The organism is Rhodovibrio sodomensis (assembly GCF_016583645.1).
Classification (GTDB): Bacteria; Pseudomonadota; Alphaproteobacteria; order Kiloniellales; family Rhodovibrionaceae; genus Rhodovibrio; species Rhodovibrio sodomensis.
The window spans coordinates 217747-271203 of the sequence record NZ_NRRL01000001.1; the positions used below are offsets into that span (position 1 = coordinate 217747).

The window sequence follows — 53457 nt, forward strand, 5'->3', positions numbered from 1 at the left end:
GAAGCGGCCGACCCGACCCAGCTCGATGACGAGACGCTGATCGACATCTACTTCGCGGATAACTGCGAGAAGTCCTACTCGATCGAGGCGATGGAGATCTGCAGCAAGCAGGCCCACGGGCCCAAGCCGCCGCATCCCAGCAACGATCATCGCACGCAAATGGCCGGCTGGATCGTCGACCGCAAGACCGGGTGCATCCGGACCGCGGATACCGAGCGTTTCGCCACCGACGCCGAGGCCGATGCCTTCGTGCGCCGCATGGCCGCCCGGGGCGCCTTCTCCGCCCGCGGGGCGCTCGCGCTTCTCGACGAGATGGCCCACCAGACGACGTCCGGGTGATCGCCAAGCACACCCTCCCTGAAGTGCGCCGGCAAACCGGCTGACACCTCCTTCCACCTCAAGGATTATCCCTCGACAACGGCGGGCGCCCCACGGCGCCCGCCGTTCTCTCGTGGCTTCAGGCTTGCCCGCCAGGCGTTCGCGGACCCATCCTTTGTGAGAGTCCGCGAACGCTCTGCGGCCGCGCCGGGGCAACCCGGTACGCTAAAGAATTCGCATCCAAGGCAGCCGGCTCCGCGCCGACTGCTCGCACGACGTTCCCGACGCATCCCTCGTTCCCGTCCAGCGCGGCAACAGAGGCGTCGGGCCAGGCGGCCTGCTCGACCCGGGACCCGACTCCCGACCTGCCTCGATGATGTCCGCGCTCACGCACGAGGAGTGCCCAGATGACCGACTTCACCCCCGGCGTTCCCTCCAACGCCCTGACCTCCGTGCTCGCCAAGGGCGTCTGCGGCGACCTGCGCGCCAAGGGTCACGACGTCCCCCACACCGAAGTCCTGAACGCGATGGCGAAGGCGCTCGGCTTCCACAGCGCGAACGCCATGCGCGCCCTCGCCGAAACCGGCGAGGATCCGCGCGGGTCGCTGCCGCCGCGCCACGCCCACTACTTCCGCACCCGCTACGTGATCGACGTGCTGTCGACCGGCGAGGCCGAGGACGGCTACACGCTGGCCAGCCTCGGCGAGCTCGCCGAGCTGATCTCGGAAGAGGGCGAAGCGGTCGGCCACCTGCGCGCCGTGCACGTCACACCGCTCAACGAGCCGGAGATGGACCAGGCGCTGGCCGCCGCGGGCGCACCGCGGATGGCACCCCGCGACGCCGATCAATCAACCTGGTTCGTGCCGGGGTCGACGGCCCCGACGGCCTCGACGGCGCGCATCGAGAAGGAAGTGCACCTGTCCGCCCAGGACATCGCGCATCACACCCGGGTCCTGCTGGCGCTCGGGTGCAATTTCACGCCCAATCGCCTCCACGGCCGGCCTCATCCATCGCATGACCCGCGGCGGCCGATCATCGACGCCCGGTCCCTGTTCACCTGGTGTGGCCTATCCCACGTCAAGGCGAGCAGGCTGGACGACCGCCTGGACGACCGCCGGCACGCGCCCCTGCGCACCTTTTTGGAGTTCACTGATCCGGATAATCGTCTCGGCGAAACAAGCTACATCGGTGCACTCGAGGGCCTGCACGATCTGATGAAGCGCTTTCACGCCACGACGCCAATCCCCGAGGTGCTCGCCCGGACCCATGCCGGGATCGAAGGCGTCCTAGCAACTCAGAACGTGCCGGCGACCGACGCCCGGAGCCTGAGCCGCGCGCTGCTCCGCATGGGGACGCGCCTGCTCCAGGCGATGACGGCTAGCTCGTTACCCCCGCTGCTGCGCGATCTGCGCGATCGGTTCGCCGACAGTCCGGAAACCTTCCTGCAGGACGCCGGTGTGAGCGCGGACGCGAGCGTCACGGTTGAGAGCGTCAACGCCGCACTCGATCTGCTGTGCGTGCACATCGGCGCCGACGCCTCGCTCTATCACCTGCTCGCGCATGAGGGCGTCGACCTGGCCGCCCAAGGCATCAGCGAGCCGGACTTCGGCCGGCCGCCGCTTGAGACCGGCGCGTGAGCCCAGCGTCGCATCATGTAGGGCCGCGGCGGGTACGCCCGTCGCGGCCCGATCCGTGAACCCAATCCCATGTACCGGTTGGCACAGACCCGACCGGGAGGCCCTCACAGATGCTCACCTTCGAGGTTCAGCTCGACCCCGAGAAGCTGATCCGCACCTGCCACAACCTGCATCACCAGCACTACCTGCTGCTGAGAGGGTTGAATCACGCCTGGCATCTCAGCCACGCGCTCCGCGGCAGGCCGGATGACGCCCTCCGGGACCTGTTCATGAGCCTGCCAATCGAGCTGCTCCAGCCGATCGGTTACAGCCGCAACGAAGCCTCGGTGATGAACGCCCGCGACATGGCCCTGACGCTGCTTCACGGCGGGCCCCGCAACCCGCTGGCATCCGAGATGCGCGAGGCCCCGTTCGCCGACTTCCCAGACCGCTACCCGCTCCTTGCGCCCCACCCCGATCTCGGCAAGCCGGGCCTCTGCCGGCCTGTCGAGCAGCTCAAGGCCGCGGTCGAAGAAGCGCACGCGCGAGATCAGTCATGAGCGATCCGGAACTCGACATGGTCGAGTTCGTCGGGCCGTCCCGGGAGGACTTCAACATCTTCTGCGTGCCGGGCGAGATCCCCGGGCGCGACACCCACCTGATCGTCTACGTCCGCGCAACCAGCACGAAAGAGGCGGAGCACAAGGCGCGCGCGAGCCTGCTCGGCCTCGAAGTCTGTGCCTGCGAGTGCGTGGAATAGGGCGGCAAGCGCCCCGCTTGTCGTCCAGGAAACAGATGATCTAGCCTGCGGCGGCCTGGATCGACCCACCTGCGCGAGGTCGATCCAGGCCGCCCGCGCGGGCAGCGCGGAGAGACATCGCATCAGCCGGCCCCGGCTCTCAGCGGTCCACGGACCGCTGGGAGGCGTGGCTGACACGTCAACGCCGCGACGGGCGTATCGGGCGCGGCCCCATCCGGGGTCACGGTCAATCGTCGCATCTCCAGCTCCGACCCTCGTCTTCCGCAGTTCATCCGCGGACGGGACGGTCGGGACAAACGCGCCCCTCCCGATCCATCGCTCCCATTCGAGCGCCGTCCGCCTCGAACGCGAGGACGATTTCGCATGTCCGACATCGACTTTCTGCCCGGCCGTAAGGCGGCCAGAACCATGGCGCGCCGCCTCAGTGCCGCGCTTAACGAGCAGCACGGCCTGAAGCTGCGCCACACCCAGGCGATCGACCTGCTCGCCGCAAGCCTCGGCTACCGGAACCGGCACGAGCTCGCGAGCGCTCAGCGAAGCAGCGCGGTCTCGCCGTCCGCGCCCAGCGCGACACCGGGAGCCAACCACGCACCAAACGGCGACCAGGCCGGCCTCAACCCGCAGCAGCGGCTCGCAGTCGCGCAGTACGCCGGCGGCGAATTCGCCCACACGTCGAGCGTCGAGGAGGCCGAGCAGATCGGCGATCCGCTGTTCCATCATGTTCTGGTCGAACTCGCCGACGCCGGCACGGATCACGAAGCAGTCCGGATCCTTCAGGAAGATGTCGTCCGGATCGAGGAACTCCTCGAAGCGATGCACGCCCAGGGCCCGGTCGACCCCGCCGGCCCCTATCGCGGCGATCTCAGTTCCTTCCAGCAAGTCGTTGCCGATCAATGGCTCGACGGACGCTATCGCACCCTTCATAGCCTGGAGGGCGTCACTGCCACCGGCGACCGGCTGCTGCGTTTCCTGGTCGTCGAGGTCGCCGACCAAGAGGACTGCGAGACCTGGCAGGAGGCGATCAGCCGCGTCTCCCGAACCGACGAGGAGCTGAGCGACCTCGCCCGGGTGTTCCAGGACCGGGCGGACTCCGGCCGTGTGCCGCGTTCGGCTCGGTCGCCCGAGCCTGCGCCGCATTCGGAGCCGGCCAAGGGCTCGCCTGCGGCTCGGGCCGCCCGGCCAGCCGCCGTGGACGAGGCGGTCGCCAGCGACCTCCATGACGCACCCATGGCCGTCGCCCGCTACCTCTCCTCACCGCCCAGCTTCCACACCGGCGCGCTGCCGATGAAGGTGTTCGTGGCCGAGACGATCCGGACCTACGAGGCGCGCGGCTACGCCTTTGAGGGACCGGACGGAACGGCTTCCCAGATGGGCGGGGTCAAGCTGCCGGACGGCATCGCGTTCGATGGCGTCATCGAACTGCGCACCTCCCACGACGATTGGGGCATCGCGGAAGCCGAGATGGAGGCCGCGATGGAGGCCGAGGGCTACACGCCCTACAGCGACTGATCCCGACCAACCGACCACACCAGAAACCCGCCTGCCGACCTGGCAGGCGGGTCGCGGTCGTCTGCTCGTGCCCTTGGCGGCCAGCGCCATGCCAAGCGCCCCACCTTCACGAGACCGCTCATAAGGACGCGCCAATCCGCCATGCCGCTCGATCACGCCACTTCATCCACCCTGATCGCGTCGCCCGATCTGATCGCCTCTCTGGATCATGCACCGATCTTCCCGCTCGATCCGGAGGGCCTCGCCGCGGCCATCGACATCCCGGTCTCGGACTGGCCCCTGAACTGCCATGCGGTGGCCTGCACCGTCCGCGACCTGGTTCCGGTTCAGGGCATGCGGGTCATGCGCGGGCACTACGATGGTCCCGTGCACCCGCGATCGGTCTTCTCACGCGGCCTTCAGCAACACAGCTGGCTGGAGCTCGAGGACGGCCGGATCCTTGACCCGACCCGCTGGACGCTGGACCGCCCGGACGCCCCGTACATCTACCTCGGGGTCTGCGACCACTACGACGCCGGGGGACGGGCCCTCGCTGAGGCGGTGCCGCCACCGTTCCCGGGAACCGGCCCCGACTTCTCCGACCGGATCGCACGCCTTGCCGAGGCCGAGCGCGCCCGCCTCGCCGCCTCTCTCGAGACCAGCGCGGGCACGCCCGAGCAGCTCTGGGCGCGCCTACGGAAAGCGCTGCGCAGAGACCCGGCACAGCTGGCCGAACCCGCGGCGCTCTACGAGATGGCACGCGAGCTTGGCCTGAAGGCGCTGATCCCGATCGACAGCTGGCAGCGTGTCATGGAGCCGGAGGCCCTGGCCTGCAATCCGGGATCGAACCGCTTCTTCGCGCTGCCGCCGATCTCGGTTCCCAAGCCGCGTGAGTTGCTCGGCGAGCTGCTTGCACGCTTCGTCTCGATCGAGGAACGCGATCTCCGCCTCGAGGACGAGCTGGCGGAGCACGGCATCTCGCTCGATGCCTACCACGACGCCCTGAACCGGCTGATCGACGGACCCGAATGGCCGCTAAACCTCCTTCCGCTGGAGGACCAGTACATCCTGGGTATCGCCACGACCGACATCCTCGGACAGGGCTTCGGCACCACGCTCAGGGTCGAGCGCTACGCCCGCTCGCGCGGCTACAGCCGAGACGCACTCGATGCCGCGATGAAGGAGGTTGGCGCGGCTTTCGGGATCGACGCCGGCTGGACCTAGCCACACCCCGCTCATTCCGCTCGCCGGCCCAATCCGCCCGCCGGCCCAGTACAGGCATCGAGCGGCGGCAAGATCAGCCCGCTCCCACATCCTGTGACCCGAGACCCCCTTTCATCCGCGACCGCAAACACGGCCGCTCCCGTTTCGCGAGATTCCCATGACCGAGACCAAGACCACCCGCTGCCTGATCATCGGCGCCGGCCCCGCCGGCTACACCGCCGCCGTCTACGCCGCCCGCGCCAACCTCAAGCCGGTCGTGATCGAAGGCCTTCAGCCCGGCGGTCAGCTCACCATCACGACCGACGTCGAGAACTGGCCCGGCGACGTGAACGTGCTCGGACCCGACCTGATGGCTCGCATGCAGGCGCAGGTCGACCAGCTCGGCGTCGAGCGGATCGCCGACGTGATCACGCACGTGGACTTCACTCCCGCCGACGGAACGCGCCTGGCCTACGGCGACAGCGGCACGGTGTACCAGGCCGAGACGGTGGTGCTCGCGACCGGCGCCAAGGCGCGCTGGCTGGGCCTGGAAAGCGAGCGGGCGTTCATGGGCCGCGGCGTGTCCGCCTGCGCCACCTGCGATGGCTTCTTCTACCGCAACCGTGACGTCGCGGTCGTGGGCGGCGGCAACACCGCCGTCGAGGAGGCGCTCTACCTCGCCGGCATCGCCAACCACGTCTACCTGATCCACCGTCGCGACAGCCTGCGTGCGGAGAAGATCCTTCAGGACCGCATGTTCGCGACCCCGAACGTCACGGTGCTCTGGAACCGCGAGGTGAAGGAGATGGTCGGTGACGAGATGGGCGTCACCGGCGTCGAGCTCGCCGGCGGCCTTGCCGAGCCAGAGCGCGTCCACGTCCATGGCGTCTTCATCGCGATCGGCCACGCCCCGGCGACCGGCTTCCTGGAAGGCCAGGTCCCACTCTACCCGAGCGGCTACGTCCGGACCGAGGCGATCGGCAAGCGCGACGGTCAGGCTGTCGGCGTGATCACCCGCGTGCCCGGCGTGTTCGCCGCCGGCGACGTCGCCGACCGGACCTACCAGCAGGCCGTGACCGCGGCCGCGATGGGCTGCATGGCCGCTCTCGAGGCCGAGCGGTATCTGGCCGAGCTGGATGCGGCCGAGGTCGCCGCCCACGCGGACACCGCGGCCTGATCCGCGCCCAAATTTGCTGCCCGAGCCGATCCCTCAGGAGATCGCGGAGTTCTCGACCCGGCTTTCCTGCGCCATGGAGCTTATGAATATGGCAGCCGATCCGACGCGTGATTGGCTGATGGAAGCGGTCCGTGGGCGCGATGATCATGATCGGCGCATCAAGGCCCGCGAGTGCGAGCAGCGCTCGAGCATCAAGAGCAACCTAGGAGTCAAGGAAGAGCTGGCGCGGATCTCGGCTTATCTCGAGCCGGCCCCGGAGGCGTCATCCCCGAACGCACGCTGTGAGAACCACGGCGTGCCGATCAGCGCTGCAAATGCCTGATGAAACGCCATGATGTCAGTGCAACCCCGGTGCTGATGCACAGCCAGACTTTCCCACCCGGTTCTGCGCTTACCGGAAGCTGCTCAGGATGCTGGTCTCCACGCGCCCCAGCATCGGGTCCTCACACCCCGTAGCACGCCCGATGAAGGTCTCGACGTCGTCGCGGAAAGCTGCGGTCGTGTACTCGAACGGACCCGGCCTTTGCCCAACCAACGACTTGGCCGAAACATACTTTCCGTAATCGGCCACAAACATCCCGTGATTATTCACCAGGGACAGGTTGTTGCGGAAAATGCTGGCCAAGACGGGTTTCATGGGCGGGCTTACGATCACGCCGAGCTCTTTCTGCTCGGTTCGAATGCTGCGATCGTCCACGGTCGTGGTGATCTGATCCAGGCGATACCTCACGCGAACCCAGTTGTCCCCGATGCACTCGGGGAATTCGCTTGCGTAGGCTGTTGTGTAGTGGGACAGAAGCACACCCGCCAGCCCCCGGCCGGTCATTGGGAGTTCTCCCGTCGCCGCAAGTGCGAGCACGTAGCGGTTGTTGAGCCCGGTCAGGAAGCGGTCGTAATCGGGAAGGTATCGGTTGGCGGGTGAATCGCAGAACTGCCGCCAGCGTTTGCTTCGATCCAGCGCCGCCTGCATCGACTCACCGGGCTTCATGGCGAACGGAGAGGGTGCTTCGCAGTGGCCTGCCGGCGGTAGATCGCCGGTGGCGCGCCGCGCCTGGCGCCGCTCGAATTCCGCGGAAGTCAATTGCGCGCGTTCCGTCGCGAGAACCTGCTCGCGCGCGGCTGCGGCACGCGTGCGCTGCGCCGCCCGCTGTCGCGCCAGCTCCGGGGCGAGCTCGACCCCCGCGACCTGATCTACCAAGTCCCCGTCATCAATCAGGCGCCCAAGCGTATCCCGCAAGTAGTCCGCCCGTGCCTCAAGCGACAGGTCGTTATAGGTCTTCGATACGCGGATTTCCTTGAGGGTCCGCCGGATCCGGCTCTCGAGCGCCCGATGCGCGTCGCGGTAGATCTCGCGGTCGGTGTCACCCAGCAGTGCCGCCAGGGCCTTCAGCTCGGCGATCGACAGCGATGACTGGCGCGTGGTGAGGACGGCGGCGGCCGTCTCCGCGCTGTCCGCGCCCCCAGCGAAGGTCGTCTCCATGCGTTCCACATGGGCGGCCCTCTGCGAGTCCAGGGCCATCAGGAGGGGCGCGCGGAGGTCCGGAGATAGGCGGACCATCCGGGTTTCGGCCCGCGCGCGGACGTCCGCGATCTCGTCCGGGTCAAGCAGCTGTGTCCGCGCGTCCATGCGGGCGAGTTGGTCATCCCGCCAGGCAAGCGCGGCTTTCGCCTGCTCGACGTCGAACAGCAACTGGTCGCGATCGTAGCGCAAGCCTACCCGGGGCCGGTCTTTCCACGCACTGCCGAAGAGGACCTGGAAAAACTCCGATGAGGGGATGTCGCGCGCGGGCGCGAGCCGGCGGCACTGCGGCACGAGGTTCGCGAGATGGTCGCCGAGCTCGGGGGTGGACCGCAGGGAGTCGTAGGCGCGCCCGTAATAGGGGGTGAACGCCTCCGCCAGCAGCATCAGCGGATAGACCGGGTAGGAGGTGCGTACCTGGATGTCCTGAAGCGAGGCCGTGCCCATGTCGAAACGGGTCCGGAAGTCGCGGTGCCACTCCGCGATCAAACTACAGGCTGTGCGCGTGTCGGCGATCGTCAGCGTGTCGACCCGGTCCTTGCGCAACAGTTGTGTCATCGGGGCTTGCGCGGTCACAATGCGCAGACTGCCGGGGGACGGCGGCTGGGTCATCGCTAGCGCCGAGCAGTCTGCGTCCGACAGGCGCACTGAGAGGGTATCCCCGGCGTCCGAGGGGTCGGCGTCGAACCCGTACAGCTCGGCGTTACTGGTGATCATGAGGGGTTTGACGACCGTGCCGCGCACGCCCGCGGCGCTGCGGGAGAGTTCGATCTCGTACCTGGCTGCGGGACTGGGCACGCTCGGATCGCGCGGTCGGTAGGAGAAGGTCGCGATGTCCAGCGCCGGCAGACCTGCCAGGTGATCCACCTCGAGTGTGGCGCGGAAATCGCGGTCCGCGCAGGTGAAGCGGCCGCGCCAGGTGCCGGGCAGTTGGCGCGCGAGCGGGCCGAGGCTGTCGGTGCTCCGCCCGAAGACGAGCTGGTCGCATTGGGCCCCCTGGATGGTCCCGACGATGCGCGATCCGTCCGCGCTCAGGTTACCATGGATCGGCGCCGCCCCGTACCCACGCGGGCGCTTGAGCCATTTACCGGGCGTCATCCGGATCACGCCCGAGGGGAAAACCTTGGCCGTCACTTCGAAATGACCGACGCGGTTGGGTTGCGAACGACCGGCGGGGTGGTAGGCGTAGCTGCCGGTCAGGCTCCCGCCGGCGGGGTCCGCGCTCAGACGGAGGTAGGCGACGGCGTTGAAGTTGCCGCAGGTGTAGGTGGTGCGCCAGGCCCCGACGTAGTCCTCGGCATTCGGGGCCGCGATCGCGGCCCCACCGACAAACATCAGGCCCACGCCGGCAACAGCTGATTTCACCCACCGCACGATAGCACAACTCCGTCATCTCGCGCCCGGCGCGCCGGACAGCACCGCCTGTTTTGTGAGTTCAGGATCGCCGCGTCGACCTGGGCGGCGCAATCGAAAATACGCCACTCACCCGAAAGAGTGCGGTGCGATACACGGCTGGCGGTCAGGGGATGATCTGAACGATCGCGCGGTCCGAAAGTTTCCGCGCGGACGTCCAGGCTTTTCGGGCTAAGCCTTTTGGCTAACTTTTTGGCTGCACGCCTCGGCTGTACGATGACGCGCTGTTTCTACATGTGCAACGTGACTGCAGGGGGAAAGGATATGACGGCGGTGCGCACGTACCTGGTAATGGCCCTGCTCTTGGCCATCGCCACACCGCTGCGGGCAGACCCGGATTGGGTGTTGCCCGAGGACATCACGCCGGAATTCGCGCAGCGCGCGGAGATCTCTGTACTCACCCAGACGAGTGTCGATGATCCCACGGGCGCCCTCGCATTTTTCTGCAGCGCTTCGCTGATCGGGAGCGGGTCTTCGACTGCCAACGCCTTCATGAAGATGCCGGAGAGTTACCGCGCGGGGTACGACGTGTTGATTGATCGTCTCAAACCGGTCGCAGAGGCGAACCAATGGAGCCTACTGGATAGCAGCGGTGAGCGCCCCTTCTTAAATGGCTTGCCGTTAAACTGGGCGTGTTTCCAATCGATCAGAGGCAACGGAAGCGTCGTCTTGATGTTCGAAAAGGATCGCGCCGCGCTTCGCCAGCAGTCCCCCAAGACTTTCGAGAATATGACCATACGGTCGATCGAAGCTTCCATTCCCGAGCCAGCGGATTGAATGTGATCGATCCGGCCGTTTTTTGTCGCGGGCGTCAAGAGTCTAGCCACTGCGGCAAGCACGGAAGTGACTGAGGGGTCGATTACGCGTTGAGAGCGATGGGTGCCGCCGTGTCGGGTCAAACTATCCTGTGCGCGAAACTATAAGCGCGTTCATGGGTCAGATCGCTCAGAAGGCTTTGGATTGGCAAGGGGTCATAGTGCTGATCGGTGCGCCAAATGCCTGATCGAGAATGGTTATGCCACAGCCCGCCCGCGCACCTACGCAGACTAGGAAAAACGTGGCGGGATCAAAAGCCTTACTCGCAAGCTGCGAAACGGCTTTTTCTATTTCGACGACGTTCATTTCTGCCCCGTTCTGCCACCGCCTCGTTAGCGTGGTGATCCTGCATCCTGCCACAGCGGTCAGCAAGGTGCCCGTCAACGGCATGCGGACCGGATGTGGTAACAGCGGGCGCCGAGAACTATGTTCGGTTGTCGATCAAGGAAGAAGATCACCGGAAAGCTCAGAACAGAGCGAAAAGAAGTGCCGCCGGCTTGGCGGCAACACCTCAGAGTAGTAAACCCAGATTCCGCTTAATCTAAACCATAGTGCGGGTATGGTCTTTTGCGAGCCGGACTCCACACTTATGGCAAACGGCTTGCTGGTCGGTCACCCCGCCCCTCTCGCCCGACGCCGCCTTCACCCGCGCCTTCTGCGACCTCGGTCCGCGCCAGCTCGATGATCTCGTCGCGGACGACCGCATGCCGGCCGGTATCGACCGGCTGCAGCGTGCTTACGTCACCCTGGACGACGGTCCCTGGGAAGACGACGGGGATGACGACGGCGACCTCTCGCGCAGCGCCTTCGCCGTCGTCGAGCTCGTCAGTGACGTGCCGAAAATCAAACCGCGGGACCCGGCGGTGCAGCAACTGCTGGAGATCGCAACAGCCGCCTGCGGCGCATCGCATCTGGGTGCCCGCTACGCTGGCGGCGACAGCTGGGGCTTGCGGACAGCGAGGAGGTCGCGGCCGCCTAACCACGTCCGGCCGGCACGCCTCCCGGACGGCCACCACACCGGGAGTTCAAGCATGTCCGCCAGCACGCCAAAGACGACGCGCCGGGTTTTGCCGACCTATCTCGGGCGCGTCGTCGACGGCGCCTTCAAGTGGTACGTGCTCCTGCACGACCCGCTGACCGAGGATGGCAAGGCGATCGTTTCCTACGGCCCCGTGCCCGAGCCACTGGGCAAAGCGCACCCGATGTCCCTCGGCCTGGCCCACGAGCGGGAGACCGAAAAGCGCAACAAAGGCTACGCCACGATCGACGCGGATGCGATCAGCGAGCCTGTCCGCGCCAAACTGCTGAGCGACATCACCCAGCTCAGCGGCTTCGCCCACGCCAGGTTCCTTGACGCCGGCGCGATCCTGCTCGCGACCTATCCCCTTAAGCCGGCACCCCACACCCGACGGCGTCGCCCCTACGATGTCTGGCTGTGATCCATACCGGATCGTTAAGCCGCAAGATGCGGATCCGTGATCCTGGGATGCATGCTTCGCGACCGAGATGATGCCTGCGGCCCAATTTCCGATCCAGACCCACCTTTTTACCGTGGCTTAACCGGTCGCGCCCGACTTTCTCGAAAACCAACGCAACCGCGAGGCGTATCGTGATTCTGGTCCTGGTCGGCGTGTTCCTTCTGGTCGTCTATGGCGCCATCCTCTGGCGCATGGCCACCAAGCTATCCCTCGTGATGACAGCCTTCGGCGGAGGCTACGCCGGCGGCGCGCTCGCCAACACGCTGCTGCCAACCGACTGGATGTGGGTGAAGCCGTTAGCCTTCGTCGCCGGCCTGATCCTCGGCGGCCTACTCTGGTACGTGATCGTCGGTGCGCTGCGTGGCCTCGCCCAGGTCGCGCGCGAGGGCGACCATCTGCTCTATTACCCCCTGCGAACCGCCGAGATCGCGATCGTCGCGGGCCCGACCGGCCTGCTCGCCGGCATCATTGCCGCCACGTTTGTCTGGAGCCGCGAGCTCGTCGACCGCTTCGAGGTCCTGGACTTCTCTACCTTCGACATCACCGACCCGATGCATGCCAAGGGCCTCACGGTCTTCGTGCTGGTCACCCTAATCATGGGCGGGATTTCGCTCTACCGCTACGAGACGACCGACGGCGTCACGATGGACCAAGCCGCGTCCTGAACTCCCCGCGCCCGGCATCCACCGCCGGAACCTACCTGACAGGAAGTCACGACATGATCCTCGCGCCTCTCATGATCATTTTTCTGGTCTGGCTGTTCTATCGCTTCGCGATCCAGGCCAGCGGGTTCCTGGCCGCGATCGCCGGGGCGATCGGACAAGGGAGGTTTCGCATGGCCCGACCGCCATTGCGCATGCGCCGGGAATGCCTTATCGCCGAACTCGACAGCTACCGTAGTTTCGGCGAGGGGTGGGATGGCTACGACGCGGCCCGGCAGGGCAAGGTGGCGTTCGGCGTGCTGACATGGCCGGACGCTTCGCCGCCCGGGTTTCCGGAGAAGTGGCGCTGGGCCGAGGAGCGATTTGAGGCGGCTCGCGCCGTCGATCCGGTGGAGCCGTGGCCGTTCCAGTGAAACCCGTCGCGTCCGCGCGATCCCATCTTCGGGGAACTGCATTTCGTAGGAGAAGCGCCGTGAAGATATACGTGAACGGAGAGCTTGTCGTGGAGCGGGAGAACCATGAAGAGGCGTGGAACGCGCTCGTGGATATGCACCACACGGAGCAAGTTTTCGGGTTCCTCTACGAGGCCGTGGACGACGCCGGCGACCCCGTGCCGTTCCCCGCCTGGGTGGGCGAAGACCTGAACAAGTGAGAGTTTCCGTCGGAGGCGCGGCCATGGCAGCCAAGCTGTTCGTTTGGGTTCTGGCCCTGTGGGTTTCGGCCGTCGCGGCGGACGACGCGTCCGCGGGCGCGCCGGACCCCGGACGCTGGGAAGTTAGGGCCGACTTGCGCGGCGTGGACGTGATCCAGCGGCACGAAGCGACGCTGAAGCCGGAGTTGTGCGGCGCCGATCTTCTGCTGGACCCTGACGGGCACCCGACGCTGCGCCTTTCGGAAGGGGCCGACGGCCTCTGGACGGGCGTGAGCGAGAGCGGTGGTTGCACCACCCGCTGGCGGCTCGAGGGCGGCGGCGAACGCATGCGCGGCTCTTACGCCGGGCAGTGCCCGGGAGGGTCGATGTCCGCCGACGTGGCCATGCGGCGGATCGGCCCGTTGCCGGAAGGCGCGACAGAGGGTCTCGAGCCGGCCGGAAAGCCGGACGTGCCGGACGACTGGCTGCCGGATACCGAAGGGCAGGGCGAGGTGCCGCACGCCGTGGCGGTGCGCACGGTGGAGAGGATACTCGCGGCGCAGGCTGGCGGCGGCGTGCGCGCGGCCCGCGCCCTGAGCGGCTACGTCTGGCCGAAGCCGTTTCGGGGCACGACGCATGTGGGCGTATGGCTGACCGCGGGCAATGCGCCGCGCCTACACCAGAGTCTCTTGAGCGACCCGTGCGACAGAGCGAAGGGAGGGGAGCCGGGCACTTACAACGAACCGGCCCGCTATCTCTTGAATTTCAAGCTTTTCCGACACCCCAAGCGCCCCTCCCGCACCGGAGAGGACGCCCCGAACCCTCTCTAGCCCCTGTAGCGCCGGCCCCTTCCTCCCCTGGGGCCGGCGCCTTTCGTTTGATCCCATTCTTCCCGACAGGTGGGTCCGATCAACGCGGGCCCGGCCGTTCGCCTCACGGCGGCCGTGCACGCGTTCCCAGACCCCTGTTTCCGGGAGGGCATGAGCGGCTGCTGGTTTGTTGACCTACCAGGAGGCCGCGCATGTCGCGCCCGACAAAGAGTTTCATCAACGCCTTCGACCAGGCCGTCCGCCCGGTGATCGAGCGTCATGGCCTCCCGGACCCGTCAGGGCGTCACGCCTTCCGCATCGACAGTGACGCCGGCGGCCTCGGCGCCACCGTCTACGACACCTGGATCGCGATGCGCTTCGATGACGTCGCCCAGGCGCACGTCAAGCTCGGCCGCTTCGCCACCCAGGGTGTGCAGACCCGATCGTTCGCGCAGAAGCTCAACCCGCACTCCGGAAAATGGAACGCGGTCTACCTGGGGAGCTTTCAGTTCCCCCAGGCCGGGACCGATATCGACGCGTTCTGCAACGAGTTGACGCGCCACCTGTCCGAGATCGCCGCCCGGCAGCCAGAGGTCGCGACCGACTGATCCGCGACAGCCTGCTCGTTCCGCTTCCACATCCCCGCACCGGGAGACCGTCGTCATGCTCGAGATGAACCTGCCTGCCTACACCGTGGAGATCGTCGACCAGGACCAGCGCGCCCAGCTGATCAAGCTGCGGGCCGCCTGCCCGGCGTCCGCGGCCGAGACCGCGCTCTATACCTGCAGCATGTCCGCCGCGGAGGCTGCTCGCGTGCGCGTCTGGCCGGGCTTCTATAGCGCGACGCCGACCTTCGAGCCGCACCACCAGGCGGAGCGCGCCCGTGCGGCTTGATCGCGCCCATCTCTGCCTGACCGCAGTGCTGCTGCTGGCGAGCTGCGCCGGCCGGCCCGACGCGCCGGCTCCCGCGACCCTGTCCTGCCCCGACCTCGCGGCCGCGATCGAGGCGGGCTGGCGGGAGCAGAACGACAGCGTGCTCGCCAAGGTGGGCGAGATGTACGTCGATCTGGCCTGGGTCTTCATCCGGCCCGATCACCTGAACGCCGGCGTACTGCCCGACGAGGACCCTATCCGCTTGAGCGCGCTCCGCCAGGAAGCCAAGAAGCGCTGCCCGCCCCCGAACATCGCCCAGCAGCTCGCGCCGAACGAGGGCTGAGGCCGCAGCCTGACCCCCGAATAAGGAGGTGTCTGTCCATGAGCGAGCAGGACCCGATCGAGATCATCCTCGACGCACAAGAACCCGGCCACGCCATCGATTTCGCCGCCGCGAAGCTGTGCGGCGACGCGCCCCGGAATGCGATCCTGGGCACACCGGACCACGAGGACTGCGTCGACTGGACAACGCCCGAGTACGACCGCATGCAGGCGGCCCTGCGCGACGCCCGCGACCGAGCGCACCGCCGCCGGGTCCGCGCCTGCTATCCCGATGCCCAGTTCGGCATGCTGCAGGCCTACAGTCACCACGTTCAGCATGCTCTCACCCTCGCTCCCGGCGGGGCGGAGGCCTGGCGCCTGCGCCTGGAGCGCACCCCCGGCGCCAGCGGCGGCTGGATGGCCTGGCTGATCGACGAGACCGGCGGGCGGATCTTCGAGGGACGCAGCTCGACGGCCGACACCTCGGGTGCGCTTGCGACCCTGAAGGCGGCCGCCCGCGCGCATCGCGCCGACGTGCCGGACAGCGCCGGTGACGCGGTCGCGATCGACGCCGACCCCGGATCCGCCGCCGCCTGACCGCGCACTGGCCCACGCGCGCCACCCAACCCTGACCTGCGAGCGCCGATCCCATGCGCGACGACACCCGAAACACTCCCGAGGTCTCCAACCCCGACGCCGCCAACCCCGACGCGGCCGCGCGGGCGGCCGGCTGGCGTCCGTTCCCGACCGAGCACAGCGTGATCGGGTGGTACGACACCAACAAGTACACGAGCCCCACCGCCGCCTACTCCGCCGGCGACTACGCCAGCAGCGCCGAAGACGTCTGTCGCACTGTGCTCGACAGCTGAGACCCAGAGCCGCCACGCAGGGCGCCGCCACTGCATCATCCCAACAGCCTGAAGGACACCTCCCGATGTCTGAGACACGGACCATCACCCGCTTCACCGTCGAGTTCGTCGAGCGCGACGGCGGCAAGACCCTGATCCGCACAGCCGGCGCCAACTACGGCGAGGCGATCAATAATGCCAAGGGCGAGGCGTTCGACGAGAACCACCCGGAGCTGAGCCACTTCGAGGACCCGTTCGAGGACGGCTTCGAGGTCGAGCAGTCGATGCTGCTGGACGACTGCCAGTCGATCCGGGTGTTCGAGGGGCACTACCACGACGAGGCCGAGCTCGAGGACCTCACGCCCATCCACACCGAGGAGTAGCCGCGATGGCGATCGAGGACACCTTCCGCATCGACGATGCGAACAGCAACGCCGAAGAGCTCTGGATCGATCTACCCGGCCGGGCCACCGTCAAGATCGGCCTGGAAGAGGTCGGCATCTCGGTCTCGGTCCTGCGGGCCGTGGGCGAAATGGACGAGGTCGCAGCCACCTCGGTTAGCTACGACACGCTCTACGGCGGCGAGGACGACACGCACGGGCAGGGCGAACAGGCCACGGGCGCCAACACGCCGGAGGCCTTCGATCGCTTGATCATCGACTCGTTCGGCATGTTCACCGACGCCGGCAACCGGTTGGTCGGCGAGGCGATCGCCAAGGTCGCCAACATGCCGCTGGTGACTACCGACGCCGAGCTCACCCACGCGCTGACCGCGCAGCTCAACGAGATCGCCAAGACCCACCCAGAGGTCTGGGACACGGCCGTCCGGGACGTGATCGTCTCCCGGATCGCGCGGCGCACCGGCCGCACCCTGTCGATCCACTTCTAGTCCTGGGCAGCTTCCGCCCTGGCCACCCCGCCTGCAGACACGATAACGCCGGCCCCCGGATGACCGGGGTCCGGCGTTTTGTCGTGGCCCAGGGCCGCTCCGGCCGCCGCGGCTAGCTAGCTCGCCCCGCCCGACAGGATCCAGTCCCGCAAGGCAGCCGGGCCACCCTCGACCAGTGCGCACGGACCCGCGGCCAGCCCACGCGGGGTCTGGGTCGCGGCGACCACATGCGTGCGACCGTCCTCATACGTGTAGGCCCACGGCTCCCCCGGCAGCAGCACCGTCACCTCGGCCGGGATCTCTCCCTTGTAGACCTTCAGAACCCGGAACTCCTGGCTCTTGGTGCGATACATCATGGGCGCACCCCGATCGACCTCGTGCAGCTCCGCCTCGTAGAGGCCCTCGCGTTCCACCGCCACACCCTCGAACAGCACGTCCACCTCCTGGAAGGCCCCCGCCGGCGGTGGTGGCGCCACGCAGCTCAAGGCACTTGCACCGGGCGCAGCAGCCAGCAGCGGCGCCGCGGTCGCGGCAGCCAGACACAGTCGACGCAGCATCGAACTCTCCGATCTTGGAACAGGACATCCGAGGCCGGGGAGATGGGAGTCCGCCTGGCCGTTTGCCGGGCGCGCCAGCGCGCCCTATCTCCCGGCCATGTGTGGCCGCTTCGCCCTGTTCAACGCCGGAGATCAGCTGCAGCGTCAGTTCGGTCTGGACGCGGCACCCGCCGTGCAGCCCAGTTACAACGTCGCCCCAGGCGCAAGCGTGCCGGTGATCGCCTGGTCGCGCGAGCAACAGCCCCGCCTGCTGGCGCCAGTGATGCTCTGGGGTTTCCCCATGAACGCCGTGGAGACCCTGATCAACGCCCGCGGCGAGACGGCGGCCAGCAAGCCCACCTTCGCGCCGGCCTGGACGAGCCGGCGCTGCGCCATCCCGTTCGACGCCTTTTACGAGTGGAACAAGCGCAAGCAGCCGAAGGAGCCCTGGTGCTTCCGGGCGCTCAACGGACCGCTGGCGTTCGCCGGCCTGTACTGGCCGCTCGCCCAGCCGAGCGGCGGCCGCCGCTACGGTTTCGCGATCCTGACCACCGAGCCCAACCGCGACGTGGCCGACGTCCACCATCGCATGCCAGTGCTCCTGCAGCCCGACGAGGTCGCGACCTTCGCCAACCCGGACGCATCCGCAACCGAGTTGCGCGATCTCTGCCGCACACCGCCGGCGGGCCTCCTGCAGGCCCAGCAAGCCCCGCTCGACATCAACAAAACCGACGTCGACGGGCCCTGGCTGCTCGGCAGCCACCGCCACCAGCACGCTGGCTGATTGGCACCCCTGTCGATCCAGCGGCGCGACCTGTACGCTTGCACTGCGAATCGAAATGTCCATGCCGAACAGGGGCACATGACCCATTCCGGTCAGCGCGCATCCAGCCTTACTCTGAGCGATCTCGACCGATACGAGGTCAGTGAGGACGATATCCTGAATGCGATCTCAGCTGGCAGCCTGCCGCCGACCTATACGGTCGAGCGTGCCTTGCGGGCCCGCGGCTCGACCCAGACGCAGGCGCGGCGCAAGATCAGGGAGGCCCGACGCCGCGGCGACCCGCTCGGCATGACCGATGTCGAGAAATGCCTGGCCAGCTTCCTCGCCCTCGGGATCGTCGTCACCGGCTTCGTGGCCGGCAGCACGTTGATCTGACATGGCCAGGGAGATCCAGATCGAGATCACCGGCAGCGCCTATGCCGCCAGCCATGCCACGGCCCGACCGGACCCGAAAGCCGGCCTGATGCCCGGGCAGGCTCTGGTCCTGGAAGGCGCCGACCCCTCGGTCATGGAGACCTGGCGGCTGGGCGTTCGAGACCATGACGGCGCGTTCCTGGGCTACATCCCGATCGATCACCGCCGCACGGCGGTCGACATCGCGCGTGGCTGCGTTGTCGGGGCCCGCATCGCACGGGTCGAAAGGCAGCAGAGGCTGCTCGATCGCGTTCTCCGGCGCCCCAGGCCGCCCTCCAGGTACCTCGCAGCACTGCACATCCGCGAGCCGGACTGGGACCACACCGCCCCCTACCGGAAAATCGACGCGCGAATCCATAGACTGCTCCGGCAAGCCGGCCGGCTCGCGCAGGGCGATCCCGACAGCGCACTCGAACTCTATCAGCAAGCCGTCGACCTGATCGATGCGCTCGACGAGCAGGGCCCGGCGGCGCGCGCCTGGCGGACGGCGAGCCACCCGATCAACCAGATCTCGCGGCTACTCGAGCGCATCGGCCAGGAACGCCGCGCGATCGGTGCGATCGACGCCTATCACGCCCGCCACGACCCCGTCGGCCTGAGCGCGGAGGCTGCCGACGCGATCGACCGGCGGCGGCGGCGCCTGTCCACGCAGGTCCCGCCCCTCGCCTGAGCCGCACCCGATCCAGCGGCCGCTCACGCCCGGGGCTGCAGCACCGACTGGGCGTCCAGGTTCGCCAGGACCGCGTCCGCGATGACCAGTACCTGCCGGCCACCCGCGGTCTCGAGCGTGTGCGGCAATTCCGGCAGGCCCCGTATCCAGGGCACGTCCGAGCCCTGATCGGCCCGGGCTGCCAGCATCATGTACTTGTCCAGGATCCGCTCGCCGAACAGCCCGTCCGCACCATGCTCCGCGAGCACGCCGTTAATGGTCTGCGCCGCGCCCAGGAAGTCGCGCGCCTCCAGCGTTAGATAGAATCGCCGCGCGCGCTTGATGTTCGAGCCGTGGGCGATCCCAAGCGCGTCGGCGGCCAGCGCGTCGAACATCGTCCAGCCCTCGGGCTGGAGGAACCACATCAGCTTGGTCATCGCCGACACCTGCTGGCCGTGCGTGCACTCTTGCCTGACAGCCTCATCGGCTAGCTTGATGCAGAACTCGCAACGATCCGTCAGGCTCACCGGCCAACGCGCGCGCCGCGCGAGCAGAATGTCGGCGACCGGGTGCTCGCCACCCGCAGGGATGCCCCAGCCCACCTTGTACTCGCCCGCTATCCGACGCACGAGCGCGCCGTCCAGGCCGCTCGTCCGGATTCTCTGCCGTGCGGCGCCGTCGAGACCCAGCATGGTGCGGAAGTGCTCGAGCACGGCCGCCCGCAGGAAACTCGCGCGCTGCTCCGCCGTGAGCTGCTCAAGCCTCATACTTCCCCCGTAACGCCGCAACCTGCTTGAGTCTAACCGGCCGCGCGACGCGGCGAAACCCGAGCGCCCGTGCGCGCACGCACCCCGTTCAATGCCGATCTTGCCGACACGAGCCGGCCGCCGCTTCCATCTTCGCCTGCGTGAGATCCGTTGAATGGAGATGAAGACCGTGCGTGTCGACTTCGGACAGACGAAATTCGCCAACAAGAAGACGAACCAGAAGGATCGGGTCGTCCTCGACACCACCAAGACGATCAACGGGCACATCCTGATCGCAGGGGCGTCGGGCACCGGCAAGACCCACCAGCTGCGCCGCGTGATCGACGCGATGTCGAAGCAGCCGCCCCACCCGCGCTTTCATATCATCGACGTCCATGGCGACCTCGACATCCCGGGCGCGTCCAGCTGCAAGTTCTCCGAAAGCAGCCCCTATGGCGTGAACCCGCTCAAGGTGGACCCCGACCCGCACTCGGGCGGCGTGCGCAAGCGGGCGCGCAGCTTCATCGCCTCCCTGAACCGCACCACCAGCAAGCTCGGCACCAAGCAGGAGAGCGCGCTCTATCACCTGTTGACCGACCTCTACGAGGCCAACGGCTTCTACCTCGACAAGCCCGAGAGCTGGGACGTCAAGACCGACCTCCGCCGGAACCCGCGCCACCCCAAGAAGCAGCCGACCCTGGGCGACCTCAAGACCTTCGCCGAGTGGCGCCTGGCGCAGATGACCACCGGTGCCGGCAGCAAGGCGCTCTCCAAGCTCGACGAGCTCAACCGCAAGGTCCGCCAGCTGCACCGCAAGAGCGACAAGGGCGACGACAGCGAGCAGAAGCAGGTCGAGAAGCTGCGCGCCGAGGCCGCCGATCTCTACCGCGAATACGTGATGGCGGTGGAGACCGGACGCGAGCTGCCGCAATACCTGACCTACGCCGGCCGCGACGTGATGCAGAGCGTGTTCGAGCGAATCTCCAACCTGGAGAGCTCCGGCATCTTCCGGCCGCGCAAGCCCGACTTCGACCTGAACGCGCCGGTGCGCCGCTACGACATCTCAGCGCTCAGCCGCGACGAGCAGATCCTGTTCATCGACTTCCTCGCCTCCGAGATGTTCCAGGCCGCCCGGCGCAAGGGGCAGGCCGCGCACCCGCGCGACTTCATCGTGATCGACGAGAGTCACGCCTTCGTCAGCGCCGAGCCCGATCACATCCTCAACGTGATCATCCGCGAAAGCCGGAAGTTCGGTATCGGCCTGATCCTGGCCAGCCAGTCGCTCAGCGACTTCCCCGACGACATCATCGCCAACACCTCGACCAAGGTGATCCTCGGCCTGGACGAGATGTTCCACGCCTCGACCGCCCGCAAGCTCGCGATCGACCCGAAGCGTTTCGGCTGGGTCTACCCGCGGCGCACCGCGCTCATCCAGATCAAGCGCGCCGGCGACACCTCGAACCGCTACCTCGATGTGGAACTGTGCTGATGATCCCTCAGCACCGCCTGCGCGGCATTCTGATCATGCTCGCAAGCGCGGCTGCCGCGGTGGCGGTCGGCGGCGCGATCAAGGCGGTCGACCCCGATCTCCCCACCGCCACCGTGGCCTTCCTGCGCTTCGCCTGTGCCCTCGTACTCCTCGCCCCGCTCTGGTGGCGCTACCGACAGGCGATCCTCGCAACACCGAGTACAGGCACCCATGTGCTGCGCGGGCTTGCCGGCCTGGTCGCCGTCGGGCTCTATTTCTACACGCTGGGCGTCCTGCCGCTCTCAACCGCGATCGCGGCCCAGTTCACCGCCCCGCTGTTCGTCCCGCCGCTGGCTGCCTGGCTTCTGGGTGAACGCACAAGCCCGCTCGCCTACCTCGGCGTCGCGCTCGCCGTCTCCGGTGCGATCCTCTCGGCGGGGCCGGACCTGCAGGCCTACGTGCCGGCGGTCGCCCTCGGTCTGGCCTCCGCGATGATCGGCGCCCTGCTGGCAGTCCACGCCAAGACGATGATGAACGCGGGCGAATCTCTGGTGACGCTCGGCTTCTGGTATACCCTGGCCGGCACGGCCGGCTGTGGCGCCTGGGTGCTTGCCACGGGTGACTGGGTCCCGCCGGACGCCTTCAGCCTGTCGATGACCTCGATCGCCGGCGTCGCCGGCAGCCTGTCGGCGATCTTCGTACTGGCCGCCTACCGGCACCTGCCGTCGGCGCTGTTCGCGGCCCTCAAGCTGTTACCCATCCCGGCGTCCGCGGTGACCGCCCTCGTGCTGTTCGCCGAGGTACCGGCGCCCGCACCCCTGTTCGGCATGTCGCTGATCCTCGCCGGGATCGTGATCAGCCAGCCTGACCTGCGTCAGGCCTTGTCTCGCTTGGTGCGCTCGGCTGCGGCTGCCTGACGGACCTAGCAGGATCCCAGATCCGCATCGAACAACAGGCCATCTGTGCTGCCGCCAACACAGCCGTAGAAAACCGACAGCCGCTCCCTTAGCCCTGCCGGATGCGCCGAGGCGCGAACGTCCTCGGCATCTATGGCGCGCGCTTGAGATTGACCCACCGCGAAGAACGCAAAGCGCGTCCGCGGCGTGATGGAAAGTGGCTCGCCCCCATGGCGACCCGAGAAGGGATCTATCGGCCAGCACCGGGCCGGTGTCTCCTCGCCCACGAGGGCACGGAACTTCGCGATATCGCCCTCGAACACCGGATAGCCGTGCGGCACGAACTTGAGCTCGGCAACCACCGCGATCTCAGCACCAAGCACGACGATGTCGGGAACGATCACCCCCGACCCGCCGCATAACGTCATCTGCGGCTCAAGCACCACCTCGAGATCCAGCGCATCCGTCAGGTGCTTGTACAGCATAGCCTGCAATGTGCGCTCGTTCGGAACCTGTGCGTCGACGTAATCGCGTCTGACTGGACCTCGCCAGACATCCCTGATCGTGTCCATCAGCATGCCAGCCACGCCCACCTTCCGAGCGAACCACCCTCAATACCGCCGACAGCCAAGCCTCCTCCAAGGGTGATCTCAAGCACCTTCTCGCCCCGAGCTAGATCGACGGCTGACGGGTCGGCTGCGCGCACCGACGTTCTGGCAAGACACAGAACCCCTTAGCACAGGCCCTCGACCGCGCTAGCTCACTTTGTTGGCTGAAACCCCTCCGGCATCGGCCTCCATTGCCGTGGCGGAACCTCGCGCAGGTCACTCGACTTGATGAAACGGCGCACCTGCTCTTCCCCGACGCACGGCCGGAGCCAGCCCACCTGCGGGTGGTTCTCCCCGTACCCGAGTCGCCGAACGATCTCGACCGACAGCGCGTGTATCCGCCTGTTGGCGGCCCCCATACTTTCCCGGTCTGACGCGACGAACACGGCGATGGGCTTAAACCCGAGCAGGCTGTAAGTCTTCCTGCGTTCGAGCGCGACATTCCAGTAACTGCTGCGCTGAACCTTGAGGCACCGGGTCTCGTTTTCACGATAGACCCACAGTGCCTGCTTGTACCTCTCCCTGCCCGTAAGCGTCTTGGGGTGGCGGAAGTCATCTGATCCACTGTTGATCACGGGCCTCTCGACGGGCTCCGGGTTCATATCCGCCAGATTCCGCGAAACGCACGGGATCGCCTGCTTGCTGGAAACGAGGCGCCATTCCTCGCCGTTGTTCTCACCTGGCACCGGCTCCAGCCCATTGCGCGCCAACACCTCGGCCCGGTGGAGCGCAATCTCATCCCTCAGAGACCATGCCGCCACCATCTCGATCCCGCGGGGACTGTAGCCCTGCGCCCGGCGCAGCCTCTCCCGGAGATCGGTCGCCCTGCCGATCTTGACCGCGTGATCGTAGCCCTTGTCCTTGAACACATACACGTAGCCCACCCTACACTCCCCAAGTCACCGCTGCATGCTCGACCGATCCAGCGCCCCGCAACGCGCCGACTGGAGGCCTCGTGAGCTTGCCTCACCGCGGTCCACACCCGGCCAAATAACGCCCCCACCAAGATTCCATCGGCGCGGGCTCTTCCGGGGGCGGGTACCGGCACCAATACCGGCTTCCGCCACCAGCCCGTCCTACGGTCCTGGGGCCAGAAGACCCGCTTCCCGCGACGACCGCAAGTATCTTGAGCGCTCACCGGTGGCAGCCGCGCTCGACGATCCAGGCCGCCGCGCGCGCATCCCCGACCCAGAACTCCTCCAGCCACACGCCCAGCTGGCGTTCGCCGATGCGATCCCAGAGCGTCCTGGGACCAATACCCCCCAGATTGCCCCGCACCTCGTGCCCCTCCTCCGCGGGTCCCGCGACCGCACGCGCCAGCGTGAACCCGCCCGCCGTCCGGATCACCACGCAGCGCGCTTGCGCGTAGACGATCAGTCCAGCGCCGGTCGGCCCGTCCGCAACGCCCGGAGCGGTCAGCGCAAGACCCAGCCCCGCCAGCAGCGCGAGACCGCCGCACTTCCAAAGACGCATCCCTGCCATCCCGTTCCTGCAGCTTACCTGTCCCAGGATCGTCTTCAGATCCTTCAATACGGTAACCGGGGTTTCGGTCACGCCCCGGCGGCTCAAACCGCCCACAGGAGCGCCGCAAACAGGACCGAAAAACATGCTCGCTAAAACACCCGTTAAGAGGCGCGACCCCATATTCTCGTCAAACGGCGCTGGGCCCAAGCAGCACCTGCCGATCCAGTCCTCACCCGCCCCTCTCGCCGTCAGCTGCTCGCCCAGGATCGATGCCGATGCCCCTCACGCGAAACGCCTCCATCACCGCCCAGGCTTCCGATGACGCGCCAGCGCAGGCGGTGCACTGGACCCTCGTCCTGACCTCGCTGATCGCCGGTCTGGCGCTGATTGTCGGGTTCAGCGTCGTCGCCTCGACGGCCCTATCCCACGATCCGGCTCCGCTGGCGCCGATCACCGCGACCTGACCGGCCGGACCTGGCAACGCGATCCCATGTTCCAGGAGGCACAGCGCGGCCTCCTGCCGGGCTCAAGCATGCGTGAAAATGGAGATCATCCCCATGGCGGTCTGTGAGAAACTCGCGCGCGGCTATTTCCGGCACCTCGTCGACCGTATCGCCGCGGCGGATCCACCGAACCAGCTCGCGGTCGAGGAGCTGTACAGCAGGCTCGCCCAGCCGCGCGCGCAGAACCGCAAGCTCAACGCCCGGATCGTCGACAAAGCCTACCGCGCTTTCCGCACGCGGGCACGACAGTCGCTCTGCCTGTCGCACTACCAGCCGATGGGTGCGAAGCCGGCCAAGATCACCGTGCACATGCCCTTTGTCTCCGGACATCGGTACAAGACGTGGGAGAACGATAGCGAGGCCGTGAACTTCGAGCTTCACGCCGTCTCGGCGGCCCCGAAAGAGACCACGGTCGTCAGCTTCATCTCGCCGAGTGTGTTCGGCACCCACGCCTATCGCCGCCTGCTGATGCGCAAGGGCGCATCCGACGCCCTCGATGCGCTGCACGCCAGTCACGACGCGCTCCCGGCGATCGCCTTGTGGGGACTGGCCCTGCTGGAACGCCGCTTCCCCGAAACGTACATCGACCTGCTCGCCCCTGCCCGGAACGGCCTGTTCTGCGGCACGATCTCAAGCCTCCTACCCGGCAGCGACGTCGAGATTCCAAACATCATTCGCCACGGCCGGACCTACGAGCGCGAACGGCCCGAGGCCAACCGGATCCTGTTCGTGACCAGCACGTTCCTGGACAGCGCCGGAATGACCCCGGAGCGCCAGGCCGCAGTCGCGGGCCTGCGCTCTTGGATGGACGCCCACCGCAAAGAGATCGACGCGCACCACCAGGACCTAGCACTGGTCCCGCTGGTCGCACCTCCGACCGCGGTCCTTGAGCTCGCGCATGATCTCGCCGCAGAGGCCACGCGCCTTGGTATTCCGGAGCTATTCCAATCGTGGACACGAAAGAGAGATCTCACCCCGCGGATCGACGCCGCCGTCCCGGCCTAGCACTTCATCGGTAAACCACGGACCGCCGGAAGTGACGCCAGCGTCAAGGCGTTGCTCATTGGCTACCGGGCCGGCTGACGCGGCACGACGCGCCACGAGCGCGGAGGCGCCCCCATCTTCCCCCCCCTGGATGGGGTCGCTCCGGCTCCTGCTCCTGTTCTGCACGACAAGAAGGGGTTTTCGATGGTCAACAAGGTGACTCTCTCGCCCGCCGGATTGCCGCCGCGCCTCGTTGGACGCCGTGGCCATCGGCGAAGCAGCGCCGCGCGCCAGGCCCCCACGACCGCCACGCCGCCCCAGGCGGCGACCCGCGTCCACGTCGGTCACGCCGCTGTCCGTCATCGCGCCCGCGTCCAACGCGCGCTTGCGCGCCTGGAAGCCGCCGGCCCCGAGAAGACCCAGAGCTGATGCAGCAACCCCGCCGCCTCCACGATTATCCGCTCACGCACCCGCGTATCCTCACCCGCGAGCAGCTGGAACGCCGACGGGCCGAGCGCCGGACCCACCTCGGCAAGCGGCTGCGCGAGCAGCGCAGCCGGCGTCTCGGCGAGTTGCTGAGCTTCTTCCGCAAGCCGACGCGGCCGGGCATCAAGGGGTAATCACAGATGGGCTTTAGACTGAACCTGCCGGCCGACGTCCAGCGCACGCATGACGCCTGCCAGGACGCCTGGAAGCGCTGGCACACGGAGTGGTGCCGGCTGCGCAACCAGAACGCGCCGGACGCCATCTGCGAGATCTACCGGGGCGTGGTCGATCACTTCCACGCGGCCATGCTGGCCTGCCGGGCCAACGCGCCGGAGATGACCTGGCGGCGGTGCCTGGCGCTGCAGCAGGAGGCGGCCCACCCGACACCGAGCGAGCAGCGCGCGATCGCGACCGCCTCCGGCTTCGAGCAGCCCGCCGCCTGAAGTCGCAGCCGCACTCCCTCTTTCACGGAAGCCGGACCATGAAACTCACGATCCGCGACGACGGGCCGCCGGAACGCGGCTACGTGCTCGAGACCGAGGGCGCGCCCAGCCTGCCGGACGGTGTCTACACCGCCCCCGACTGGCGCACGCCGCTCGGGCTGTGCGAGAGCGCGGCCGCCGAGGCCTGGGCGAGCCGCGATCCGGCCCGCCCGGATGAGCCAGTTCGGATCCCCTCGCCGGTGGGCACCTGGGTCAATGAACTGCCCGAGGCCGAGCGCGCCGCGACGATCCGGCGGGAAACCCGCATGGCGCACGTCCACGGTCAGCACCGGGAACACGACCCGGTGATCCTGCAGGCCAACCCGCAGGCCCTGGCGGCGATCGCCGAGGCGGTTCGGGTGCTCCGCCACACCGACACCAGGCACGCCAACGTCGACCTCACCACCAGCGACGGCGAGGGCTACCGGCTGGAGATCGAGCGGGTCGACGCCGACTTCGACGAGCCGAGCTGGAACGACGCCGATCTCCCTTACCTCGACCGCACGATCGACGCGGCCCTCGCCCAGCAGCGCGAGGAGATCCACGCTCTCCGCGGCGAGCTTCACGCCTACCGCCAGCGCGAGCTGATCGACACGCTGCGCGCGATCTCCGAGGACGTCTGGGCGGCCGGCTGGCTGATCGGCATCGACGCGCTGGTCTGGGACAGCGTGTTCCAGGACACCGGCAACCAGGAGATCGACGACGCCACGCGCCAGCGCCTGAAAGAACTCGCCGACAACACCGGCTGCTGGCCGATCTGGGACGACGACCAGGGCGGTCCGGTCTGCATCGCGATCCCGGAGTGGAAGCGGCGTCGCGGCCGCGCCTGAGCGCACGCCGCGCGCCCGCCATCGGCGCAATCATGACCGAGGACGCGATGACACTGCCCTCACCCCTGCAGGCCCTGCTGATCGTCTGGGTCGTGCAGACCCTGATCCTGCTGGCGGGCGCGCTGCGCCGGGCAACCCGCCACGACGCGGACACGGCAACGGCCACGCGCGCCGTCAGCTTCACCATGCACCGGTCGGATCCTGACCGGATCGCGGTCCGGGGCGACCTCCAGACCGCCGCCCTGCTGGCGACAACCGCAGCACTACCCGTCGCGTGGATCGCCTGCTGATCCAAAGACACCCGGCCAACCCCCACGCGTGAGGACACCCCATGCCGAGCGACTCCCCCGCTCCGATCGACGTGCTCTACGTCCTGCCCCGCACCGATCTCGCCTCGATGAACCCGGGCAAAGCGATCGCCCAGGGCGTTCACGCGGGCAACCACGCCGTCCATTTGCTGAGCAACGACCCCAAGTGGCGCGACCGGCTCGCTGCCTGGGAGACCCAGACAGCACAGCACTTCGGCACCGTGATCACGCTGGATGCCGGCGGCATCGACCGGATCCGGCAGATCGTCGAGATCGCGCGCCAGCACGGCTACCCGGCCGGCCTGGTGCATGACCCCGAGTACCCGCTCGTCGACGGCGCGGTCGTTCACCTGCTCCCGCTCGACACCTGCGGTTGGGTGTTCGCCGGTCAGGGCGAGATCGACTGGCTGCTCGGTACCCACCCCCTGCATCCCTGAGGGCGCAGAGATGAACAAGCTTGACCGAATGATCGAGGAAACCGGCCTGATGCCGCACATCACCGCCGGCTGTGTAATCCAGGAACTCGGCGGCTATCGCCTGAACCAGGACTCCCAGGACACGCTCGGCACCTGGCTCTACGAGAATGAGCGCGCCATCGCCGGGCAGCTGGCCGTCCAGGCCGCCGAGATCTACGCGGCCAACGCCGACGAGAACAGCACCTTCGCCCAGGATCTGCGCAGCGGCACCAAGGGGCGGGACATGCTGTTCTCGTTCATGCGCCACTGGCTGAGCGCCCTACTCGTCAAGGAGCGCGGCGAGGCCGCGCAGCGGCTGCTGCCTCCCGACTTCGCGCGCGGTGTCCCGGCACCCGGCTCGACCTTCGTCTGACCATCCGACCCGGAGACCCCTCCGTCATGACCGAGACCGCCACGGCCGCACACGCCGAACCAGACCTGCAGCCGGACGACCCGCTGGTGGTCTACGCCGTCTGCCGGACCGACCTCGGGATGAGCCCGGGCAAGCTCGGCGCGCAGATGATGCACGCCTTCGACGGGCTGCGCGACCTCGTCCCCGCCGAACTGATGTCAGCCTATCACGCCGACCCCCGGCGCCCGAAGATCGCCCTGCGCGCGTCCAGCCACGCCAAGTTCGACAAGGCGCTGCGCGCCGCGCACGACGCCGGCATCCCGGCCTACCTGCAGGTCGATGCCGGCCTGACCGAGGTCGCGGCGAACACCCCGACCGTGTTCGCGCTCGGCCCCGTCCGGCGCAGCCAGATGACGGGCGCGCTGCGCCGCCTGCAGCTGCTTTGACCGCACCCCCGACCCAGGACTCGCCATGGCCCGCACGATCAATCACGAGGCGATGATCTCGCCCGTCTTCAGGACCCAGAGCCGGTTCGGCGTCCGGCCGGCCTTCGAGGTCCTGGTCCGGGACCTGACCGGCGGCGCGCCGATACGCTACGCGCGCTACCTGCAGGTGCGCAGCACCGATCCCGACGTCGAAACCATGCGGGCGCGCGCCCGCAGCGCGCTCCGGCATGCCTACGGGGCCGACCAGGTGACCACGATCTCAGCCGTCCCGCAGTGGCAGCGCACGACACGGTTCGTCTTCGACGAGGGGGAGCCGGCAGGCGTCATCGCGCTCGCCGATCTGCCGTTCATCGAGGACGAAGACCTCCCCGGCTGAGGCTCGGATCGGGTGGGAAGTGATGGCTCGGGCGCTGACCGGACGTGCCGCCTTGACGGCGACGGCACATCCGGCGCGCCCCGCTCCCATCTCCGAAAGCAGAGTGGGCTGGGCCAGACGCCAGCCTGTGTATCCCTGTTTTCGACCGTTGAAGAGGGTCTCATGACCGCAGTCACCGTTCCCCCTTACGTCGCGCTCTGCGGCTATCCCGAGTCCGGCAAGTCCGCGGTGCAGGACATCATCCACGAGCGCTACGGCATCCTGCCGGCCGACGACGGCTGGCCGCTCCGCGCCGCCTGCATCGAGCTCTACTCCCTGACGCGCCGGCACGTGACCACCCAGGAAGGCAAGGTCGAGCAGGTCGAGCTGCCCGAGGAGACCCGGGAGGTGCGCTACCTGCTGGGCGAGATCGGTAACGCGGTCGAACGCCTGCACGGCATGGACTTCATCCCCTGGGCCGCCATCCGCGCCGCCGAGCGGCCGTACTGGGAGCGGGCCCGCGCCGCCGTCGAGGCCGCCGCCCGGGCGAGCGGCACGCCGGTGTCCGACGCGCTGGTCTCGACCGAGTTCAAGAAGATCGTCCCGATCTTCTCGTTCGGCTCGGTCCGCCGCCAGCAGGGCCGGCTCTACAAGCAGCACGGCGGCGTGGTCGTCGAGGTCCGCCGGCCGGGCAAATCGGCCCGCTACGATTTCGACCGCTACGATCCCGCGCTGGCCGACTACGTGATCGAGAACGACACGCCGGGGATCGAGGCCCTGACCGCGAAGACGCTGGCGATCTTCGACGAGCTCTACCAGCCGCTCGATGCCTCGGACCGCACCACCCCGATGATCGCCGCCTGATCAGCGCATCCGGCGCATCTCCAATCGACCCGTGAGGGAGCCGACATGACCCAGAAGAAGAGCACGTTCCTGAGCGACGACCCCGACAACAAGACCCTCGAGCGCACCTGGACGGTCGTCTTCCACGATGCGGTCAAGGTCACGATCGGCAACGACGGCGAGATCCCGACCCAGCTCCTGCGGGCGCGCGGCTTCAACCGGGCCAACGCCCACGTCGCCGCCGTGATCGCAAGCGAGCACCTGCAGACCCCAGGCGCCAAGCGCCAGGTGTTCGCCCCGCTGGCGCCGACCGGGCCGGAGTGGCTGGTCTACCTCGGGACCGAGATCACCGTCAGCGCCGACTCGATCGAGCAGGCGATCGGCTACGCCTGGGAAGACCTGAACGACACCCAGCTGTTCCCCTCCGGACGCGACCTCGACTGGAGCATCGTGCGGGTCGAGGACCTCAACGCGGACGACGCGGCCGCCAAGGCCGCCTGATCCGCCCGCCGCACCACCCCCGCATCAGAGTCTCACTCATACAGTCGGCCCCGCCAAAGCGGCTAACGGTCCACGAGATCGAGCAGATGATCCGCACGGCTGCCTAGTCACTCAACTACAGTCCGCGCGACACGGCAGAGCTCTGCAGCGTCGCCTACCTGATCGCCGGCAACGGAATCCTCTGCACGCAGGTCCCGCACATCAGCCTCGTGACCAACCCGGCCGGCGGGTTCGACGTCGTCGACACGCACCCCGATACCCTAATCAACCAGATGTTCACCGACGGTCTGCTTGTCTGGAAGACCAATCAAGGTCCGGTTCACGATGCCACGGGCCGCAGTCCACGGAGCGGGCGCGTCCTGCGCAGTCGGTTCCTGTTCATGACGGCCAAGTGCGTGCGCAAGCACGCCGAGGCCCTGTACCGCGTCTACCTGGCCTCGTCCCAGCGGGCGGGTCCGATGAGCAGGAGCGCCTTCGAGAGCCAGCTCGCGTCGAACGCCATCACCTGAGGATGCCCGCAAGCCCGATCCACGGATCGGGTCACATCTCGGCACCGTCGCGCCACACCACAGGACATCGCCCCCAGGAGGGCCTTGATGATCTATCTCATCGTCGCCGCGCTCGCCGGCGCGTTCGCCTATGCGGTCAGCCGCAACCTGTTCATGACGGCCGGCAACGCCGTCCTCGGCTTCGCGATCACCTACCTGGGTCTGCCGGTGATGGCGATCAACCACTGGGATCCCTACTTCCTGGCCCTGGTGCTCACCGCGCCGGTCGCCGGCCTGTCGATCGTGCTCAACGAGAACCGCGACGCCAAGATTACCAAGATCTCCGCGATGGCGCTGGGCGTCTCGGTCAGCTTCTTCTGCGCCGTCGTCCTGATCGCCTTCCTCACTTCCGCCTCGATCTTCCGCGCCGGCGACTACGCGGCCCTGATCGGCGAGATCGACCAGGTCGACCAGCAGGCCCTGACCGAGCGCCTGGAAAGCTTCGACCAGACGCAGGCCCGCTTCGTCGACCAGGGCCTCGCCGAGAACCGCGCGGAGGAGCTGCTCGGCGTTCAGACCGGCCTGGCGAGCCGCGTCTCGATCGCCACGCCGTCGATCCAGTCCGTCGATGGGCGGCTGACCTGGATCGGCGGCCTTGAGTACACCGGCTTCAAAAAATGGAGCTCGAACGGCCATACGCCAGGTTACTACCAGATCGACCAGACCAACCGCCAGAACGCGGAGATGGTCCTCGAGTACGAGATGACCTGCATCCCCTCCGCCTTCTTCAGCGAGGATCTGGACCGGCTGATCTACGAGGCCGGCTACTGGAACATCGGCTTCACCGACCAGACCCTGGAGGTCGACGATTCCGGCAAGCCGTTCTGGGTGGTCAGCCTCTACGAGCACAAGGTCGGCTTCCTTGGCTCCGACGCGGTCGGCGTGCTCGTGGTCGATCCGGTCAGCTGCGAGATCGCCGAGTACGGCCTCGAGGAAGCGCCGGGCTGGATCGACCGCGTCCACCCGGCCGATTTCCTGGAGACGCAGCTGAGCGACTGGGGCGTCTACCGCCACGGCTGGTGGAACGCCTTCTGGTCGGAGAGCGAGCCGACCATGGATACCACCGCCGGCGAGGCGGGCGAGGCCGGCCTCTACTTCGTGCGCACCAAGGACGGCGAGCCCGCCTGGTACACCGGCATGCAGTCGACCAAGGCCGACCGCGGCACCCAGGGATACGTGGTCGCCGACGCGCGCACCAAAAAGTCGACCTACTACGCCTTCGCCGGCGTGACCGAGCAAGCCGTCCAGGAAGCGATGCTCGGCATCGTTGCGGAGAAGGAGGGTTACTCGGTCACCTACCCGATCCCGTACAACATCAACGGTCACCTGACCCACGTCGCCGTCCTTAAGGACGCCACCGGCAACCCGCAGCTCTATGGCCTCGCCTCCGCCTCTAACCGAGACTGGAAGGTGGTCGGCGAGACGCCGCGCGAGGCCCTGCGCGCCTTCGCGGCCGAACTGCGCGACCAGCGCTACGCCCAGAACCTGGAGGGCGCTGGCGATCAGGTCGTGCTGGTCGGTCCGGTGAAGCGGATCGGTCACGAGATAATCGACGGTTCGTCGACCTACTACATGACCCTGTCGACGGTCGATCGGAAGGCCTTTCGCGTGCCCGCATCGATCAACGTCGAGGTCGCGCTCACGAATGCCGGGGACACGGTCGAAATGACGGCCTACGACACCGATGCCCACGTCATCGAGGTGCTGTCGTTCGACAATCAGGCGATCACCCTCGAGAAGAGCGACGGCCAGAAGGCCGTCGAGGCCGCGGTCAAGAAGGTTCGCCAGCAGCAGGCCGACGAGACGACGCAGAAGCGCTTCGAGCGCCAGATCGACGGCCTGAGCATCGAGGAAAAGCGCAAGCTCCTCGACACGCTCGATCAGTCCGCCCCGAGCAACTAGCCGGCAGACATCCGGCGGCCTGCCCACCGCAGCGCTCGGGTCAGACGCACCACCCCGACTGCAGCATTCCGATCCAGCAGCCCGCCCGGCGCCCGCCGGGCGGGCATTCTTTTTGGTCCAGGCCAGGCCGGCGTCCCGCCAGCCCGATCTGCGCGATCCCAGCCTTCCCACAACAGGACGTTGGCACGCGATGCGGCCGGCCGGCGCGGCTCTGAAGACCGCCCGGCTGCGCATCTGTGCCGCCCTTTTCAACGATCCTTCCGCCCCCGGAGCCCCGCCATGTCCAACAGCGTGCGGCCACGCGGCCGCCAGCACGCCGTCTTCGCCGAGCGCGAAAGAGCCCTGATCGCCAACGGCTACGCCCCGATCCAGCGGGGCGACTTCGCCACCGTCCTGAAGGCGCCGGACGGCAAGGGCGCCCTCAAGCTGGTCACGCTCGAGGACCGCCCCTTCCTCGCGTTCCTCGATCTCATCGAGCGGACGGACTCGCCACACTGGCCCGAGATCCATGCCCAGCACCGGGGCCCGGCCTGGCTGGAGATCGAGATGGAGCTGCTCGCGCCCCTTGCGGACCCGGCACTGGGCGCGGCGATCGAGCGGCGCGCCCTCACTCGCCTGCACGAACTGGGCGAGCTCGCCGAACTGCTGCCGGATACGGCCGACGAGCTGGGTCCGGAGCCGGGCGAGGGCGCCGCCTTCACGGCCGAACATCCGAGCCTGGAGCGGGCGATCGACCTGCTTTGCCGGCAGGTCTACGCCCAGGGCGCGCTACCGGATCTGGGCGACGACAACCTGATGCGCCGGGGCGACGTGCCCGTCTTCATCGACCCGGCCACCTGGGGCTGAGCACAGGCTCGGCCACGCTGATCGGTGCGACCCCAGACTTCCAGAGAAAGCGAGAACGCGGGGAAGAGGCGCCGCGTCCGGGCGGCGCGGTCTGACGACCACCCGGCCGCGCACCTGTGCCCGCGCTGTCGGCGAGATACGACACCCCATGCGGAGAACCGACATGTCCGACGCGCCCTACATGCAGCCGCTGACGCTTCACCTGATCGAACCGCGTCGCGATCCGCTGCCCGAGGACCTGCTGGAGGCCGCCGCGCGCGAGGCCAAGAGCAAGCCGCGCAAGGGCACGGACCCGTTTATCGAGTACGGTCAAAACGACATCCTGAAGAAAGCGAAGCGCGCCCGGCTGGCGCTGATCCTCGTCGGAAAGCCGCACTACGCGCTGCACGATCTGGCCAGCCGCTCGGACTCCGTCACGCTGATCGAGGTCGGGCCCTACGGGCTGCGCGGCTGGGCCACCGACCAGAACTACGGCTGTTCGCCCCGCAACGCGCTGTCGCTGATCGAAGGCTGGCTGCGCCCGCGTGGCGCCTCGCGTCAGCCGGACTTCATCCGCACGCCGATCCGCCAGTTCCTCGCCCAGCTCGACCAGGACATCCTGGGTGCGCTGAAGCGATGCCGGCGCTTCGAGGAAAGCGTCTACAACTGGATCTCGGTGCAGCCCGAGCGCCGCGGCATGGCGGTCCGCTCCTATCCAGCGCTGGTTGAGGAGATGATCGAGTCCCCGGCTGTCGCGGCCGCGATCACCTTCGGCGGCTCGCTGGAGGAGGCGCTCGCCGACGCCACCCGTCTGTCCCGCGCGCAGGTGCGCCTGTTCGCCGGGCGTCCGGTCTGGATGATGGCGAAGTCGCCGCTGCGCTTCGACACCAACCTGCGCCAGCAGCTGCGCGAGACGCCGCCGCACGTCCTGCCCCGGACCCTGCAGGGATGGCACGACTTCCACCTGCTCTGGAGCATGATCTCCATGCTTGGCCAGCGGGTCGAGAGCGACACCAAGCGCAAGATCCTGGCCGACACGGTGAAACGCAAGGGCTGGGCTCGCGAACTGCGCGTCCTGACCGACCACCAGGCGCCGTCCAGTGCGATCCGGTCGAGTTTCGATGCGCTGGGCGACCTGATGCACTGCCTGCTCGTTCCAGCCGCGATCGCCACTGGCCACGCCAACGCGCGCAACTGCGTCAACGCGCTCAAGACCCGCAACAAGACCCGTTCCGGCGACGCCCTGATCAAGCAGATCGCCGGCGACGGCGGCCTGCGGGCGTTACTCGCGTTCTCCGCAGCCTGGCACGCCCGCGTCGCGGGCCGCGACACCGCCGGCGGCGCCAGCAACAACACGACCGCCCTCTACAGCGACAATCAGGAACTGCAACATCTAACCCAGCGGCCCCAGACGTTCGACGATGGCGTGGTCGCGACCCCGATCCGCACCATCGGCGACCTGCGGCGCGAGAGCGCGGAACTGAACCACTGCCTGGCAAGGGTCTATCAGGGGTCCCTGATCAACGGCTCCCTGGTGGCCTTCAAGCTCGAAGGTCCTGACGGCCTGCGCGCCAGCTGCACCATCCGCGTCAGGGACAGCGGCAAGCACACCGCCGACGCGGCGCACGGCCACAACGACTGCACCGATCCGCGGTTCAACGCCGCGCTCGCGGCACTGGTCGAGCGGGTCGAGGGCGAAGCGCTGTCCGGGGGCGAGGAAACGCTGCGCATCTACAACATGCACCGCGGGCTCGCCGGCATGATCGAAGACCCCAGTCTGGCGCTCGAGAACGCCCAGGCCGCCTTCCCGCAGTTCGCGCCGATGCTGCCCAAGCGCTTGCGGGCACCGGACGCCATGTCCCTGATCGAGGGGCCGCTGTTCCCGGTGGCCCGCACGCTCTGCCTCAAGGCATGGACCAAGGCGATGATCGAGGAGCAGGCCGCGGACGCCAACGGCCAATACTCGCTGGCCGCCTAGCGCGGCCAGCCCCCACATCCCCGGCGCCCACCACAGGAGCGCGGCATGCTGTACGACCTCACCTACCTCACCCTGATCCGCCGGGATCGTGCCTGGAAGTCGGTCGAGGCCGACAGCCCCACGGCGGCTCTCCGGCAGGTGCCGCGCTCCGCGGGCGGACCGCTCAGCCTGTCCGATGCCGCCAGCGGCCGGATGCTCTGGCACAGCCAGACCGGCTGGATCGACGGCGACCCCCAGCACGGCTTCTCGGTGCCGCGGGTCATCGCGCGCATCTGGCCCTGCCCGGTCTGGCCCCTCGGCGAGGTGCGTGCCTATCTCGCCCGCAACGCGGACGCGGGGATCTTCTGCAAGGGCGGCATCGCCTACGTCACCGCCAACCAGCACAGCGGCCAGGACCAGCACCTGCGGGCCGCGGTTGTGCTCAGGGACATCCTCACCCTGGTCGACGAGGGCGTCCTTCATTGCATGCCGGTCTGCTTCAAGCCGCACTGGTTCTACCACCGCGGCCCCTGCCCGAACGGCAAGCTCGCCTTCCCCACCCGGATCCCGGAAGACCCGCGCCAGCGCCCGAGCGGCCTGCTGGTATCCGAGGTGATGGGTAGGTTTCCCGCCGCTGCCTAGGCGCACTCCTGGACCGTCCTCGAGCCCACGTCGCTTGCTTGACGCACCTCAGCCCTGCTGGCGCAGCCGGCGCGTCGAACACCCTGATCCTCGCAGATGCCCACGCCACCAGTCTGTCCCCAGCCAGCTGGCGGCCGCTCACTCGCCGACAACGTGAGACGTCCATCATGGCGGCAGAGGTCGGATGGCCGCCCCAGGATTTCCGCGTGACTGCACGCCAGTCCGGACACACGTCTTCCTGGCACTAAGCTGCATCCTGGGTTAGCTTCGCGCGGGGGCTTTCCACGACGCCGGGGATATTCATGGACCACCGCTTGATGAGCGCTCTTGAGGCGCTCCTGTTCATCGCCGTCTTCATGGCCTTGGCATGGGTGATCGCCAAGCTCGTGCAGGTCATGAGCGGCCGCCGGATCGATGCCCGGGAACAGCGGTACTACACGATCGCCGGCGGGCTCGGGCTCGGGACCAAGATCGTCCTGACATCGCTGGCCAATTCGGGCATGAGCTGATGGCCGCCACGAGGCTCCGGGAATGCGGGATGCAGTGGCTCGGCATCGGCTACTTCGCCGGCGCCATGATCGATTGCGCGGTGCGCTCGGATATCTTCGTGTTGCGGGTGAACGGCCCGCGCACCCTCTACCCGTTCGAGTTCTCCCGCAGCACAATCTCCGGCCCGTTCGGGCTGTTCCTGGATTACATGGAGAGCGTGCAAAGCTTTGTCTGGCCGCTCCTGCTGCTCATCGATCTGATCTGATCTCGACACGGGTCGATCGCCTCCGGATCCACCCGCGAATACGGAGAGCTCTCTATGGACTCACTCGCCCCCAACATCATGGCGAACATGGCCGAGCGCTCCTACCGCGACTACCTGCAGCACGTGATCCGCAAACTCGACCGCAAGACCCTCGTCATGGCCACCGGCGAGGAGATCGAGCAGCAAGTCGCACACGGTTGGTGGCCGGACCAGAACGAGTCTGAGGTCTGGCATGCACTCGGCTCGACAGCCGATACGCTGCTGCTCAACTTACAGCTCTACAACTTCCAGCGCGCGCCCTGGTCCTGCGGGCGCGTTTTTCGGTTCGTCTCTCCCGACACATCCTACGAGGACCCCTTCGCGGCGTCCCAGTTCCTGACGATCTCCTACATGATCGCCACGAGCGCCCATGAGTCCCGGAACTTCAGGAAGCACCTGGGGCTCCGCAAGGGGCTGTTCGGCTGACCCCAACCCAGCGCAGATCAGCCGATGCAGCACGCATTCGGGATCGCTTTTCGCAACGGGCATGAGGCGCGCTAGCACGCGTCCATGCCGCCGTCGTCTAATCGCACACTCGCGATCCCATACTTCTCGTCAGGCCGGCCCCACCCAAGCCGGGGCGAAAATCGGCAATCGACCACATATCGTTAAGGAATACCGTGCGACAACGGGCGCGTGTATCTTTTGACGATCTGGGGACGCTGTAACCGATGCAGATCCGCTTCGCGATCCTACTCGGGACCGGCCTGTTGGTGGCATCGGCCGGCGCGCATGCTCACGGCGGCGGGCTGGATGCCCATGGTTGCCACAACGACCGTGGTGCGGGCGAATACCACTGTCATCGTGGGACCTTCGATGGACATGCCTTCGCCACCAAGCAGGAGATGCTGCGGCAGCTGGGGGGTGTTTCCGGCGGCGCCACCTCGAGCGGCGCGCCGAGCCCGTCGGGCTACCAGGAATATGACCGCGACCTCTACGCGCACTGGACCGACGCGGATGGCGACTGCATCGACGCGCGGGACGAAGTGCTGCTCTCGGAGAGCCGCGTTCGCCCGGCGATGTCGGCCGACGGGTGCGACGTCGTGGCCGGCGAATGGTTCGACCCGTTCACCGGCCGCACTTTCTCCGATCCGCGCGATCTGCATGTCGATCATCTCGTCCCGCTCGCAGAGGCGCATCGCTCCGGCGCGCACCGCTGGTCCGCCGCCAAGCGTCGCGCCTACGCCAACGATCTCTCTGACCCCCGCAGCCTGATCGCGGTATCGGCCGGCGCCAACATGTCGAAAGGCGCCGACGATCCCGCGCACTGGCTGCCTGAGAACCGTAATTACAGGTGCACCTACGTGCGCCACTGGGTGGCCGTGAAGGACCGCTGGAACCTCAGCATGGATCCGGCGGAACGACGCGCCGTCGAGCAGGTCCGCGCGACCTGCGCCAACCGTGGGCGCCGATGACCTCGATCCAGCACCCGCGTACCAGCAAGGAGACCTGGGAATGCCCAGCACGCGACTGACCGCCCTCATCGCCGGCGCCGCTCTGGCCCTCACGGCGATCTCCGCTGCCCCGGCCCGCGCGGTCGATCTCGACTGCATGGCGCTCGCCGAGGACGTCAAGCGCAATCTTCCCGACAAGATCGCGATGCCGTCGGACGATGTGATCCGCGCCCTGCTCAACGGACAACGTGCCCACCGATTCTTCCCGCGCACGGAGGCGCACAAACAGGACGGCATCCACTGGAAGCCGATCTGGACCATGTCCGCGGGCGAGGTCGGCGCCCTCAAGCGGGCGGTCCAGTCCTGCGCTGACACCGTGCAAACGTGGGGTGCGGACCTGCCGTTCGGGCAGGAGGGCCACCGCCAGCGCCTCTCGACGGCAGCAACGCTGATCGATCAGTTCTATGTGCGCGCCACGGCGCTGAAGGCTGACAAGGCGGAGACCGCGGCGTCCGTGGAGGCTCAAGCCTCCGACCTGGTGGCACGCGCATCAGGGCCGCAAGGCGCACGCCAGTTGATGCTTGCGGCCAAGTCGGTGCTTGAGGCGGCGCCGACCATCGGTGGGGCCGCGGCCTTGGGTCATGCTCAAGAGTTGGTCGATGCCGCTCGGGAAATCGAGCGCCAGCGAGCGAAGGCCAAAGTTCGGATGATCGAGAACGCGCCTCATCCCATCGAGACGTACATGGCAATCGACGACGAGAACGAATACTGGCGCAAGCGCGTCGACCGCGTCGCCGAAAGCTACGTCTTCGTAAAGGCTGGCATCGAATGGAACGGACCTGATCTACGCTACGTGGGGATGCCGTCGAACCAGGAGCAGATCAATAACGTCATCGAAGGATACGAGCTGCGTGCGGAGGAAATGGACCCCATCCAGGGAGGTCTTTTCATCCTGGACGAATTCTTCCTCGGCGACTGGAAAGAGAAAGCCGCTCAGATCAACCGCGTCTTCAAGAAGGATCTTAGAAGCGCCTTACTCAATCTCGCGCGCGCACGGCAGCGCGCCATGCAGGACCATCTGTGCGAAAAGAACGCCCCGGAACTCCCGAAGATCGCCGAGAACATGGTCTTCCGGGCGAAAACGCCCCTGGCCCTTTATCAGACGCTTCCACAACTGATGTGCTACGCGGCCGGGAAGGGGTACACGCCGACCGTCGACTACGAGGATCGCGTTGTTCGACTCGAGCTGACCCACCCCAATGCGCACTACTTTGACGGCGCCGATCCTTTCCGCGAAGCCGTCTTCGACATTGTCGAGATCCCGAACAACTTCTTCTACCTGCACGAACGCGGCAACGACGCGCCCAGGGGGAGCGACCAAGCGATCGCCGCCTGGCAATCCCGCTATAGCGACATCAAGAACACCCACCTGTCGCTCCAGGGCCCCGAAGCATACTGACCCATCCCGAGCCGCCCGGAGCCACACGCTCCGGGCGGAACCTTCTCTCCGCGATTATTCCTTCAGATCAGATGGGTGATCGGACCCCTCATCCCAGCGCCGCGCGGATCCACGTGGCGGCGCTGCGATGAGCGGCCCGCCGGTCGCGTTGGGCTCGGAGGTGCCCGCCGGCCCCGGCTGCCTGGAGGCAGTCATGGCGAAACCTCGCGGTTCTCAGACGTGCCGACCATCCGTCATCTCGATCCTCATCGCATGAGGCTCCCGGGGACGATGGGCAACGGGGCCAGTCCAGCCACAGAGCTGTCGTCGCCGGCAAGCCTCGCTCACATGCGAAGGACGAGACCAAGATGCAGTCCGATCTCACGATCAAGCGCGCCAAGAAGATGGCGCGAACCCTCCAGTCCGCGCTCAAGGATCTGGGCCAGCACCCCGGCTACGCCGCCTGCCTCGAGATGGTGGCCCGTCAGCAGGGCTTCGACAGCTTCAACGCGCTCGAGGCCCGCGTGCCCCAGGACGTCACCGCCACCACGCCGCTTTCCGATCTTTCCGACCTTTCCGACCTTTCCGATGAAGCTTTGAAAGTTGAGCTTTACCGCCGCGGGCAGATCCCCGTCGTCGAGCTGCAGCTGGACACGCTTCGCCGACAGTTCCCGAGCGTACCCCGTCAGCGGATCCTCGATACCCTGTCCGGCCTGCGCTGCCGGATCGCCTACGATACCCGCACCCAGGTCCAGACGTCCCTGGAGCGCCATATGCGCGCGCTGGCCGCCACGTCGCGCGTGCAGGTCGCGGCCACTGGCACCACAACGCTGGGCGCGCTGCAGTTCGCCGACGTCGAGCCCTTCCGCGCCCTGCAGTCCGAGCACTTCGGCCCCAGCAGCACCTGCCAGCTGATGGTCATCCGGCTGCAGACGGCCGACACGGCCGTCGCGGACGCCTACGTCAGCCACGGGACGCATGGCGGCCTGCAGCGCCGCACCCTCAACCACCTGCGGGAAACGCGGCTGGGCAGCCTGCTGGCTGACCTCGCCACGCACCTCGGCGTCAGCGAGGTCGCGGTCGTGCTCCACGCCTACGGCCTGTTCGTGACCGAAGGACCGGCGCGCAACCGGGTCCGGAAGATCTACGCCCTGGCACCCCATGCACCCGAGTTCACCGACGCGGACGAACTCGCAACCCGCTACCCGGATCTGGAGCAGGCTCACAAGCTGCTGCTCCACCGGGTCCTGCCCGTCGCGCCGTTCACGCTCTCGGGCCACGAGGAGATCGAGAGCCGCACCCCGGTCCCGCGCCTGTCCGAGCCGGTCGACGAGACGCTGGGCATGATCCTGTGCGAGCCCTTCCACGCAGCAGACCCGATCCGCAAGCTCGAGGACATCATGTTCGACGAAGAGGCGGGGATGACCACCCTGATCCTGGCCGTCGAGCGCACGGCGAGCGATCTGCGCGCCACCCGCGTCGTTCACCAGCCCGAGATCGAGGGCATCGTGCACGAGACGATCCCGCGCCATCTGTCGACGTCGGTTGGCGAGACGATCGACGACCTGAAAACGCTCGCCGGCATCGAAGGCACGGCCACCTACGTCATCCGACGCGAGGGCCCGAACAGGCAGGTCTACCTTTTCGAGGGGTCGCTGAGCGCGGAGCCCGTGCGAGCCTGGTGCATCGACACGCCAGTGATGGCGGATCCCGACCATGTCCGCCGGGAGCTTAACGCCGAGCTGCTGCCGGATCTGCTCACCGGCCTCAAGCTCGGGCAAACCACGCCCGCGCGCCACGCGGACGCAGCCAACTGAAGGGCGCCGGCCCTGATCACGATAACGGGGCGCCCTCCCGGGCGCCCCGTTTTCTGATCTCAGACCGGTCGCCGCCCGCAACGCGCCCATCACGGGACCAGCGGGCCGTTTGTGCCGGCTTCGATCAGCTCTCAGTCGTCTCGGCCACCTCCCCGGGCTTGACGAATACCACGCAGGGCGGGTTTTCCAGGAGACGACCGCTGTCGTATTCGGTATTGTGCTCGATGAATACCAAAGCGGAGATCACGAGCGCTTCGATCAGGTGCATGGCTGCCGCCCAGGGCCCGGGGTCGGGGGCGACCGGGCACCTGGCTCGGCTCGCCGTCCTATCGGTTTGAAAACGGGGCCGGTAACCGACCTAATAAACCTTTTACGGTATTACGCGCCGAACATGTCGGCCCTTACCGTTGCTCGAACCCAGGAGACCGTATGTTCCGCCTTCTGCGCCGCGCCGCCGCCCTGCTTCTTCTGATCGCGACACCGGCCGCGGCCGAGCCGATCAACATCAGCCAGACCCACTGGAGTTTCCAGCCCTACACAACGCGGGGCCAGGAAACGATGTGTGCGCTGATCTACAAGGCGATCGGCTTCTCGGTGAGCGGGCAGAAGATCTTCATCGAGGGCTCGCTGAACGAGGCCTACCCGGTCGGCAAGATGCCCGGGGTGATCTTCAAGCTCTACGCCGCCGAGATGGCGAGCGACGGCGGCACGCTGCGCCTCGAACATGCCTTCCTGCGTACCGGGGAGCTGACCACGCGCAACTTCCAGCAGCTGCAGAGCGACACCCCCGGAAGCTATCTCGCCTTCCTCAGCATGCTGGAGGACCCCCGGGCATCACAGGACCTCGTCGACGCCGTGATCCAGCGCGGCGCACAGGTCTCCTTCACCGTCGCGGGGAAGGTCACCGACTACACCTTCAGGCTGGCGCCGATCGAGGCGCCGAACGACGCGGTGTACCGGTTCCTGCGCTGCAACATGCGCGCGATGGACCGCGTGCGCCGCGAACTGGACGCCCAGTAGCCAGTCTGGCGCCGCCAGCCCCACATTCCCTGCGGGCCCATCCGGACCCGCGAAACCGCTCAGGAGACGCCCGATGCGTTCCGTCACCGACCTGCTGTCCGGCCAGATGAGCCTGTTCAAGAAGCTCCCCTTCCAAGAGGCTCCCGACCCGGCCGCCTCCTATGCCGCCACGCTCGGGATCGACGACAACCCCCGGCATAAGTTCGCGATCATCAAGGAGTCGGCTTGCCGGCGGCTGCTGCCCGAGGTCCTGGCATGGCTGGACGAGCGCGATGCCAGCGAGGCCGAGCAGGAGCGGGTCCTGGCCGAGCTGATCCGGGCCGCGGACACCGAGGGCTATGAGTTCGCACGCAACCTCGAGCGCCTGGCGCAATGGGGCGAGGTCAACAGCGAGCTGGTCGAGATCCTCGAGTCCTACGGCGTCATCCGCTACGAGATCGTCCGGCAGATGGTCACCGCCTGGGTGAAGGCGAACGACATCCACCTCGACCTCGACGTCGGGACGCGCGTACGCGACCTGCAGCGCTCCGCGAGCCGCGAACGTGCGCGCGAGCTGGGCCGCCCTGCGCTCGAGGAACTCCCCGAGCGCCTTGGCACCATCGTCGACCTGCGTCCGGAAACGGCCGAGTACGTGGTCCAATTCGACGAGGAGCGCGCCCGCTTCAAGGACACCAAGGGTGGCCAGATCGTGACCCATACGCGGGTGCAGCGCCTGGATTCCTGACACGTCGACGCCGGACCACCCCCTTCTTCTCCCGGGACTTTACGATGACCCGCATCGAAACACCGGCGTTCCGCCGGGCGATCACCGAGCCCGCGCGCGATCTCGCGCGCATCTACGCCCAGGCCGGTTGCGAGCTCAGACTGGCGGGCGGCGCGGTCCGCGACGCCCTGATCGGCGCCACCCCTAAGGACATCGACTTCGCGTCCGACGCCACGCCCGAGGAGTCCGTCGCCCTGCTCGTGCAGGCCGGCGTGCGGGTGATCGAGACGGGGCTGCAGCACGGCACCGTCACGGCCGTGCACGGCGGCGAGAGCTTCGAGGTCACGACCCTGCGCACCGACGTCGCCTGTCATGGCCGGCACGCCGAGGTGGCGTTCGTGCGCTCCTTCGAGCAGGACGCGGCGCGGCGCGACCTCACCATCAACGCCATGTTCGCTGGCATCGACGGGACCCTGTACGACTTCCACGGCGGCGTCCTGGACCTGGAGAAGCGGGTGGTGCGCTTCGTCGGAGATCCGGCACAGCGGATCCGGGAGGACTACCTGCGAATTCTTCGGTACTTCCGCTTCCGCGCCCGCTTCGGCCCGGCGATGGGCGGCACCGCCGTCGACATGGCGAACCTGGATGCCATCCAGCAGAACCGGGCGGGGCTGGGACAGATCTCCCCCGAGCGGGTGTGGAGCGAGCTCCGTCGCATCCTGGCTGGACCGACCCTCTGGCAGCAGCTGAGCGGCATGGCCGAGACCGGGATCCTGCAGGTCCTTGGTCTGCAGGACCTCGACCTGATCCGCCTGTCCCGGGCGAAAACCTACGCTCTCCATCCTGAGACACTGCTCGGAGCGGCCGCGCGCGACGAGGCGGCTGCCAACGCGCTTGCCGACCAGCTCCGTCTCAGCAACGCGGAACGCGCGCTGATGACCTACGTTGCCGGGACGATCGGCCAGGCCGATGCCCCGCTATCGTGGTTCCAGCGCCAACTCACCGACGGCACCCCGCTGGTGCACGCCCAGGAGGCGCTGCGCGCGCTCCACCGGCCAACCTGCGCGCTGCAGCTGGCCGACTGCGAGGTCCCGGTTTTCCCGGTAACCGGCAAGGACCTGCTCGCCGCCGGACACGCGCCGGGCCCCGCCATGGGACGCGAGCTCGCCCGGCTGAAACGGCTCTGGCAGGAAAGCGGCTATACCTTGAGCCAAGAGAGGCTCCTGGAGATGGGCGTCCCGTCCTGACGCGTTGTAGACCGTCGTCAGACCCGGAACCGCACCCGCGGTTCCGGGTCTTTATCGTGGCTTCCACCCCACTCCGGTCCCGCCTAACACCCTGATCAACCCTTTTCTTGCCAACGTCCAGTGCGCTAGACGAGCCACTGGGGTCCATTCGACGGGGGAAATTCGATGCTGCGACACCTTATTGCATTGGCCGCGTGCGCCCTGCTCACCCAGGGCTGCGCCAGTCCAGCGCGCGATACGGCCGAGACGACATCAAGGCCCGAGCAGAACCAGCAGGCCGCGCCCGATCTTCCCGAGTACGATCCGAGCCAGCTTGACCGGATCGAAATTGACGAGGACGCCAACCGGGCACCCGAGCCCAAGGACAGCGATCAGGCCGCGCCCAGCCGCCCCGACAGCGTGAAGATCGACCTCACCGAGCAGGACTAGGCCGCCGTGACGCGTGACACCGCGATCAAGCTGGTCCTGCTCGCCCTGAGCCTGGGCTACCTCGTCTTCGAGTTCGCATTCAACGCCACCCTGCTGGACACCGCGGCGAGCGTCTCACCGGACAGCGACCGCATCCACGCCGTCGAGACGTTCGGGCGGACGGTGGGCGGCGTCGGCCTGTCCTTGCTGGTCGTCAGCCTGTTCGCACGCGACCAGTGGCAGCTCGCCACGCTGCCGCGCAAGATCGCCGCCTGCGCGCTCGCCGGCGTTATGCTGATTCCCTTCGCCTTCGCGCCCGACGAGCTCCTGAACCGCGCCCTCTTTCCGGTCGCCGGCCTCGGGCTCATCGCGATCGCCCTCTTCCTGACCCGACGCGCCGCCCGGGCCGCCCTGGTGGTCGTCGGGCTGATCGCGGCCTGCGGGCCCGGCATGTACTACGGCCAGCTGATCTTCTTCGAGCGCGCGCTGGTCGACGGCTCCAGCCCGCAACTCCGGCAGAACGCCCGCTACGTCAACCTGCTCAAGCTCGGCCTGAATCATGGCGCCGTCGAGCTCGCCAACGCCGAGGTCCAGCCGGACCTCGATACCCCCGACCAGAAAACCTTTCTCGCCCTGCTGGGCGGCCTGGCATGGCTGGAAGACGACGTCATCAGCACGGTCAAGCAGCATCGCGAGGAGATCGCCGACGTGGTGGTCTCCCGCATGACCGAACAGGGCGTCGAGGAGCGCTGGCAGCAGTACAAGCACCAGCAGGCCCGCTTCCGCGAGGAGGCGTTCCAGCCCTACGTCGAGGCCCGCACCACCTTCTCCGAGCGCTACAACAATGCCGCCGCTGAGGCCCGGGACCGTTACCGGGAGATGCAGGACCAGCTGGCCGAGTCCTGGGACGATTACCAGGACGAGCGCGAGCGCTTTCGCGACCAGATTGCCGAGCGCGTCGACCCCGTTCAGCGATCCGTCCGCAACGCCATCGAGGACTTCGGCAACTGCGATGACGGCCGCTGTCGCCAGCGGGTCCGCGAGCGCTTCCACGAGAACCGCGTCAACGCGGCGATCAAACGACGCCTGGGCCGACGGACCTATCTGATCGAGGACTGGTGCTACGAGCGGGAGCCCACCGCCGGGGAGCGGATCGCTGAGGGGCTCGCGATCCTGAACAACCCGGTCGGCGGACTCGTCCACGCCCTGCAGGGCGGCAGCACCTATCTCAAGTGCCCGACCAACAGGGAAGCGATCATCTACCGCCTCACGCTCGTCGGATCCGGGAAGTTTGAGGAACGTTCCGGCGGCTACCCGCCCGACATCGAGACCCTGGAGGCGTTCAAGCGTCATTCCGAGACGATCCAAAGCGTGCGCGATCGCCTGGCGGACGAAGGCATCGAGATGCCCGAGGGTTGGACCCCGCTCAACCAGAGCGCCTTCCTCGCCAAGGCCGTCCCGGTGGTTCAGCAACGCATGCGGGCGCGCTGGAACCGGAAGATGCAGGCGCGATTCGGCACGACCCTGCCACCGGACCTCGACTTCCGACAGTTCGCCAACCACCCCGCGATGCAGCGGCGGATCGAGCGGCGGTTGGGCGCTGAGATGGCGAGCCGGGTCGACATGACGATCCAGGACCAGGATGTCTTCGTCGAGCGCGTGATCCGTCCGGAGATCCAGGCCCGGATCGACCGCGAACTGCGCATTCTGCGCGCGAGCGTCGAGACATATGCCGACGGCGGTGAGATGGCCGAGGAGGGCCGCCAGGCCGTCCGGGCCGCGCTCGTGCCGCCAATCAGTCTCGCGATCTCGCTGTTGTTCGGACTCCTGACCCTGGCGAAGAACGGCTACGCGGCGATCGATGTGCTGACCAAGAGCACTCGGCCCGCCATCAGGCGCGGCCTGCTCAGCCTGGTCGCCCTCGCACTCGCCTCTGGCGTGCTTGGAGCCCCCTTCGCGGTGACCAACGCCTTCGCGGAGAGCGCCACCTTCAAGCACTACCGCGACATCGCGGCGGACAGGGCCTACCCGACCGCACTCCTGTCCGAGTACGTGATCCGCATCCAGCCGCTGGCCTATCCGGTCGGCCGGTTCGCGCAGGAGCATCTTCAGCCGCAAGCGATGTTCCTGCAGGCCGCCCGCCAGGAACCGGCCAGCCTCCCCGAGGATATCGACCGGCGCCTGCGTCAGCTCGCGCGTGAGGCGAGCCCGCAGCAGATCCGCAGATCCCAACGGGAACTGACGGCCGAGGGCTACTATACCGGCGCTCTCGACGGGATCTACGGACCCAAGACCCGGCGGGCCATGATCGCCGGCGCTCGGAGCGGCGACGTAACGCCCCTGATGGCCGAGTACGGCATCGAGCAGGAGTGAGATGACCCCGCCCTCGGCCGCGACGCCTGCCCTTCCGCCGGTCGCGACACCGAAAAACGCGCAGCCCGGCCGCCTTGTCAGCACATGCAGCTCGCGTACACTGGCTGGTTCCGCGGCAAGGCGTGCGCCGAGTCCAACCCGCACCGACCGGCGGATCTCAGCTTGTCGTAGTATAGATCGTAGTCTATATTCGGGGGTGTGCGTGCTCGAAATCGGCCGCTTGTCGGATGCCTTTGCCGATCTACTGGATCGGCTCGAACAGAACCGGGACTACTGGCTGTTGCAGGCAATCGAGAGCCGTCTGACCCAGCTGACCCGCCAGCCGCCCGTACCCGAGGCGGCGCTGACGCGGCAGGCCGCGCGCGAAGGGCACCTGATCTGGGTGACCAGCGCGCTCAGCCCGAACATGCTGGTCTGCACGGTGATGATCGACCGCACGGCCGGCGAGTTCCTGCCGCTTGACGGACGTATCTTCACGCCTTCGGGCGGCCGGAACGCCCGCGACCTGGAAGCCGAACTCCGGGATCAGCTGCCCGACACGCTCCGGGCGGCGTGAGCCGGGGCCGGCAGGAGATCAACAAGATGGCTCGAGCCCAGACCCGCCAAACCCAGCCGCGCAACGCCCTGCGCCAGCACATGGATGGCCTGCGGGCGCGCGATCCCGCGATGGCCCAGGTCAGTCAACTTGACCAGAACGCCGAGACCACGGCGATCGCCCTGCGCGAGATCCTGCGCGAAGCCCGCAAAGCAAGCGGCCTGACCATGCAGCAGATGGCCGACCGGATGCACGTGACCCAGCCAACCGTCTCGGCGATCGAGACTGGCGACGGCAACCTCGGGGTCAAAACCCTCGCCCGCTACCTCGGCGCCCTCGATATGGACCTGATGCAGCTGGTGACCGATATGCGTCAGAGCGTTCTTGCGCACACGCCCGTCGCCGGGGAAGCCGAGAACGCTCGCGACGCATCCGATGGGGATCCGAGCGCGCCCCCGGCCGCGGCCGCCGCGTCCACGCCCAGGAGCTAGCCGCGTGAGTGCCGCTGATCTCTGCGGCATGATCGGATCGTTCCTGCTGCTTGTCTCGGCGATCCGGGACACGGTCCTGCGCTGGTGGATCTGGGTGCTCCGGCACCGGCGCTACCAACCGGGCCTGGCTGGCCTCCGGCGAACTCTCACCGCGCGCCACCAGGAAGCCCGCGATCGGCCGCTCCTCGACTCGCTCACCCTGGCCGCCGGCGCGTTCTTCCTGATGCTCTCCTACCTGCTCTGATCCGCGCCCAGTCGGTGACCGGACACGCGTGACTGGTGAGACGCGCTATCTGGACAGCTGCGCCAGCCGCAGCACGCCCAGGACATCCGCGATGCGGCGCTGCCTGCCTTCGCCCGCCGGCGCCCGCAGCGGCAACATCGCGCCCGCCCCACGCATCGGCCTGCCGGAACTCGTGACGTTATCGACCTCGAAGTAGACCGGCGCGCCCTTCGCGACCGTGCAATCGAGGACCTCGCGCCACGCCGCTACCGCCGGCGCGCTGCGCTCCAGTTCGCCGAGCGTCCGTTTGGCGAGCCGTTCTCCGAACAGGAAAGAGGCACGCTCGCCGCACAGGCGCCAAAAGTAATCCGCGGCCGACCGCACCTCGATCAGCATCAGATGCGGCAGCAGGCCGGGCCCGAAGTGCAGCGGATCGATGTCATGCCGGGTCGGCAGACCCCGCCCGCCGCGTTTCCGCCAGACGGCCGCCACAGCGCACACGGTCTGGAAGTCCGCACGATGCCACGCCTCGCCCTCGTCGACCTGCGCAAGGGCATATCTGCTGCCGCGCTCACACCGCCGGCTCACGCCCGATAACCCGGCCCACAGGTTCTCTCATCATCCGATCCACCCCTGTCGCCTGCACGCGCCGTTCATATTGCAACCGACCCCGGGGCAAACCTAACAGAATGTCAATCAACCGGCAGGCTAGCCATTACGCCATTCGACGCGCGGCTCAGGTCCAGGCGTGAACCGACCGCGCCCTCACGGCGCCTTCGACCCCAATTTCCAACCATGACGTTTCCGGAGAGATCGCCATGACCGCGCCGCTCAAGATCTGGCTCGACGACGTGCGCCGGCCGCCCGAGGGCTGGACCTGGGCGCAGACCCACGAAGAGGCGATCGATCTGCTGGAGGGCCGTGAGGTCACCGCGATCTCGCTTGACCACGATCTGGGCGACCAGGCGCCGGACGGGCGCGAGCGCACGGGCTACGACGTGCTGCTGCACATCGTTCAACGCTTCATGGACGACCTCCCGGTCCCGCAGGAGGTTTACGTCCACTCGGCCAACCCGGTCGGCGTGGCCCGGATGGAAGGGGTGATCGCGCGCTACCTCGCCCCCGCCGGGATCCGCACCAACACCACGCCATGACCGGCATGTTCGGCCGGAACGCGCCCGACAACCTCGCCTTGGCGCTTGCCAGAGGCCTGCGTCTTTACTTCCGCACCACGCCGTGGCCGGCCCTGATCCTGGTGCCGCTTGAGGCGCCCTGCTGCTCGGTCGCGATCGAGGGCCCGACGACGAGCCGTCATGTCGAGATCAAGAAGGATATCCTGATCTACAAGCGGCCCAATCCGCCACGCGCCCCGATCACGCTCACGCTCGCCACCCGCTACGAGTTCTGGGAGAACGACGTCGCCTTCAACGCCTTCCTGCGTGACGTCCTTCAAACAGGCAAGTCGGAGCGCGCCTTCGAGGCAATCGACCAGGCCGCTGACATCTACGAGGACCTGCTGCGCCGGCCTGTGCGCCTGCGCCTTGGCCCCGATGGCGAGACCTTCACTCCGGGCCTCCGGCCGCCCGACCCCCCGCACCTCAAAACCCTCCGGCCACGACAGCTCTGGATCTGCCCCAAACGCCTGGAGGTCAGCCCGTGACCCGCTTCGCCGTGATGCCCAGACTGCTCGCGAACCCGCCCTACGGCCTCGCCTTCGTCGACCTCGGCACCCGCGGGATACCCGAGATCGGCGCGCGCGTCTGGCTGCTGCTGGCCGACCGGAACCAGGGGCGATGGGTCGAGGGCGAGCTCGACACCAAACTCGAGATCGCGGCCCGGCTGCACCCCGGCGACGCCGAGAGCCGGATCGAGACGCATTCCTTCGACACGGCCGCCGCCGAGGAGCACGCGGGCGCGATGTTCCTGGACTCCGTTCTGGCGCTGCTCGGCCGCGACGCGCCGGTGCTTCCTGGGCTGCTCCACCGTGCGATCGACCGCTTCATGATGCATCTGGCCAGCAGCATGCAGCTGCGCGCGCAGGTCGAGCCCGCTCTCAACACCCATCTCCTGGATGTGCGGCTGTTTCCCGCCGCGCAGACCAATCCACGCCGGCGCACCCCAAGCGGCATCGCGAACCAGTGGCTGCACCCCCAGCACGCCCCACAGAGCCGGCCGATGCGCCCCCGCCAGGAGGAGACGCCATGACCCAGGCTGCCAAGATGACCCAGGCCGCCAAACCCGCCGGGCGCGTGATCCAGGCGACCTTCAGTTTCGCCGTCCCGGCCGGCGCGACCCCCGACCAGATCCTCGAGCGGGTGAAGGACCGCCTGGGTGTCGGCGTCGCCGATCCGGACAACCCGCTCGATGGCTACGAGCTGGAAGCGCTGGAAGAACCGACGCTGGTCGACACGCAGACCCGCTACCGGGAAACCGAGATCCCTCAGCCGGGTCCCGACAGCCGTCGCCGCGTTCTGATCCGCCGCTGGACCGAACCGGACACCCGGTGACTTCCTTCTGACCAGGAATACCCCCTCGATGACCGAACGCACCCCGAAGTCGCCACAGATACAGGACGTCAAGCGCAAGCGCCCCGCCGCCAGCGACCGAGCCAATGCCCGCGCCGCCGTGGTCGCGCTGGCCGCGGAACTGCGAACCTACCGCGAAGCCCTTCGCAAGATCGCGGCCGGCCGGACCGTGCGCCTGCCTGACGGCACGACCCAGGTCGCCGACCGCGAGGACGCGATGGAGATCGCCCAGGCGGTGCTGGACCGTCATTCGCGCCAGTGATGCTGACCCGGAGGTACACCATGACGGCGACAGACACGATCGACCGACTGTTCCAGCGCCATCTCGCCGACGCCAAGCGGACGGTCGAGCGCCTCTCCAGAAAGCCACACGGCACAACAACCTCACCGCAATTGTGGTCAAGGGAAGAGCGCGCAGATGTGGGTGACTGAACCAATGTGTCGTGCGGCCATGAACCGCGCGCGGAACGGTCAGTGCGTGTTCTACGGCGTGCCCGGAAATACCCACAATCCGAGCCCCTTGCCCGCCAAGCCGAGCGACCCGCTCGTGTTTCTATCCGGCGCCGCAGTGTCGACCTGCCAACGGCGCGGCTGGCTGGACGAAGAGCACAACCTCCCACCTGCCGGCCGCAAGGCCCTCCAGGGACAAGACCGAGACTGACGGCAAAACCCAGGACCGGCGCTGGAAAGCCGTTGCGGCGCATCCCCGCAGCACGACCCCATATCCGGATCACCGTGCCTGACCCATGCGCCCCAACCTTCTTCCGGAGAGAGAGCGTGCGCCTCGCAACCCTTCTGGTCGCAACGATCCTCGGCCTGGCCCCGCAACTCGCCGCCCCGCCAGCGCAGGCGCAGTCCATAAGCGCCCAGCAGGTACAGGCGAGCTGTTTCTACCTCTGGCGCCAGTTCGCCCCCGCGACCCAGATCGAGGCGGAGATCACGCCCGGCCTCGCGGTCGGGCTCGCCGAGGGCTTCGCCAGCTGGGACGATCAGCAGTCCGCCGCACCCGGATGGACCGCCTTCCGGCAGTCGAATCTGCGCGCGGTGCGCTGGAAGCCGGCCGCCGAGTGGACCCCGGCCGACATCGAGAGCTACCGGGACACCCTGACCGACTGCGCCAAGTCGAGCCAGGAGCCGCAACGTGCGCGCACCCATCGCGCCGCCGCCGAAGCCATCGGCCGCTACCACGCGGCGCTGAATGACGCGCTGCACGCCCGCTACCGCTTCGAGGTCATGCTCACGCCGATCGCCCGCGGCCCACAGACCCTCTCCGGGGCGCAGCAGCTAATCGCGCTGTACGACGGCCCGCTCGCCCACGAAAACGCCACGCAGCTGGGCAGCCGTTATATCGAGCGCCAACGCCGGCTGGTCAGTCAGCTGGCCGCACGCAAGGCCCACGGCCTGATCAAGCAGCTGCATGACCGCCTGAGCGAGACCGGCAGCGACCGACTGGCCGACGTCCGCGCCATTGACGCGACCCTGCCCCAGGTCCGCGCGCTGATCGATCAGTTCGCCGCCGCCGCGCTGCTCGACCGGGTCGAGCGCACCTGGGCGCCGGTCGCCGAGGCCGCCGATACCCTCGCCCATTCGCTTCAGCGTGCGGTCGAGGTCGATCTCGTGAAGGCCGCCCAGCGCGCCGGCCTGTCCGCGAAGCCGGGATACCCGCGCGCCGACGCCGTCTACGA

The 53457-nt window shown here is 67.8% G+C and carries 73 protein-coding genes (2 of these 73 cut by a window edge); 64 read left to right on the plus strand and 9 right to left on the minus strand.

What is annotated here, in order from left to right; all coding sequences use genetic code 11:
- From CKO28_RS01295 to CKO28_RS01330, 8 genes are all read left to right on the plus strand, one after another.
- Positions 1-339: the end of a hypothetical protein gene (locus tag CKO28_RS01295; RefSeq protein WP_200338724.1), read on the plus strand. The gene continues 354 nt to the left of window position 1, outside the view; 339 of the gene's 693 nt are visible here — the last part of the coding sequence; its start codon lies beyond the left edge, outside the window; the stop codon is at positions 337-339.
- Between the two features lie 386 nt (positions 340-725).
- The gene (locus tag CKO28_RS01300) at positions 726-1955 is read left to right on the plus strand and encodes a hypothetical protein (RefSeq protein ID WP_200338725.1); all 1230 of its coding nucleotides are present in this window, start codon (positions 726-728) and stop codon (positions 1953-1955) included.
- A 110-nt stretch (positions 1956-2065) separates the two neighbouring features.
- Complete coding sequence (locus tag CKO28_RS01305) at positions 2066-2494, plus strand: hypothetical protein (protein ID WP_200338726.1); 429 nt, start codon at positions 2066-2068, stop codon at positions 2492-2494.
- Positions 2491-2694, plus strand: coding sequence for a hypothetical protein (locus tag CKO28_RS01310; protein WP_200338727.1), 204 nt, complete (start codon positions 2491-2493; stop codon positions 2692-2694). The genes CKO28_RS01305 and CKO28_RS01310 overlap by 4 nt, the downstream gene beginning before the upstream one ends.
- Positions 2695-3057: 363 nt before the next feature.
- Complete coding sequence (locus CKO28_RS01315) at positions 3058-4203, plus strand: hypothetical protein (RefSeq protein ID WP_200338728.1); 1146 nt, start codon at positions 3058-3060, stop codon at positions 4201-4203.
- Between the two features lie 141 nt (positions 4204-4344).
- The gene (locus CKO28_RS01320; RefSeq protein WP_200338729.1) at positions 4345-5406 is read left to right on the plus strand and encodes a hypothetical protein; all 1062 of its coding nucleotides are present in this window, start codon (positions 4345-4347) and stop codon (positions 5404-5406) included.
- Between the two features lie 157 nt (positions 5407-5563).
- Positions 5564-6562 (plus strand): thioredoxin-disulfide reductase, encoded by a 999-nt coding sequence (gene trxB / locus CKO28_RS01325; RefSeq protein ID WP_200338730.1) that lies wholly within the window; start codon positions 5564-5566, stop codon positions 6560-6562.
- A gap of 88 nt (positions 6563-6650) precedes the next feature.
- Positions 6651-6884 (plus strand): hypothetical protein, encoded by a 234-nt coding sequence (locus CKO28_RS01330; RefSeq protein WP_200338731.1) that lies wholly within the window; start codon positions 6651-6653, stop codon positions 6882-6884.
- Positions 6885-6953: 69 nt separating this feature from the next.
- Here the strand turns inward: CKO28_RS01330 and CKO28_RS01335 are convergent, their stop codons facing one another.
- The gene (locus tag CKO28_RS01335) at positions 6954-9455 is read right to left on the minus strand and encodes a hypothetical protein (protein ID WP_200338732.1); all 2502 of its coding nucleotides are present in this window, start codon (positions 9453-9455) and stop codon (positions 6954-6956) included.
- A gap of 303 nt (positions 9456-9758) precedes the next feature.
- On the opposite strand from CKO28_RS01335, the gene CKO28_RS01340 reads away from it, so the two are divergent.
- Complete coding sequence (locus CKO28_RS01340) at positions 9759-10271, plus strand: hypothetical protein (RefSeq protein WP_207168719.1); 513 nt, start codon at positions 9759-9761, stop codon at positions 10269-10271.
- A gap of 168 nt (positions 10272-10439) precedes the next feature.
- Here CKO28_RS01340 and CKO28_RS28025 read toward each other — a convergent pair whose 3' ends face one another.
- Positions 10440-10616, minus strand: a complete 177-nt coding sequence (locus tag CKO28_RS28025; protein ID WP_207168720.1) for a hypothetical protein — start codon at positions 10614-10616, stop codon at positions 10440-10442.
- Between the two features lie 398 nt (positions 10617-11014).
- Between CKO28_RS28025 and CKO28_RS01345 the strand changes: the two genes are divergently transcribed.
- The 12 genes from CKO28_RS01345 to CKO28_RS01400 all read left to right on the plus strand — a co-directional run bounded on the left by CKO28_RS01345 (position 11015) and on the right by CKO28_RS01400 (position 16821).
- Positions 11015-11749 carry a hypothetical protein gene (locus CKO28_RS01345; protein WP_200338734.1) on the plus strand — a complete coding sequence of 245 codons (735 nt, stop codon included), beginning with the start codon at positions 11015-11017 and terminating at the stop codon, positions 11747-11749.
- A 170-nt stretch (positions 11750-11919) separates the two neighbouring features.
- Complete coding sequence (locus CKO28_RS01350) at positions 11920-12453, plus strand: hypothetical protein (RefSeq protein WP_200338735.1); 534 nt, start codon at positions 11920-11922, stop codon at positions 12451-12453.
- Positions 12454-12506: 53 nt separating this feature from the next.
- The gene (locus tag CKO28_RS01355; protein WP_200338736.1) at positions 12507-12863 is read left to right on the plus strand and encodes a hypothetical protein; all 357 of its coding nucleotides are present in this window, start codon (positions 12507-12509) and stop codon (positions 12861-12863) included.
- A gap of 59 nt (positions 12864-12922) precedes the next feature.
- Complete coding sequence (locus CKO28_RS01360) at positions 12923-13102, plus strand: hypothetical protein (RefSeq protein ID WP_200338737.1); 180 nt, start codon at positions 12923-12925, stop codon at positions 13100-13102.
- Between the two features lie 23 nt (positions 13103-13125).
- On the plus strand, positions 13126-13911 hold the full coding sequence (locus CKO28_RS01365) for a hypothetical protein (RefSeq protein WP_200338738.1): 786 nt from the start codon (positions 13126-13128) through the stop codon (positions 13909-13911).
- A gap of 191 nt (positions 13912-14102) precedes the next feature.
- Positions 14103-14498: a hypothetical protein gene (locus CKO28_RS01370; protein WP_200338739.1), complete on the plus strand. Its 396-nt coding sequence runs from the start codon at positions 14103-14105 to the stop codon at positions 14496-14498.
- 55 nt (positions 14499-14553) lie between these two features.
- Complete coding sequence (locus tag CKO28_RS01375) at positions 14554-14784, plus strand: hypothetical protein (RefSeq protein WP_200338740.1); 231 nt, start codon at positions 14554-14556, stop codon at positions 14782-14784.
- Positions 14774-15106, plus strand: a complete 333-nt coding sequence (locus tag CKO28_RS01380) for a hypothetical protein (RefSeq protein ID WP_200338741.1) — start codon at positions 14774-14776, stop codon at positions 15104-15106. Before CKO28_RS01375 ends, CKO28_RS01380 begins: the two co-directional genes overlap by 11 nt.
- A 38-nt stretch (positions 15107-15144) precedes the next feature.
- Positions 15145-15681, plus strand: coding sequence for a hypothetical protein (locus CKO28_RS01385; RefSeq protein WP_200338742.1), 537 nt, complete (start codon positions 15145-15147; stop codon positions 15679-15681).
- 53 nt (positions 15682-15734) lie between these two features.
- Positions 15735-15953 carry a hypothetical protein gene (locus CKO28_RS01390; RefSeq protein WP_200338743.1) on the plus strand — a complete coding sequence of 73 codons (219 nt, stop codon included), beginning with the start codon at positions 15735-15737 and terminating at the stop codon, positions 15951-15953.
- Positions 15954-16018: 65 nt separating this feature from the next.
- Complete coding sequence (locus CKO28_RS01395) at positions 16019-16315, plus strand: hypothetical protein (RefSeq protein WP_200338744.1); 297 nt, start codon at positions 16019-16021, stop codon at positions 16313-16315.
- A gap of 5 nt (positions 16316-16320) precedes the next feature.
- A complete protein-coding gene (locus tag CKO28_RS01400) occupies positions 16321-16821 on the plus strand; it encodes a hypothetical protein (RefSeq protein WP_200338745.1) in 501 nt (166 codons plus the stop codon).
- 116 nt (positions 16822-16937) lie between these two features.
- On the opposite strand, the gene CKO28_RS01405 is transcribed toward CKO28_RS01400, so the two are convergent.
- On the minus strand, positions 16938-17378 hold the full coding sequence (locus tag CKO28_RS01405; protein ID WP_200338746.1) for a hypothetical protein: 441 nt from the start codon (positions 17376-17378) through the stop codon (positions 16938-16940).
- Between the two features lie 97 nt (positions 17379-17475).
- Here CKO28_RS01405 and CKO28_RS01410 point away from each other — a divergent pair, with 97 nt between their 5' ends.
- The 3 genes from CKO28_RS01410 to CKO28_RS01420 all read left to right on the plus strand — a co-directional run bounded on the left by CKO28_RS01410 (position 17476) and on the right by CKO28_RS01420 (position 19225).
- Positions 17476-18141, plus strand: coding sequence for an SOS response-associated peptidase (locus tag CKO28_RS01410; RefSeq protein WP_200338747.1), 666 nt, complete (start codon positions 17476-17478; stop codon positions 18139-18141).
- 78 nt (positions 18142-18219) lie between these two features.
- Complete coding sequence (locus CKO28_RS01415; protein ID WP_200338748.1) at positions 18220-18516, plus strand: hypothetical protein; 297 nt, start codon at positions 18220-18222, stop codon at positions 18514-18516.
- A 1-nt stretch (position 18517) separates the two neighbouring features.
- Positions 18518-19225: a hypothetical protein gene (locus CKO28_RS01420; protein WP_200338749.1), complete on the plus strand. Its 708-nt coding sequence runs from the start codon at positions 18518-18520 to the stop codon at positions 19223-19225.
- A gap of 23 nt (positions 19226-19248) precedes the next feature.
- On the opposite strand, the gene CKO28_RS01425 is transcribed toward CKO28_RS01420, so the two are convergent.
- Positions 19249-19971 (minus strand): hypothetical protein, encoded by a 723-nt coding sequence (locus tag CKO28_RS01425; RefSeq protein ID WP_200338750.1) that lies wholly within the window; start codon positions 19969-19971, stop codon positions 19249-19251.
- A 154-nt stretch (positions 19972-20125) separates the two neighbouring features.
- Here CKO28_RS01425 and CKO28_RS01430 point away from each other — a divergent pair, with 154 nt between their 5' ends.
- On the plus strand, positions 20126-21439 hold the full coding sequence (locus CKO28_RS01430; protein ID WP_200338751.1) for an ATP-binding protein: 1314 nt from the start codon (positions 20126-20128) through the stop codon (positions 21437-21439).
- Complete coding sequence (locus tag CKO28_RS01435; RefSeq protein ID WP_200338752.1) at positions 21439-22335, plus strand: DMT family transporter; 897 nt, start codon at positions 21439-21441, stop codon at positions 22333-22335. The genes CKO28_RS01430 and CKO28_RS01435 overlap by 1 nt, the downstream gene beginning before the upstream one ends.
- Positions 22336-22340: 5 nt before the next feature.
- Here CKO28_RS01435 and CKO28_RS01440 read toward each other — a convergent pair whose 3' ends face one another.
- From CKO28_RS01440 to CKO28_RS01450, 3 genes are all read right to left on the minus strand, one after another.
- Positions 22341-22892, minus strand: coding sequence for a hypothetical protein (locus CKO28_RS01440; protein WP_200338753.1), 552 nt, complete (start codon positions 22890-22892; stop codon positions 22341-22343).
- Positions 22893-23074: 182 nt separating this feature from the next.
- The gene (locus CKO28_RS01445; RefSeq protein WP_200338754.1) at positions 23075-23806 is read right to left on the minus strand and encodes a GIY-YIG nuclease family protein; all 732 of its coding nucleotides are present in this window, start codon (positions 23804-23806) and stop codon (positions 23075-23077) included.
- 250 nt (positions 23807-24056) lie between these two features.
- Complete coding sequence (locus CKO28_RS01450) at positions 24057-24476, minus strand: hypothetical protein (RefSeq protein ID WP_200338755.1); 420 nt, start codon at positions 24474-24476, stop codon at positions 24057-24059.
- A 185-nt stretch (positions 24477-24661) separates the two neighbouring features.
- On the opposite strand from CKO28_RS01450, the gene CKO28_RS01455 reads away from it, so the two are divergent.
- The 23 genes from CKO28_RS01455 (at position 24662) to CKO28_RS01565 (ending at position 42247) form a co-directional block, all read left to right on the plus strand.
- Positions 24662-24850, plus strand: a complete 189-nt coding sequence (locus CKO28_RS01455) for a hypothetical protein (RefSeq protein WP_200338756.1) — start codon at positions 24662-24664, stop codon at positions 24848-24850.
- A gap of 93 nt (positions 24851-24943) precedes the next feature.
- Complete coding sequence (locus tag CKO28_RS01460; protein WP_200338757.1) at positions 24944-25894, plus strand: hypothetical protein; 951 nt, start codon at positions 24944-24946, stop codon at positions 25892-25894.
- A 407-nt stretch (positions 25895-26301) separates the two neighbouring features.
- Positions 26302-26493: a hypothetical protein gene (locus CKO28_RS01465; RefSeq protein ID WP_200338758.1), complete on the plus strand. Its 192-nt coding sequence runs from the start codon at positions 26302-26304 to the stop codon at positions 26491-26493.
- Between the two features lie 6 nt (positions 26494-26499).
- Complete coding sequence (locus CKO28_RS01470) at positions 26500-26802, plus strand: hypothetical protein (protein ID WP_200338759.1); 303 nt, start codon at positions 26500-26502, stop codon at positions 26800-26802.
- A 38-nt stretch (positions 26803-26840) separates the two neighbouring features.
- Positions 26841-27671, plus strand: coding sequence for a hypothetical protein (locus CKO28_RS01475; protein ID WP_200338760.1), 831 nt, complete (start codon positions 26841-26843; stop codon positions 27669-27671).
- A gap of 47 nt (positions 27672-27718) precedes the next feature.
- A complete protein-coding gene (locus CKO28_RS01480) occupies positions 27719-27961 on the plus strand; it encodes a hypothetical protein (protein WP_200338761.1) in 243 nt (80 codons plus the stop codon).
- Positions 27962-28002: 41 nt separating this feature from the next.
- On the plus strand, positions 28003-28416 hold the full coding sequence (locus CKO28_RS01485; protein WP_200338762.1) for a peptidyl-tRNA hydrolase: 414 nt from the start codon (positions 28003-28005) through the stop codon (positions 28414-28416).
- A 10-nt stretch (positions 28417-28426) separates the two neighbouring features.
- Positions 28427-28807, plus strand: a complete 381-nt coding sequence (locus CKO28_RS01490; RefSeq protein ID WP_200338763.1) for a hypothetical protein — start codon at positions 28427-28429, stop codon at positions 28805-28807.
- Between the two features lie 26 nt (positions 28808-28833).
- Complete coding sequence (locus CKO28_RS01495) at positions 28834-29232, plus strand: aminoacyl-tRNA hydrolase (RefSeq protein ID WP_200338764.1); 399 nt, start codon at positions 28834-28836, stop codon at positions 29230-29232.
- 25 nt (positions 29233-29257) lie between these two features.
- Positions 29258-29608 (plus strand): hypothetical protein, encoded by a 351-nt coding sequence (locus CKO28_RS01500; protein WP_200338765.1) that lies wholly within the window; start codon positions 29258-29260, stop codon positions 29606-29608.
- Between the two features lie 162 nt (positions 29609-29770).
- Positions 29771-30451, plus strand: a complete 681-nt coding sequence (locus CKO28_RS01505; protein WP_200338766.1) for a hypothetical protein — start codon at positions 29771-29773, stop codon at positions 30449-30451.
- Positions 30452-30496: 45 nt separating this feature from the next.
- A complete protein-coding gene (locus CKO28_RS01510) occupies positions 30497-30931 on the plus strand; it encodes a hypothetical protein (RefSeq protein WP_200338767.1) in 435 nt (144 codons plus the stop codon).
- Positions 30932-31140: 209 nt separating this feature from the next.
- Complete coding sequence (locus CKO28_RS01515; protein WP_200338768.1) at positions 31141-31440, plus strand: hypothetical protein; 300 nt, start codon at positions 31141-31143, stop codon at positions 31438-31440.
- Between the two features lie 87 nt (positions 31441-31527).
- Positions 31528-33381: a hypothetical protein gene (locus tag CKO28_RS01520; RefSeq protein WP_200338769.1), complete on the plus strand. Its 1854-nt coding sequence runs from the start codon at positions 31528-31530 to the stop codon at positions 33379-33381.
- Between the two features lie 279 nt (positions 33382-33660).
- Positions 33661-34227 (plus strand): hypothetical protein, encoded by a 567-nt coding sequence (locus CKO28_RS01525; protein WP_200338770.1) that lies wholly within the window; start codon positions 33661-33663, stop codon positions 34225-34227.
- A 163-nt stretch (positions 34228-34390) separates the two neighbouring features.
- Complete coding sequence (locus CKO28_RS01530) at positions 34391-36184, plus strand: hypothetical protein (protein ID WP_200338771.1); 1794 nt, start codon at positions 34391-34393, stop codon at positions 36182-36184.
- Positions 36185-36229: 45 nt separating this feature from the next.
- Positions 36230-36805: a hypothetical protein gene (locus tag CKO28_RS01535; RefSeq protein WP_200338772.1), complete on the plus strand. Its 576-nt coding sequence runs from the start codon at positions 36230-36232 to the stop codon at positions 36803-36805.
- 317 nt (positions 36806-37122) lie between these two features.
- On the plus strand, positions 37123-37314 hold the full coding sequence (locus tag CKO28_RS01540) for a hypothetical protein (protein WP_200338773.1): 192 nt from the start codon (positions 37123-37125) through the stop codon (positions 37312-37314).
- A gap of 29 nt (positions 37315-37343) precedes the next feature.
- Positions 37344-37559 (plus strand): hypothetical protein, encoded by a 216-nt coding sequence (locus CKO28_RS01545; protein WP_200338774.1) that lies wholly within the window; start codon positions 37344-37346, stop codon positions 37557-37559.
- Positions 37560-37613: 54 nt separating this feature from the next.
- Entirely contained in the window at positions 37614-38024 is a 411-nt protein-coding gene (locus CKO28_RS01550) for a hypothetical protein (protein ID WP_200338775.1), read from the plus strand.
- 245 nt (positions 38025-38269) lie between these two features.
- Positions 38270-39013, plus strand: coding sequence for a YHYH domain-containing protein (locus CKO28_RS01555; RefSeq protein ID WP_200338776.1), 744 nt, complete (start codon positions 38270-38272; stop codon positions 39011-39013).
- Positions 39014-39053: 40 nt separating this feature from the next.
- Complete coding sequence (locus tag CKO28_RS01560) at positions 39054-40451, plus strand: hypothetical protein (RefSeq protein ID WP_200338777.1); 1398 nt, start codon at positions 39054-39056, stop codon at positions 40449-40451.
- Positions 40452-40798: 347 nt separating this feature from the next.
- Positions 40799-42247 carry a glyoxalase superfamily protein gene (locus tag CKO28_RS01565; protein ID WP_200338778.1) on the plus strand — a complete coding sequence of 483 codons (1449 nt, stop codon included), beginning with the start codon at positions 40799-40801 and terminating at the stop codon, positions 42245-42247.
- 124 nt (positions 42248-42371) lie between these two features.
- Here the strand turns inward: CKO28_RS01565 and CKO28_RS01570 are convergent, their stop codons facing one another.
- Complete coding sequence (locus tag CKO28_RS01570; RefSeq protein WP_200338779.1) at positions 42372-42515, minus strand: hypothetical protein; 144 nt, start codon at positions 42513-42515, stop codon at positions 42372-42374.
- Positions 42516-42676: 161 nt separating this feature from the next.
- Here CKO28_RS01570 and CKO28_RS01575 point away from each other — a divergent pair, with 161 nt between their 5' ends.
- The 8 genes from CKO28_RS01575 (at position 42677) to CKO28_RS01610 (ending at position 49268) form a co-directional block, all read left to right on the plus strand.
- Entirely contained in the window at positions 42677-43267 is a 591-nt protein-coding gene (locus tag CKO28_RS01575) for a hypothetical protein (RefSeq protein WP_200338780.1), read from the plus strand.
- Positions 43268-43340: 73 nt separating this feature from the next.
- Positions 43341-43991, plus strand: a complete 651-nt coding sequence (locus CKO28_RS01580; protein ID WP_200338781.1) for a hypothetical protein — start codon at positions 43341-43343, stop codon at positions 43989-43991.
- A gap of 44 nt (positions 43992-44035) precedes the next feature.
- The gene (locus CKO28_RS01585; protein ID WP_200338782.1) at positions 44036-45217 is read left to right on the plus strand and encodes a CCA tRNA nucleotidyltransferase; all 1182 of its coding nucleotides are present in this window, start codon (positions 44036-44038) and stop codon (positions 45215-45217) included.
- Positions 45218-45382: 165 nt separating this feature from the next.
- Complete coding sequence (locus CKO28_RS01590; protein ID WP_200338783.1) at positions 45383-45646, plus strand: hypothetical protein; 264 nt, start codon at positions 45383-45385, stop codon at positions 45644-45646.
- 6 nt (positions 45647-45652) lie between these two features.
- Complete coding sequence (locus CKO28_RS01595) at positions 45653-47998, plus strand: peptidoglycan-binding domain-containing protein (RefSeq protein WP_200338784.1); 2346 nt, start codon at positions 45653-45655, stop codon at positions 47996-47998.
- A gap of 202 nt (positions 47999-48200) precedes the next feature.
- Positions 48201-48554, plus strand: coding sequence for a hypothetical protein (locus CKO28_RS01600; RefSeq protein WP_200338785.1), 354 nt, complete (start codon positions 48201-48203; stop codon positions 48552-48554).
- A gap of 26 nt (positions 48555-48580) precedes the next feature.
- Positions 48581-49024 (plus strand): helix-turn-helix domain-containing protein, encoded by a 444-nt coding sequence (locus tag CKO28_RS01605; RefSeq protein WP_200338786.1) that lies wholly within the window; start codon positions 48581-48583, stop codon positions 49022-49024.
- A gap of 4 nt (positions 49025-49028) precedes the next feature.
- Positions 49029-49268 carry a hypothetical protein gene (locus CKO28_RS01610; RefSeq protein ID WP_200338787.1) on the plus strand — a complete coding sequence of 80 codons (240 nt, stop codon included), beginning with the start codon at positions 49029-49031 and terminating at the stop codon, positions 49266-49268.
- Positions 49269-49313: 45 nt separating this feature from the next.
- Here the strand turns inward: CKO28_RS01610 and CKO28_RS01615 are convergent, their stop codons facing one another.
- Positions 49314-49835 (minus strand): PAS domain-containing protein, encoded by a 522-nt coding sequence (locus CKO28_RS01615; RefSeq protein WP_200338788.1) that lies wholly within the window; start codon positions 49833-49835, stop codon positions 49314-49316.
- 230 nt (positions 49836-50065) lie between these two features.
- On the opposite strand from CKO28_RS01615, the gene CKO28_RS01620 reads away from it, so the two are divergent.
- The 7 genes from CKO28_RS01620 to CKO28_RS01650 form a co-directional block, all read left to right on the plus strand.
- Positions 50066-50401 (plus strand): cyclic-phosphate processing receiver domain-containing protein, encoded by a 336-nt coding sequence (locus CKO28_RS01620; RefSeq protein WP_200338789.1) that lies wholly within the window; start codon positions 50066-50068, stop codon positions 50399-50401.
- Positions 50398-50907: a hypothetical protein gene (locus tag CKO28_RS01625; protein ID WP_200338790.1), complete on the plus strand. Its 510-nt coding sequence runs from the start codon at positions 50398-50400 to the stop codon at positions 50905-50907. The genes CKO28_RS01620 and CKO28_RS01625 overlap by 4 nt, the downstream gene beginning before the upstream one ends.
- Positions 50904-51452, plus strand: a complete 549-nt coding sequence (locus tag CKO28_RS01630; RefSeq protein ID WP_200338791.1) for a hypothetical protein — start codon at positions 50904-50906, stop codon at positions 51450-51452. Before CKO28_RS01625 ends, CKO28_RS01630 begins: the two co-directional genes overlap by 4 nt.
- On the plus strand, positions 51449-51754 hold the full coding sequence (locus tag CKO28_RS01635) for a hypothetical protein (protein ID WP_200338792.1): 306 nt from the start codon (positions 51449-51451) through the stop codon (positions 51752-51754). Before CKO28_RS01630 ends, CKO28_RS01635 begins: the two co-directional genes overlap by 4 nt.
- Positions 51755-51782: 28 nt before the next feature.
- Positions 51783-52034 (plus strand): hypothetical protein, encoded by a 252-nt coding sequence (locus CKO28_RS01640; RefSeq protein WP_200338793.1) that lies wholly within the window; start codon positions 51783-51785, stop codon positions 52032-52034.
- 20 nt (positions 52035-52054) lie between these two features.
- Positions 52055-52204: a hypothetical protein gene (locus CKO28_RS01645; protein WP_200338794.1), complete on the plus strand. Its 150-nt coding sequence runs from the start codon at positions 52055-52057 to the stop codon at positions 52202-52204.
- Between the two features lie 345 nt (positions 52205-52549).
- Positions 52550-53457 carry the 5' portion of a hypothetical protein gene (locus tag CKO28_RS01650; protein ID WP_200338795.1) on the plus strand. The gene runs 532 nt beyond the window's last position, so the window shows 908 of its 1440 coding nt (coding positions 1-908); the start codon lies at positions 52550-52552; the stop codon falls past the right edge of the window.

Bases quoted from the DNA above. Each gene is read 5' to 3' on its own strand.
- CKO28_RS01300 (WP_200338725.1), top strand. From the start codon at position 726: ATGACCGACTTCACCCCCGGCGTTCCCTCCAACGCCCTGACCTCCGTG.
- CKO28_RS01305 (WP_200338726.1), top strand. From the start codon at position 2,066: ATGCTCACCTTCGAGGTTCAGCTCGACCCCGAGAAGCTGATCCGCACC.
- CKO28_RS01310 (WP_200338727.1), top strand. From the start codon at position 2,491: ATGAGCGATCCGGAACTCGACATGGTCGAGTTCGTCGGGCCGTCCCGG.
- CKO28_RS01315 (WP_200338728.1), top strand. From the start codon at position 3,058: ATGTCCGACATCGACTTTCTGCCCGGCCGTAAGGCGGCCAGAACCATG.
- CKO28_RS01320 (WP_200338729.1), top strand. From the start codon at position 4,345: ATGCCGCTCGATCACGCCACTTCATCCACCCTGATCGCGTCGCCCGAT.
- trxB (WP_200338730.1), top strand. From the start codon at position 5,564: ATGACCGAGACCAAGACCACCCGCTGCCTGATCATCGGCGCCGGCCCC.
- CKO28_RS01330 (WP_200338731.1), top strand. From the start codon at position 6,651: ATGGCAGCCGATCCGACGCGTGATTGGCTGATGGAAGCGGTCCGTGGG.
- CKO28_RS01340 (WP_207168719.1), top strand. From the start codon at position 9,759: ATGACGGCGGTGCGCACGTACCTGGTAATGGCCCTGCTCTTGGCCATC.
- CKO28_RS28025 (WP_207168720.1), bottom strand. From the start codon at position 10,616: ATGAACGTCGTCGAAATAGAAAAAGCCGTTTCGCAGCTTGCGAGTAAG.
- CKO28_RS01345 (WP_200338734.1), top strand. From the start codon at position 11,015: ATGCCGGCCGGTATCGACCGGCTGCAGCGTGCTTACGTCACCCTGGAC.
- CKO28_RS01355 (WP_200338736.1), top strand. From the start codon at position 12,507: ATGATCCTCGCGCCTCTCATGATCATTTTTCTGGTCTGGCTGTTCTAT.
- CKO28_RS01365 (WP_200338738.1), top strand. From the start codon at position 13,126: ATGGCAGCCAAGCTGTTCGTTTGGGTTCTGGCCCTGTGGGTTTCGGCC.
- CKO28_RS01370 (WP_200338739.1), top strand. From the start codon at position 14,103: ATGTCGCGCCCGACAAAGAGTTTCATCAACGCCTTCGACCAGGCCGTC.
- CKO28_RS01375 (WP_200338740.1), top strand. From the start codon at position 14,554: ATGCTCGAGATGAACCTGCCTGCCTACACCGTGGAGATCGTCGACCAG.
- CKO28_RS01385 (WP_200338742.1), top strand. From the start codon at position 15,145: ATGAGCGAGCAGGACCCGATCGAGATCATCCTCGACGCACAAGAACCC.
- CKO28_RS01390 (WP_200338743.1), top strand. From the start codon at position 15,735: ATGCGCGACGACACCCGAAACACTCCCGAGGTCTCCAACCCCGACGCC.
- CKO28_RS01395 (WP_200338744.1), top strand. From the start codon at position 16,019: ATGTCTGAGACACGGACCATCACCCGCTTCACCGTCGAGTTCGTCGAG.
- CKO28_RS01400 (WP_200338745.1), top strand. From the start codon at position 16,321: ATGGCGATCGAGGACACCTTCCGCATCGACGATGCGAACAGCAACGCC.
- CKO28_RS01405 (WP_200338746.1), bottom strand. From the start codon at position 17,378: ATGCTGCGTCGACTGTGTCTGGCTGCCGCGACCGCGGCGCCGCTGCTG.
- CKO28_RS01410 (WP_200338747.1), top strand. From the start codon at position 17,476: ATGTGTGGCCGCTTCGCCCTGTTCAACGCCGGAGATCAGCTGCAGCGT.
- CKO28_RS01415 (WP_200338748.1), top strand. From the start codon at position 18,220: ATGACCCATTCCGGTCAGCGCGCATCCAGCCTTACTCTGAGCGATCTC.
- CKO28_RS01420 (WP_200338749.1), top strand. From the start codon at position 18,518: ATGGCCAGGGAGATCCAGATCGAGATCACCGGCAGCGCCTATGCCGCC.
- CKO28_RS01425 (WP_200338750.1), bottom strand. From the start codon at position 19,971: ATGAGGCTTGAGCAGCTCACGGCGGAGCAGCGCGCGAGTTTCCTGCGG.
- CKO28_RS01430 (WP_200338751.1), top strand. From the start codon at position 20,126: ATGGAGATGAAGACCGTGCGTGTCGACTTCGGACAGACGAAATTCGCC.
- CKO28_RS01435 (WP_200338752.1), top strand. From the start codon at position 21,439: ATGATCCCTCAGCACCGCCTGCGCGGCATTCTGATCATGCTCGCAAGC.
- CKO28_RS01440 (WP_200338753.1), bottom strand. From the start codon at position 22,892: ATGCTGATGGACACGATCAGGGATGTCTGGCGAGGTCCAGTCAGACGC.
- CKO28_RS01455 (WP_200338756.1), top strand. From the start codon at position 24,662: ATGCCCCTCACGCGAAACGCCTCCATCACCGCCCAGGCTTCCGATGAC.
- CKO28_RS01460 (WP_200338757.1), top strand. From the start codon at position 24,944: ATGGCGGTCTGTGAGAAACTCGCGCGCGGCTATTTCCGGCACCTCGTC.
- CKO28_RS01465 (WP_200338758.1), top strand. From the start codon at position 26,302: ATGCAGCAACCCCGCCGCCTCCACGATTATCCGCTCACGCACCCGCGT.
- CKO28_RS01470 (WP_200338759.1), top strand. From the start codon at position 26,500: ATGGGCTTTAGACTGAACCTGCCGGCCGACGTCCAGCGCACGCATGAC.
- CKO28_RS01475 (WP_200338760.1), top strand. From the start codon at position 26,841: ATGAAACTCACGATCCGCGACGACGGGCCGCCGGAACGCGGCTACGTG.
- CKO28_RS01480 (WP_200338761.1), top strand. From the start codon at position 27,719: ATGACACTGCCCTCACCCCTGCAGGCCCTGCTGATCGTCTGGGTCGTG.
- CKO28_RS01485 (WP_200338762.1), top strand. From the start codon at position 28,003: ATGCCGAGCGACTCCCCCGCTCCGATCGACGTGCTCTACGTCCTGCCC.
- CKO28_RS01490 (WP_200338763.1), top strand. From the start codon at position 28,427: ATGAACAAGCTTGACCGAATGATCGAGGAAACCGGCCTGATGCCGCAC.
- CKO28_RS01495 (WP_200338764.1), top strand. From the start codon at position 28,834: ATGACCGAGACCGCCACGGCCGCACACGCCGAACCAGACCTGCAGCCG.
- CKO28_RS01500 (WP_200338765.1), top strand. From the start codon at position 29,258: ATGGCCCGCACGATCAATCACGAGGCGATGATCTCGCCCGTCTTCAGG.
- CKO28_RS01505 (WP_200338766.1), top strand. From the start codon at position 29,771: ATGACCGCAGTCACCGTTCCCCCTTACGTCGCGCTCTGCGGCTATCCC.
- CKO28_RS01510 (WP_200338767.1), top strand. From the start codon at position 30,497: ATGACCCAGAAGAAGAGCACGTTCCTGAGCGACGACCCCGACAACAAG.
- CKO28_RS01520 (WP_200338769.1), top strand. From the start codon at position 31,528: ATGATCTATCTCATCGTCGCCGCGCTCGCCGGCGCGTTCGCCTATGCG.
- CKO28_RS01525 (WP_200338770.1), top strand. From the start codon at position 33,661: ATGTCCAACAGCGTGCGGCCACGCGGCCGCCAGCACGCCGTCTTCGCC.
- CKO28_RS01530 (WP_200338771.1), top strand. From the start codon at position 34,391: ATGTCCGACGCGCCCTACATGCAGCCGCTGACGCTTCACCTGATCGAA.
- CKO28_RS01535 (WP_200338772.1), top strand. From the start codon at position 36,230: ATGCTGTACGACCTCACCTACCTCACCCTGATCCGCCGGGATCGTGCC.
- CKO28_RS01540 (WP_200338773.1), top strand. From the start codon at position 37,123: ATGAGCGCTCTTGAGGCGCTCCTGTTCATCGCCGTCTTCATGGCCTTG.
- CKO28_RS01545 (WP_200338774.1), top strand. From the start codon at position 37,344: ATGCAGTGGCTCGGCATCGGCTACTTCGCCGGCGCCATGATCGATTGC.
- CKO28_RS01550 (WP_200338775.1), top strand. From the start codon at position 37,614: ATGGACTCACTCGCCCCCAACATCATGGCGAACATGGCCGAGCGCTCC.
- CKO28_RS01555 (WP_200338776.1), top strand. From the start codon at position 38,270: ATGCAGATCCGCTTCGCGATCCTACTCGGGACCGGCCTGTTGGTGGCA.
- CKO28_RS01560 (WP_200338777.1), top strand. From the start codon at position 39,054: ATGCCCAGCACGCGACTGACCGCCCTCATCGCCGGCGCCGCTCTGGCC.
- CKO28_RS01565 (WP_200338778.1), top strand. From the start codon at position 40,799: ATGCAGTCCGATCTCACGATCAAGCGCGCCAAGAAGATGGCGCGAACC.
- CKO28_RS01570 (WP_200338779.1), bottom strand. From the start codon at position 42,515: ATGCACCTGATCGAAGCGCTCGTGATCTCCGCTTTGGTATTCATCGAG.
- CKO28_RS01575 (WP_200338780.1), top strand. From the start codon at position 42,677: ATGTTCCGCCTTCTGCGCCGCGCCGCCGCCCTGCTTCTTCTGATCGCG.
- CKO28_RS01580 (WP_200338781.1), top strand. From the start codon at position 43,341: ATGCGTTCCGTCACCGACCTGCTGTCCGGCCAGATGAGCCTGTTCAAG.
- CKO28_RS01585 (WP_200338782.1), top strand. From the start codon at position 44,036: ATGACCCGCATCGAAACACCGGCGTTCCGCCGGGCGATCACCGAGCCC.
- CKO28_RS01590 (WP_200338783.1), top strand. From the start codon at position 45,383: ATGCTGCGACACCTTATTGCATTGGCCGCGTGCGCCCTGCTCACCCAG.
- CKO28_RS01605 (WP_200338786.1), top strand. From the start codon at position 48,581: ATGGCTCGAGCCCAGACCCGCCAAACCCAGCCGCGCAACGCCCTGCGC.
- CKO28_RS01620 (WP_200338789.1), top strand. From the start codon at position 50,066: ATGACCGCGCCGCTCAAGATCTGGCTCGACGACGTGCGCCGGCCGCCC.
- CKO28_RS01625 (WP_200338790.1), top strand. From the start codon at position 50,398: ATGACCGGCATGTTCGGCCGGAACGCGCCCGACAACCTCGCCTTGGCG.
- CKO28_RS01635 (WP_200338792.1), top strand. From the start codon at position 51,449: ATGACCCAGGCTGCCAAGATGACCCAGGCCGCCAAACCCGCCGGGCGC.
- CKO28_RS01640 (WP_200338793.1), top strand. From the start codon at position 51,783: ATGACCGAACGCACCCCGAAGTCGCCACAGATACAGGACGTCAAGCGC.
- CKO28_RS01645 (WP_200338794.1), top strand. From the start codon at position 52,055: ATGACGGCGACAGACACGATCGACCGACTGTTCCAGCGCCATCTCGCC.